At 68.8% G+C, this 56,182-nt stretch carries 51 protein-coding genes and 1 pseudogene (1 of these 52 cut by a window edge); 26 read left to right on the top strand and 26 right to left on the bottom strand.

Features of this window, described 5'->3' with window-relative positions:
* A protein-coding gene (locus tag SM757_RS24495) for a pilus assembly FimT family protein (RefSeq protein ID WP_322467403.1) crosses the window boundary here: on the bottom strand, positions 1-457 show its 5' portion. Its footprint begins 38 nt before the window's first position; the window shows 457 of its 495 coding nt (coding positions 1-457); the start codon lies at positions 455-457; its stop codon lies off the left edge, out of view.
* 472 nt (positions 458-929) lie between these two features.
* Between SM757_RS24495 and SM757_RS24490 the strand changes: the two genes are divergently transcribed.
* From SM757_RS24490 to gorA, 10 genes and pseudogenes are all read left to right on the top strand, one after another.
* Entirely contained in the window at positions 930-4,178 is a 3,249-nt protein-coding gene (locus SM757_RS24490; protein WP_322467402.1) for a two-partner secretion domain-containing protein, read from the top strand.
* Between the two features lie 109 nt (positions 4,179-4,287).
* Positions 4,288-5,256: a substrate-binding domain-containing protein gene (locus SM757_RS24485; protein ID WP_322467401.1), complete on the top strand. Its 969-nt coding sequence runs from the start codon at positions 4,288-4,290 to the stop codon at positions 5,254-5,256.
* Between the two features lie 10 nt (positions 5,257-5,266).
* A pseudogene (locus SM757_RS24480) lies at positions 5,267-7,165 on the top strand (ShlB/FhaC/HecB family hemolysin secretion/activation protein).
* A gap of 16 nt (positions 7,166-7,181) precedes the next feature.
* Entirely contained in the window at positions 7,182-7,622 is a 441-nt protein-coding gene (gene exbB, locus SM757_RS24475) for a TonB-system energizer ExbB (protein ID WP_322467400.1), read from the top strand.
* Positions 7,615-8,004: an ExbD/TolR family protein gene (locus SM757_RS24470; RefSeq protein WP_322467399.1), complete on the top strand. Its 390-nt coding sequence runs from the start codon at positions 7,615-7,617 to the stop codon at positions 8,002-8,004. Before exbB ends, SM757_RS24470 begins: the two co-directional genes overlap by 8 nt.
* On the top strand, positions 8,001-8,876 hold the full coding sequence (locus tag SM757_RS24465; protein WP_322467398.1) for a TonB family protein: 876 nt from the start codon (positions 8,001-8,003) through the stop codon (positions 8,874-8,876). The genes SM757_RS24470 and SM757_RS24465 overlap by 4 nt, the downstream gene beginning before the upstream one ends.
* Positions 8,877-8,917: 41 nt before the next feature.
* Complete coding sequence (gene gspK, locus SM757_RS24460) at positions 8,918-9,817, top strand: type II secretion system minor pseudopilin GspK (RefSeq protein ID WP_322467397.1); 900 nt, start codon at positions 8,918-8,920, stop codon at positions 9,815-9,817.
* A gap of 136 nt (positions 9,818-9,953) precedes the next feature.
* A complete protein-coding gene (locus SM757_RS24455; RefSeq protein ID WP_322467396.1) occupies positions 9,954-10,547 on the top strand; it encodes an antitoxin Xre/MbcA/ParS toxin-binding domain-containing protein in 594 nt (197 codons plus the stop codon).
* Entirely contained in the window at positions 10,544-11,020 is a 477-nt protein-coding gene (locus SM757_RS24450) for an RES family NAD+ phosphorylase (protein WP_322467395.1), read from the top strand. Before SM757_RS24455 ends, SM757_RS24450 begins: the two co-directional genes overlap by 4 nt.
* Before the next feature lie 257 nt (positions 11,021-11,277).
* Positions 11,278-12,693, top strand: a complete 1,416-nt coding sequence (gene gorA, locus SM757_RS24445) for a glutathione-disulfide reductase (protein ID WP_322467394.1) — start codon at positions 11,278-11,280, stop codon at positions 12,691-12,693.
* 5 nt (positions 12,694-12,698) lie between these two features.
* Here gorA and SM757_RS24440 read toward each other — a convergent pair whose 3' ends face one another.
* Complete coding sequence (locus SM757_RS24440) at positions 12,699-12,977, bottom strand: hypothetical protein (protein ID WP_066332316.1); 279 nt, start codon at positions 12,975-12,977, stop codon at positions 12,699-12,701.
* Between the two features lie 161 nt (positions 12,978-13,138).
* Between SM757_RS24440 and SM757_RS24435 the strand changes: the two genes are divergently transcribed.
* On the top strand, positions 13,139-13,342 hold the full coding sequence (locus SM757_RS24435; protein ID WP_157118741.1) for a hypothetical protein: 204 nt from the start codon (positions 13,139-13,141) through the stop codon (positions 13,340-13,342).
* A 176-nt stretch (positions 13,343-13,518) separates the two neighbouring features.
* Here the strand turns inward: SM757_RS24435 and pcaF are convergent, their stop codons facing one another.
* The 3 genes from pcaF to SM757_RS24420 form a co-directional block, all read right to left on the bottom strand.
* The gene (pcaF, locus tag SM757_RS24430) at positions 13,519-14,733 is read right to left on the bottom strand and encodes a 3-oxoadipyl-CoA thiolase (RefSeq protein WP_322467393.1); all 1,215 of its coding nucleotides are present in this window, start codon (positions 14,731-14,733) and stop codon (positions 13,519-13,521) included.
* A 13-nt stretch (positions 14,734-14,746) separates the two neighbouring features.
* Positions 14,747-15,373 carry a TetR/AcrR family transcriptional regulator gene (locus SM757_RS24425; RefSeq protein ID WP_322467392.1) on the bottom strand — a complete coding sequence of 209 codons (627 nt, stop codon included), beginning with the start codon at positions 15,371-15,373 and terminating at the stop codon, positions 14,747-14,749.
* Positions 15,374-15,529: 156 nt separating this feature from the next.
* Positions 15,530-17,056, bottom strand: a complete 1,527-nt coding sequence (locus SM757_RS24420) for a 3-hydroxyacyl-CoA dehydrogenase (RefSeq protein WP_322467391.1) — start codon at positions 17,054-17,056, stop codon at positions 15,530-15,532.
* A 223-nt stretch (positions 17,057-17,279) separates the two neighbouring features.
* Here SM757_RS24420 and paaN point away from each other — a divergent pair, with 223 nt between their 5' ends.
* The 5 genes from paaN to SM757_RS24395 all read left to right on the top strand — a co-directional run bounded on the left by paaN (position 17,280) and on the right by SM757_RS24395 (position 22,705).
* A complete protein-coding gene (gene paaN, locus SM757_RS24415; RefSeq protein ID WP_322467390.1) occupies positions 17,280-18,935 on the top strand; it encodes a phenylacetic acid degradation protein PaaN in 1,656 nt (551 codons plus the stop codon).
* An 11-nt stretch (positions 18,936-18,946) separates the two neighbouring features.
* On the top strand, positions 18,947-19,549 hold the full coding sequence (locus tag SM757_RS24410; protein ID WP_066332304.1) for an acyltransferase: 603 nt from the start codon (positions 18,947-18,949) through the stop codon (positions 19,547-19,549).
* A gap of 22 nt (positions 19,550-19,571) precedes the next feature.
* Positions 19,572-20,363 carry an enoyl-CoA hydratase-related protein gene (locus tag SM757_RS24405; RefSeq protein ID WP_322467389.1) on the top strand — a complete coding sequence of 264 codons (792 nt, stop codon included), beginning with the start codon at positions 19,572-19,574 and terminating at the stop codon, positions 20,361-20,363.
* 270 nt (positions 20,364-20,633) lie between these two features.
* Entirely contained in the window at positions 20,634-21,656 is a 1,023-nt protein-coding gene (locus SM757_RS24400; RefSeq protein ID WP_322467388.1) for a hypothetical protein, read from the top strand.
* A 2-nt stretch (positions 21,657-21,658) separates the two neighbouring features.
* Positions 21,659-22,705: a 2Fe-2S iron-sulfur cluster-binding protein gene (locus SM757_RS24395; RefSeq protein WP_066332295.1), complete on the top strand. Its 1,047-nt coding sequence runs from the start codon at positions 21,659-21,661 to the stop codon at positions 22,703-22,705.
* Positions 22,706-22,866: 161 nt separating this feature from the next.
* Here the strand turns inward: SM757_RS24395 and paaZ are convergent, their stop codons facing one another.
* The 14 genes from paaZ to SM757_RS24325 all read right to left on the bottom strand — a co-directional run bounded on the left by paaZ (position 22,867) and on the right by SM757_RS24325 (position 36,766).
* On the bottom strand, positions 22,867-24,921 hold the full coding sequence (gene paaZ / locus SM757_RS24390; RefSeq protein ID WP_322467387.1) for a phenylacetic acid degradation bifunctional protein PaaZ: 2,055 nt from the start codon (positions 24,919-24,921) through the stop codon (positions 22,867-22,869).
* Positions 24,922-25,083: 162 nt separating this feature from the next.
* Positions 25,084-25,827: an ABC transporter ATP-binding protein gene (locus tag SM757_RS24385; protein WP_322467386.1), complete on the bottom strand. Its 744-nt coding sequence runs from the start codon at positions 25,825-25,827 to the stop codon at positions 25,084-25,086.
* Positions 25,824-27,716: a branched-chain amino acid ABC transporter ATP-binding protein/permease gene (locus SM757_RS24380; protein WP_322467385.1), complete on the bottom strand. Its 1,893-nt coding sequence runs from the start codon at positions 27,714-27,716 to the stop codon at positions 25,824-25,826. The genes SM757_RS24385 and SM757_RS24380 overlap by 4 nt, the downstream gene beginning before the upstream one ends.
* On the bottom strand, positions 27,713-28,738 hold the full coding sequence (locus tag SM757_RS24375; RefSeq protein ID WP_322467384.1) for a branched-chain amino acid ABC transporter permease: 1,026 nt from the start codon (positions 28,736-28,738) through the stop codon (positions 27,713-27,715). The genes SM757_RS24380 and SM757_RS24375 overlap by 4 nt, the downstream gene beginning before the upstream one ends.
* Positions 28,739-28,804: 66 nt before the next feature.
* Entirely contained in the window at positions 28,805-29,965 is a 1,161-nt protein-coding gene (locus SM757_RS24370) for an ABC transporter substrate-binding protein (protein WP_066332280.1), read from the bottom strand.
* A 131-nt stretch (positions 29,966-30,096) separates the two neighbouring features.
* Positions 30,097-31,188 carry a 1,2-phenylacetyl-CoA epoxidase subunit PaaE gene (gene paaE / locus SM757_RS24365; RefSeq protein ID WP_066332278.1) on the bottom strand — a complete coding sequence of 364 codons (1,092 nt, stop codon included), beginning with the start codon at positions 31,186-31,188 and terminating at the stop codon, positions 30,097-30,099.
* A 3-nt stretch (positions 31,189-31,191) separates the two neighbouring features.
* A complete protein-coding gene (gene paaD, locus SM757_RS24360) occupies positions 31,192-31,707 on the bottom strand; it encodes a 1,2-phenylacetyl-CoA epoxidase subunit PaaD (RefSeq protein ID WP_407655802.1) in 516 nt (171 codons plus the stop codon).
* Positions 31,701-32,483 carry a 1,2-phenylacetyl-CoA epoxidase subunit PaaC gene (gene paaC / locus SM757_RS24355; protein ID WP_066332274.1) on the bottom strand — a complete coding sequence of 261 codons (783 nt, stop codon included), beginning with the start codon at positions 32,481-32,483 and terminating at the stop codon, positions 31,701-31,703. Before paaC ends, paaD begins: the two co-directional genes overlap by 7 nt.
* Before the next feature lie 10 nt (positions 32,484-32,493).
* A complete protein-coding gene (paaB, locus tag SM757_RS24350) occupies positions 32,494-32,790 on the bottom strand; it encodes a 1,2-phenylacetyl-CoA epoxidase subunit PaaB (protein WP_066332272.1) in 297 nt (98 codons plus the stop codon).
* Positions 32,791-32,868: 78 nt separating this feature from the next.
* A complete protein-coding gene (paaA, locus tag SM757_RS24345; protein WP_322467382.1) occupies positions 32,869-33,876 on the bottom strand; it encodes a 1,2-phenylacetyl-CoA epoxidase subunit PaaA in 1,008 nt (335 codons plus the stop codon).
* A 49-nt stretch (positions 33,877-33,925) separates the two neighbouring features.
* On the bottom strand, positions 33,926-35,245 hold the full coding sequence (gene paaK, locus SM757_RS24340) for a phenylacetate--CoA ligase PaaK (protein ID WP_322467381.1): 1,320 nt from the start codon (positions 35,243-35,245) through the stop codon (positions 33,926-33,928).
* Between the two features lie 32 nt (positions 35,246-35,277).
* Entirely contained in the window at positions 35,278-35,712 is a 435-nt protein-coding gene (paaI, locus tag SM757_RS24335) for a hydroxyphenylacetyl-CoA thioesterase PaaI (protein ID WP_322467380.1), read from the bottom strand.
* 15 nt (positions 35,713-35,727) lie between these two features.
* Positions 35,728-36,525: an enoyl-CoA hydratase-related protein gene (locus tag SM757_RS24330; protein ID WP_322467379.1), complete on the bottom strand. Its 798-nt coding sequence runs from the start codon at positions 36,523-36,525 to the stop codon at positions 35,728-35,730.
* A 97-nt stretch (positions 36,526-36,622) separates the two neighbouring features.
* Entirely contained in the window at positions 36,623-36,766 is a 144-nt protein-coding gene (locus tag SM757_RS24325) for a hypothetical protein (RefSeq protein WP_322467378.1), read from the bottom strand.
* A 701-nt stretch (positions 36,767-37,467) separates the two neighbouring features.
* On the opposite strand from SM757_RS24325, the gene SM757_RS24320 reads away from it, so the two are divergent.
* Positions 37,468-37,779, top strand: a complete 312-nt coding sequence (locus tag SM757_RS24320; protein ID WP_157119385.1) for a hypothetical protein — start codon at positions 37,468-37,470, stop codon at positions 37,777-37,779.
* A gap of 138 nt (positions 37,780-37,917) precedes the next feature.
* Positions 37,918-38,328, top strand: a complete 411-nt coding sequence (locus tag SM757_RS24315; protein ID WP_322467377.1) for a hypothetical protein — start codon at positions 37,918-37,920, stop codon at positions 38,326-38,328.
* Between the two features lie 27 nt (positions 38,329-38,355).
* Here the strand turns inward: SM757_RS24315 and SM757_RS24310 are convergent, their stop codons facing one another.
* Together SM757_RS24310 and SM757_RS24305 are read right to left on the bottom strand one after the other, a co-directional pair.
* On the bottom strand, positions 38,356-38,991 hold the full coding sequence (locus SM757_RS24310) for a response regulator transcription factor (RefSeq protein ID WP_066342991.1): 636 nt from the start codon (positions 38,989-38,991) through the stop codon (positions 38,356-38,358).
* Positions 38,973-40,721: a sensor histidine kinase gene (locus SM757_RS24305; RefSeq protein WP_322467376.1), complete on the bottom strand. Its 1,749-nt coding sequence runs from the start codon at positions 40,719-40,721 to the stop codon at positions 38,973-38,975. The genes SM757_RS24310 and SM757_RS24305 overlap by 19 nt, the downstream gene beginning before the upstream one ends.
* A 205-nt stretch (positions 40,722-40,926) precedes the next feature.
* Between SM757_RS24305 and SM757_RS24300 the strand changes: the two genes are divergently transcribed.
* Positions 40,927-41,898 (top strand): Bug family tripartite tricarboxylate transporter substrate binding protein, encoded by a 972-nt coding sequence (locus SM757_RS24300; protein ID WP_322467375.1) that lies wholly within the window; start codon positions 40,927-40,929, stop codon positions 41,896-41,898.
* A gap of 107 nt (positions 41,899-42,005) precedes the next feature.
* The gene (locus tag SM757_RS24295; protein ID WP_322467374.1) at positions 42,006-42,944 is read left to right on the top strand and encodes a YcjF family protein; all 939 of its coding nucleotides are present in this window, start codon (positions 42,006-42,008) and stop codon (positions 42,942-42,944) included.
* A gap of 107 nt (positions 42,945-43,051) precedes the next feature.
* Here SM757_RS24295 and SM757_RS24290 read toward each other — a convergent pair whose 3' ends face one another.
* Positions 43,052-44,053, bottom strand: coding sequence for a Bug family tripartite tricarboxylate transporter substrate binding protein (locus tag SM757_RS24290; protein WP_322467373.1), 1,002 nt, complete (start codon positions 44,051-44,053; stop codon positions 43,052-43,054).
* A 129-nt stretch (positions 44,054-44,182) separates the two neighbouring features.
* Here SM757_RS24290 and SM757_RS24285 point away from each other — a divergent pair, with 129 nt between their 5' ends.
* Positions 44,183-44,713 (top strand): ABC transporter ATP-binding protein, encoded by a 531-nt coding sequence (locus tag SM757_RS24285; RefSeq protein WP_322467372.1) that lies wholly within the window; start codon positions 44,183-44,185, stop codon positions 44,711-44,713.
* Between the two features lie 487 nt (positions 44,714-45,200).
* The gene (locus SM757_RS24280; protein ID WP_322467371.1) at positions 45,201-45,788 is read left to right on the top strand and encodes a PEP-CTERM sorting domain-containing protein; all 588 of its coding nucleotides are present in this window, start codon (positions 45,201-45,203) and stop codon (positions 45,786-45,788) included.
* A gap of 53 nt (positions 45,789-45,841) precedes the next feature.
* On the opposite strand, the gene SM757_RS24275 is transcribed toward SM757_RS24280, so the two are convergent.
* Genes SM757_RS24275 through SM757_RS24260 form a run of 4 tightly spaced genes read right to left on the bottom strand, consistent with a single transcriptional unit; the run spans position 45,842 to position 50,062 of the window.
* Positions 45,842-46,759: a dihydrodipicolinate synthase family protein gene (locus tag SM757_RS24275; protein ID WP_322467370.1), complete on the bottom strand. Its 918-nt coding sequence runs from the start codon at positions 46,757-46,759 to the stop codon at positions 45,842-45,844.
* A gap of 11 nt (positions 46,760-46,770) precedes the next feature.
* Positions 46,771-47,961, bottom strand: a complete 1,191-nt coding sequence (locus SM757_RS24270; protein ID WP_322467369.1) for an L-rhamnonate dehydratase — start codon at positions 47,959-47,961, stop codon at positions 46,771-46,773.
* A gap of 46 nt (positions 47,962-48,007) precedes the next feature.
* Positions 48,008-49,045: a 4-hydroxythreonine-4-phosphate dehydrogenase PdxA gene (locus SM757_RS24265; protein WP_322467368.1), complete on the bottom strand. Its 1,038-nt coding sequence runs from the start codon at positions 49,043-49,045 to the stop codon at positions 48,008-48,010.
* A 33-nt stretch (positions 49,046-49,078) separates the two neighbouring features.
* Positions 49,079-50,062, bottom strand: a complete 984-nt coding sequence (locus SM757_RS24260) for a Bug family tripartite tricarboxylate transporter substrate binding protein (protein ID WP_322467367.1) — start codon at positions 50,060-50,062, stop codon at positions 49,079-49,081.
* 100 nt (positions 50,063-50,162) lie between these two features.
* Here SM757_RS24260 and SM757_RS24255 point away from each other — a divergent pair, with 100 nt between their 5' ends.
* From SM757_RS24255 to SM757_RS24240, 4 genes are all read left to right on the top strand, one after another.
* Entirely contained in the window at positions 50,163-51,095 is a 933-nt protein-coding gene (locus SM757_RS24255; protein WP_322467366.1) for a LysR family transcriptional regulator, read from the top strand.
* Between the two features lie 118 nt (positions 51,096-51,213).
* On the top strand, positions 51,214-53,583 hold the full coding sequence (locus tag SM757_RS24250; protein WP_322467365.1) for a DNA polymerase II: 2,370 nt from the start codon (positions 51,214-51,216) through the stop codon (positions 53,581-53,583).
* A gap of 110 nt (positions 53,584-53,693) precedes the next feature.
* Positions 53,694-54,869, top strand: coding sequence for a ParA family protein (locus tag SM757_RS24245; protein WP_066342685.1), 1,176 nt, complete (start codon positions 53,694-53,696; stop codon positions 54,867-54,869).
* On the top strand, positions 54,866-56,002 hold the full coding sequence (locus SM757_RS24240; RefSeq protein WP_322467364.1) for a ParB/RepB/Spo0J family partition protein: 1,137 nt from the start codon (positions 54,866-54,868) through the stop codon (positions 56,000-56,002). The genes SM757_RS24245 and SM757_RS24240 overlap by 4 nt, the downstream gene beginning before the upstream one ends.
* The last annotated feature ends 180 nt before the right edge of the window (positions 56,003-56,182 follow it).

The raw sequence follows: 56,182 nt of genomic DNA, 5'->3' as shown, positions 1-56,182 counted from the left end.
CGATGCGCACGCGATACGGCCCCAGCACCAGGGTGAGCGCCTGCGCCTGCAGCATGGGCTCGGGCCCCAGCACCAGCTCCCCGGGGGCGGCCACCTGCACTTGCGGCGTCAGCCAGGCAACGGTGCGGCCCTGCGCCGTCCCGGTGAAGCCGAAGCCCCCGGGCCGCGGCTGCCAGCGCACCAGCCGGCCTTGCAGGCGCGACTGCGCGCGGGCGCCCTCCAGCATCGCGGCCAGGCGCATCGCCTCGCGCTCCAGCGCATCGCGCCGGGCATCGGGCAAGGCCGGCTCCACCAGCATCGTGCCCAGCGCTACCAGGCTGATCACCACCAGCAGCTCGACCAACGTGTAGCCCGCGTGCGGCGCCGGCCGGCGCCGCCATGGCGCCCTCGACGGGTGTGACGAAGCCGTCGAGCGGCCTGCAGCCGGCGGAGCCGGGAAGGTGCCTGGGAAGGTCATGGGACGAAGCGAGGACGGGCACTTGGAGGTAGGCGGTCTGGACCTGGAATGCCCGTGTTCTGCAAGTCCCGCGCCGGGGCCGCGGCGCGCCGTCGCTCCAGGGCGGCAGCCGCGCCCATGCCCGCCGCGCCGCGTGGGTTTCCTCACAAGCGCGTGCGGTTTTCGACAGCGTTGTAACGTTTGCTACATAGCGTCCAGCACCGAGGTGCGTCGCCGCCATCGCCATATCCGAACGGCTGCAGCCGCGGGCCGCCGCAGAGGCTCCCTATAGAGAAGCGCTGCGTTCATCGCACGGTGCCCACGCCACGGGGCCGCCGCGTTCACAGCTTCGAGATCAAGCGCCTGAGCGTCTGGCATAGGCATTGCAAGATGCAACGCTATGAACTCAGATACATCACGACTGACAGAGGGCGCTCGGCTGCCTCAGGGTCGGCGGGCCCTCCGGTTCGCCAGGAGCAGGCTGGCCACGGCCGTGGCCTTGATTTGGGTCTCGCCGCCGCTGCTGGCCGCCCCGGCGGGCGGCGTGGTGGCCAGCGGCGCGGCCACCATCGTCCAGCGCGGCAACAGCACCGAGGTCAGGCAGTCCACGCCGAAGGCGGTCATCAACTGGCAGGGCTTCTCCGTCGGCGCCAACGAGAGCGTCAACTTCAGGCAGCCCGGCGCCTCGGCCGTCCTCCTCAACCGCGTCGTCGGCCACGAGAAGAGCGTCATCGAGGGCGCGCTCAACGCCAACGGCAAGGTCTTCCTCGTCAACTCCAACGGCATCCTGTTCACGCGAGGCAGCAGCGTGAGCGCGGGGAGCCTGGTTGCCAGCAGCCTAGACATCGGCGACGGCGACTTCCTGGCTGGCCGCTACACCTTCAGCAAGGCTGGCCCCGGCACCGGCGGCGCGGTCGTCAACCTGGGCACCCTGGCTGCGGCGCCGGGCGGCCACGTGGCGCTGCTGGGCGCGAGCGTCTCCAACCAGGGCCTCATCACCGCGGCCAAGGGCACGGTGGCGCTGGCGGGGGGCGACAAGGTCACGCTCAACTTCAACGGCGACTCCCTGCTGAGCGTGACCATCGACCAGGGCGCGCTCGACGCGCTGGTCGAGAACCGGCAGGCCATCCACGCCGACGGCGGCACCGTGCTGCTCACCGCCAAGGCTGCCGACGAGCTGCTGGGCAGCCAGGTCAACAACAGCGGGATCATCCAGGCGCGGACCATAGACGAGCTCAAGGGCTCCATCACCCTGCTGGCCCAGGGCGGCACCACCACCGTCCGCGGCACGCTGGACGCCTCCGCGCCCCGGGGCGGCGACGGCGGCTTCATCGAGACCAGCGGCCGCAAGGTGGCGATTGCCGAGGAGGCGACAATCACCACCCGCTCCACCCACGGCGCTGCCGGCACCTGGCTGATCGACCCGGACGGCATCACCATCGCCAACCTCGGCGGCGACATGAGCGCCACGCTGCTGTCCCGGCTGCTGCGCGACAACAGCATCGAGATCCAGTCCACCCTGGGCAGCAGCGCGGGCGGCGACCTCAACGTCAACGACGCGCTGAGCTGGGCCGGCCGCACCACGCTGACCCTGACCGCCACCCGCGACGTCAAGGTCAACGCCGCCATCACCGCCACGGGCGCCGGCGCCGGGCTGGTGCTCAAGGCCGGGGCCGACATCGACATCAACGCGCCCGTCACCCTGGCGGGCCGCGGCGCAACCCTGGCGCTGCGCTATGGCGGCGACTACCACCTGCGCACCCCGGCCAGCTACAGCGGCGCCACCCTCGATGCCCAGGGCCAGCCGGTGGCCCGGCAAGACGGCAGCGGCGGCGTGTACGGCAGCCTCACCCTCACCGCGGCGGATGCCCGCCTGAGCCTCAACGGCCAGGACTACACCCTGATCCATGGCATGGACCAACTGGCGGCGCTGGACGACACGGCCGGTACGGCCCGCGGGTATTTCGCCCTGGCGCAAAACCTGGACGCGGCGAGTTGGAGCGCGGCCCACAAAGGTGCCGCGGCCGTCATCAACGAATTTGGCGGCATTTTCGCCGGCCTGGGACACACGGTATCGAATCTCACGCTCAATGCGCCCGAGGCCAGCAATGCCGGACTGGTCGGCAGGGTGGTGGAGACCAGCACCCTTCGCGATATCGGCGTGACCAGAGCCAATATCACGGCCAACAGTTATGCCGGCACCTTGCTCGGGACGTCGGATGCCGAGGTCAATATCAGCAATGCATATGGTACGGGGCACATCACCGTAACGGCGTGGGGCGCCCGGGTCGGCGGCTTGCTGGGCTTTCTGTACGGCACCGTCAAGAGCTCCTATGCCGACGTCGGTATTCAGGCCGACGCCTCCAATTCCAATCTGGGTGGACTGGTAGGCAACGCAATGCTGTTCGATATTCAATATTCCCACGCAAAAGGGAATATTGGCTCCGGGATCGGCATGACTGCAGGCGGCCTGGTGGGCTACGCGGCCAGAGGGTCCATTTCAAATTCCTACGCCACCGGCAACATCAAGGGGGCGCCTGATTCTCAATCCCTGGGGGGGCTGGCCGGTGGATTTTCGACATCGACAGCGAATATCGGCGTGACCAATTCGTTCGCCACCGGGAACGTGACCGGCGGCACCAAGCTGGGTGGCCTGATCGGGGCGATGGGTGCGTCAAACAGCCGGGGAACCATCACCCTCGACAACGTATATGCCACCGGCACGGTAACCGCGAACCAATCCACTGAAATCACCACCGGAGACGGTGTGGGTGGATTGATCGGTTATGCCAATGCCTCCCGAATGACCTTGAACATTTCCAAGGCACATTCGACCGGCGATGTCGTCGTCAACAGCCCCTACGTCACCCGGGCCGGTGGATTGATCGGCTCGGCCACGGTGAAGGAGGGAACGGTTTCAGACAGCCACGCCAAGGGGGATGTAGTGGCGCTCGCCATGAATTCCGGATGGACCGGCGGCTTAGGCGGTTATTTCTCGGGGATGAGCGTTGCCAATTCATATGCCACCGGCGATGTCTCGGGCGGCTCTAGTACCGGGGGATTGCTCGGGGCCTTGGCGGGCGGCGGGTCCATTTCCAGGTCGCACGCCAGTGGCAGCGTTTCTGGATATGCCGGGGCCGGCGGGCTGGTGGGAGTCAACAGCCACGGCCTGATCACTGAATCCTACGCCAGCGGAAATGTGGGCATTTTGGGCCAGGCTGGCCCGGCCCCGGCCGGCCAGGCCGCAGGTGCCCTGGTCGCCGTGAACGAGGGCGAAATAAACAATTCCCAGGCCACCGGCAGTGTCCGCGGTACAGGCAAATTCGTTGGCGGCCTGGTGGGCAACGACTACGGCACGGTCAGCAACAGCACCTATACCGACGTGGCGGCGGAGGCTGCGGCCAGGGCAGCGGCGGAGGCGGAAGCCCGAGCCGCTGCGCAGGCCGCAGCCAGGGCAGCGGCAGAGGCCGAGGCCCGTGCCGCCGCGCAGGCCGCGGCCAGGGCAGCGGCGGAGGCCGAGGCCCGCGCCGCCGCGCAGGCAGCCGCCGGCCAGCTCGATGCGGTGAAGGCGGCCCCGCGTGCCGTGTCCCAGCTCCAGGCCGCCGCCGGCCGGCGCCCTGATTCCATCGACAGCCATATTCAGATCAACGAAATGTCCGAATACAAGGCGGACGTGCGGGCCATCGAAGTTGACGGTGTCCGCTATGAATTGGAAGACGACAAGAAAAAGGAGAGTCGCTAGACCTCCCCAGCCAGGATGCGGAGCTTCTGCCAGTTGGGAGGGGTTTTGGTTCTCGCAGCCTACTGCCGTCATCGGGAACGCTGCCATTTAAACTCAAGCAAGGTGTGAAATGAAGTTTGGTATCCGTCAAGCCATTTCGGTACTCGCCCCGGCAGTATTGGCCGTCGTCGCTTCCCATGCAGGAGCCGCCACGACGTGCACCTATGTCCCCAGCAGCGCGACCTCGGCCTCCTTTGTAATTGCCGTGGCCTCGAATTTCTATGAGCCGGCCCAGGCCTTTGCCCAGGATTTCCTGTCCAATTCCGGCACCACGGCCACGGCGGTCCAGGTCTGCGCCGATTCGACCGGCAACCTAAAAAAGCAGATCAACGGCACCGCGTCCATGCCGGCAGCCGTGGGCTCCAAGAAATACAGCCTGCTGCTCGCGGCCGATGCCGATACGCCGGCCTATTTCGACACGGACCCGACCGGTTCGACCTTTAAGCAGACCGGCGCGAGCGCCTTCCTTTATGCCTACGGTATTCCGGTGCTCTACAGCCAGAAGGTCGCCAAGGCCAACCTGGTGCAGACCGCGACCCCTGGCGCCACCGCGAGCGGATATGCCAACCCGGTCAAGGTCAACCAGACCTACGTGACGAAACTGGCTATCGGCAACCCCACCCTGGCGCCTTATGGGGTGGCCGCCGATGACATCTTGGTGGACATGGGCCAGTCCGGATCCACGACCGACCTGGGCACGAGTTACACCTCGAACTGCTCGCCGTCCTGGACCTGCACCTACAGCAATATCGACTACACCCAGCAGGCCATCCAGTACGCCAGCAACAATATCAAGGCGGGATTCGTCTCCAAGGCCCAGATGTGTTCGGACTCCATTTCGAGCTCCTACTACATCGAGTTTCCTGACTACCAGACCACGCAAAAAGGCATTCTGATCAATTCCACCAACTCCACGCAGAACGCCTACAGCGCCAGCATGGTCGGCTTCATGAACACCAAGAAATCCGCCGATGCCGATTCGGACGGTATTTCCGACTGGAATGAATTCCTGATCAGCCGCTGCTACAAGCAAATCTGACGCCCCTGGCATGAGCCGTCTTCCCCTTGGCATTTTCAGAGGGGAAGCAATATTCCTTCTTTTTCTGCCCGGCCGCAGTGAATCTCGGCGCAGGCTCATTCCCGATTCCTCGCTCACGGAACGCCCGATTGCGGCAGTTTCCCTGCTGCGGGCGAATTCAAAACAAAACCGACCCTCCACCATGCGCTGTACCCGCCCCCGCAACCTTCTGCCCACCCTCATCGCGATGGCGGCTCACCTGGCCTGTGCAGGCGCCTGGGCGCAGACGGCGGCGCCATCCCCGCCCGTGCCTTTCGGCGCCGGCGACGCGCTGCGCCAGGCGCAGCCGCTGCGCCCCGAGAGCCGGCCCACGCCGCCGGCCGCGCCGCAGATCGTGGAGCCGCCCGCGCCGCCGCTGTCGCTGGCCGACGGGCAGACGCTGGCGGTGCGCGAATTCAGGTTCGAAGGGACCGAGGAGGTGCCCGAGGCCGAGCTGCAGGCCCTGGTGGCGCCCTACCGGGGACAGACGCTGAGCATGGCTCGCATCAACGAGGTGGCGGCCCAGGTCACTGCGCTCTACCGCAGCCGGGGCTGGCTGGTGGCGCGGGCCTACGTGCCGCGCCAGGACGCCAGCGCCGGCACGCTGCTGATCCGCGTGCAGGTGGGCCGGTACGGCCGCTTCACGCTTCGCAACGCCTCGCTGGTGGGTGACAGGCTGCTGGAGGGCGTGGCGGCGTCGCTGGCGGCCGGGCAGGCCGCGGTGAGCCGGGCGGCGCTGGAGCGCGCGATGCTCACCATCTCCGACATGCCGGGGGCGCAGTTGCCGCGGCTGACCGTCGCCGCGGGCCAGGCGCCGGGCAGCGCCGACTTCCTGCTGGACGTGCCGGCCGGCCCGCGCTGGGGTGGCTGGCTGGTCGTGGACAACCTGGGCTCGGCCTACACCGGCAAGAACCGGCTCAGCGGCGGCGTGGAGCTGAATTCACCCCTGGGCCAGGCCGACAAGCTCACGCTCAGCGGCATGGCGGCCGAAGGCGGCCGGCTGGACAACGGCCGGCTGGCCTACGCCGCCGCATTGGCCGCCAACGGCCTGCGCGGCGAGCTGGCCTGGTCGAAGACCACCTACGAGCTCGGCGGCGCGTATGCCGACCTGGCGGCGCAGGGCAACGCACGCTCCCTGGAGGCCGCGCTGAGCTACCCGCTGCTGCGCAGCCGCGAGCGCAACCTGCACCTGGGCCTGGGGTTGGCCGCCAGGCGGCTGCGCGACGACATCGGCGCGGAGAGCTCGTCGGTCCGCAAGCGGGCCACCGCCGGCACCCTCGGCCTGCGCCACGAGGACTGACGCGGCCTGGCCGGGCTGCCGGGCCAAACCACGGCCAGCGGCTCGCTGGTCATCGGCCAGCTCGATTTCGACGACCCGGCACAGGAGGCGCTCAACCGCGGCGGCGCGAACACGGCGGGCCGCTACGCCTACCTGAAGCTGGCCGCGGCGGCGCAACTGGAGCTGGCCCCGGCCTGGAGCCTGCGGGCCGGCGCGAGCATCCAGAAATCCCTGGACCGCAACCTCGACCCGAGCGAGCAGATGAACATCGCCGGCCCCGAGGGCGTGCGCGCCTACAGGGAGACGGTCAGCGGCGACAACGGCTATCTGCTGAGCGCGCAATTGCGCTACGCGCTGCCGGCGGCGGGCCTGGCCGAGGGCTTCTCGCATGCGCTGGGCGTGTTCGGCGACCTGGGCCGGGTGTACCTGCAGCACGGCGGCTACAGCAGCGCCGCGGGCGCGCGGCTGTCGGACGTGGGCCTGGGCTACCACCTGCAGCACCGGTCGCTGTCCGGCTCGCTGCAAGTGGCCCATGCGGTGGGCGCGCAGCCGGACAGCGCCCGGGACCACGGCCGCACCCGGGTGCTGCTGCAGGCAGGCCTGAGTTTCTGAACCACGGGAGCACGGCATGGAAAACGCGAAGAACATGGACTGGCTGGGCGGCGCCATCGACTACGGGGTGATCGGCGTGCTGATGCTGCTGAGCGTGCTGGTGGTGGCCATCGGCATAGAGCGCACGCTGTACTTCCGCCGGGTCGAGGCCCAGCGCATGCCCGACATCAAGTCCCTGGAGCTGGCGCTGACCCGGCGGCTGTTCGTGATCGCCTCGGTGGCGAGCAACGCGCCCTACCTGGGGCTGCTGGGCACGGTGTTCGGGATCATGCTGACCTTCTACCGCATGGAGCACGGCGGGGCGATGGACCCGTCGCAGATCATGCTGGGGCTGGCCCTGGCGCTGAAGGCCACCGCGGCGGGCCTGGTGGTGGCGCTGGTGGCGGTGGCCTTCTACAACACGCTGCTGCGCCGGGCCAAGGTGCTCATGCTGCAGTGGGAGATCGCGCATGGATGAACGGCCGTTCGAGCACATGAACATGGTGCCGTTCATCGACATCATGCTGGTGCTGCTGGTGATCGTGCTGACGACCTCCAGCTTCATCGCCAGCGGGCGCATCCCGGTGCACCTGCCGCAGGCCAGCGCGCAGCGCAGCGAACGCGACCCGCGCGAGACGCGGACCATCGACATCGATGCGGCCGGCACGGCGCACTTCGAAGGCCGGCCGCTGAGCGTCGAGGCGCTCAAGGCGCAACTGGCGCCTATGGACAAGGCCACGCCCTTCCTGCTGCGCGCGGACCGCACGGTGCAGTTGCAGCGCTTCGTGGACGTGGCCGATGCGCTCAAGCAGCTGGGCATCTCCAAGGTGGCAGTGCAGACGCAGAGCACGAGACCGTGAGCGCCCTCCTTGCCACCGGCGCGTTGGCGAGGCCGGCCGCGCGGCCGGGCGCCCGCTTTCCCGCGCCGGCCGAGCGGGCTTCGGCGCCGGCCGCGCAGACTGGGCGTGCCCATGACGCCCGGGGCCTGGCCTTCTCGCTGCTGGTGCATGCCCTGCTGGCCCTGGCGTGGCTGGCGTTCGAGAGCTTCGAGCCGCAGCCCGTGCGGCGGGAGAGCCCGCTGGCGGTCGAGCTGTTCGGGATGGTGAGCCATCGGCAGGTGGAGCAGCAGCAGCTGGGCCGGGACGAGGGCCGTGCCGCGGCCGACGCGGCGCCCCCTTCGGCCCAGGCGCCGCAGCCGCGCGCGCCCGTGCCGGCCCGCCCCGAAGCGCCAAAGGAGCGGCACGAGAAGCGCTTGCGCAGCGAAACGGCATCCGCCGCGCCGAGCCCGGTGCAGGTCAGCGAGCCCGCGCGCGAGCCGGTTGCGCCGCCAACCGCGGAGGAACCGGCGCCTGCCGCCATGCCGGCGGCCACGGGTACCCCGTCTTCAGCCCTGGGGGGCGAGGAACAGCGCCTGCAGCAGGCGGTGCCGATGCGCGAGCCCTCCGCCGACCTGATCCGCCAGTACCTGGCCGGCTTGAAGAAGGCGATCCAGCGCCGGCTGGCCTATCCGGCGCAGGCGCGGGCGGAGGGCGCGACTGGCGCGCCCATCGTCCGCTTCGTCATCACCAGCGCCGGGGAGGTGCTGCCCGGCTCGCTGGGCATCCAGCGCAGCAGCGGCCATGGCGCGCTGGACGAGGCCGCCCTGCACGCCGTGCGGGCGAGCGTGCCGCTGGAGGCGCCGCCGCGGCAGATGGCGGTGGTGCTCACGCTGTCCTTCGCGCAGGAGCCGTGATGCGGGCGCGGGCGCCCGGCTCGCGCAGCCGGGGGGCGGCCTTGATCCTGGCGCTGCTCGTGGTGGCGCTGGTCACGACGCTGGCGACCTCCGCCTACTGGCTGCAGTGGCGCGATCTGGAGGTGGGCGCCGCCGACCTGGAGCGCCAGCGCAGCCAATGGATCCTGAACGCGGCCCTGGATGGGAGCCTTGCCGTGTTGAACGACGACGCCCGCGAGGCGGATCACCTGGCCGAGCCGTGGGCGGCGCCGCTGCCGGACACCCGTCTGTCGTCGATGGGCGCGCTGGGCTTCGCCTCCGAAGGCGAGGGCCTGCATCTGAGCCGACGCATCACCGACCTGCAGGGACGGCTGAACGTGGGTGACCTGGCGCGTTACGGCGAAGTGTCCGACGCGGGCTGGGCCGCCTTCACCCGGCTGTTCGAACGGCTCAACCTGCCACTGGCCGAGCTCACGCGCTTGAAGGCGGGGCTGCAGGCCAGCATGAGCTCGGCGGCCCCCGGAAATGATGCCGCCGCGGCGTTGCGGCCCGCGCGGCCGGACGATCTGCGGCGGCTGGGCTTGAGCGCTTCCACGCTCGAGCGGCTGGCGCCCTACATCGCCTGGTTGCCCATGCGCACGACCGTCAATCTCAACACCGCGTCGCCAGAGGTCCTCTATGCGGCCATTCCGAACCTGAACCAGGCTTCCGAGCACAAGCTGATCCAGTTGCGGTCCGGCACGCCCTTCAGGTCGCTGGAGACGGTCAGTACCAGCCTGTCTGCTCCCGAGGGCAGTGGGCCGGTGCCGCAGATCAGTGCCTCGTTGCACGGCGTCGGCAGCCGGTATTTCGAGATCGAGATTGCCCTGAGCAAGGCGGACCAGACGTTGATCGAACGTACCGTCGTTCAGCGGGACCGAACCGGAGTTCGGCTGCTTCAGCGGGCCAGTGCGCGGCAGTGATGCCTTCCGCGTTCGCCTGCCTGATTTTTGAGCCCACCAGATGCCGCCAAGCACATCAACGCCTTGCCACGGCGGCCGGCAAAAAACGTGCTGTCTCCAAGTGGTGGTAATCTTTCCGCCAAATGGAGTATTGGACATGACGGCCATCGCCCGCACCAAGAAGCCCCAGTCCCCCGTGACACCTCCGGTTGTCGCGGTGGGCATGCGCAGCCGTACGCCACGGCAGGGTGCCGGTGCGCGGCTGTGGGGCGTGCTCGGGCGCAGCGGCGCCCGTAACTCGCGGGCCGTGTTCCATGAACTGCTGGGCCTGGTCACCGACTGCCCGCCGGTAGACCTCTACGACGCCGTGGAGGAAGGTGTGCCGACCGCGGTGGTCTCGGTCATTGCCGGTGCCTTCGGCGGCACGAACGAGTCAGTGATGGCGCTCATTGGCGTTTCCGAGACCACCTTCCGACGCAAGCACGAAGCCAGTGAGCCGCTGCCCGAAGTGGCCGGCCATCGCGTCATGGGTTTCCTGCGCATCGTGGCGCGGCTGCAGCGGCTGCTGCAGGAAAGCGGCGACTCGGCGCAGCTGGCGGACTTCGACCTCGATGCCTGGGTCAGGGACTGGATGCGCGAGCCCTTGGCCGAGTTCGGCGGCAAGACGCCGGCGCAGATGCTGCGCAATCCGGAAGGCCAGCGCGCCATCGAGGAGCTGCTTGACCGCATGCGCGGCGGCCTGCCCGCATGACGGTGTCCCTCTGGCGCATCGCAGCCGACACACCTTCCTGGACGGCCGATGACATGGCAGGCAAGGGTGCGGCCCACAAGGGTGGCCGCTGGAACGGCCCCGGCGAGCATGTCACCTATGCGTCAACCACCATCGCCCTTGCGGCCTGGGAAACGCGCGCGCATCTGGGCCGAGGCGGCACACAGCTGCCTTTCAACCGATGCCTCGTGCGCATCGACGTCCCCGACAACGTGTGGGCTGCCCGCATGCAAGTGCCGCGGCCATTGCCTGTAGGCTGGAACGCCATCCCGGAAGGCCTGGTGTCACGCAGCATCGGCTCGGCTTGGCTGGCCGGGGGTGCTTCGGTACTGCTGGTGGTGCCCTCAGTCATCATCGAAGAAGAGGACAACGTGCTGATCAACCCGGCGCATCCGGATGCACGGCAGCTTCTGCCCGAGAAGGTGCGCCGGTTCCTTTACGACCCTCGTGTCTGAGGGAATTGGCGTCAGGCAAGCGCGCCTGCCGGGGTATGTGCATTTTTGTAGACGGCGCAACCATGAACAAGACCGCTGGGACAGCGCCAAGGCTCAATGCATTCCCAGCGTGTGTCATCAATAAGGTTTATGTGAAATTGATTGCCGTCATACCGAGGGCCGGCGCGAGGTGCCGGGCATGAGCCGTGGCCTGCCGCCACCGGCTCTATACACTGCCCGCCAGATCAACTGACCGTGATGGCCAGGGGGCGGTGGACATGGACAACGGCAAAGAGCTCGGCCCCATCGCGGCCTACGACCTGATCGTCATCGGCGCGGGTTCCGGCGGCGTGGCCGCATCGCGCCGCGCTGCCGCGCATGGCGCGCGCGTGCTCATCGCCGAGGCTGACCGCGTGGGCGGCACCTGCGTGATCCGCGGCTGCGTGCCCAAGAAGCTCATGATGTACGCCGCAAGCCATGGCCAGCTGCTGCGTGAAGCGGCCGGCTATGGCTGGGTGGGCATGGCGGGCCGCTTCGAAATGGAGCGCTGGGCCGACGCCAAGGCGCGCGAGATCACGCGGCTCGAAGGGCTCTACCGCGGGATGCTGGCCGATGCGGGCGTCGATCTCGTGAACGGCCGCGCACGGTTGCTGGGCCCCGGGCAGGTTGAAGTCGCGGGGCGCACGCTGCGCAGTGAACGCGTGCTCATCGCCACGGGTGGCTCGCCCGCCCAGGACGCCTTGCCGGGGCTGGACTTGGCCATGACCTCCAACGAGGTGCTCGACCTGCGGGAGGTGCCGTCCACGCTGCTGGTGGTGGGCGGCGGCTACATCGCCGTCGAGTTCGCCAGCATCCTGGCGGCGCTGGGCGCTCAGGTCACGCTGGCCTTCCGCGACGCGCTTCCGCTGCGGGGGTTTGACCACGATCTGCGCAAGCGCCTGGCGCACGCGCTGACGGAGCGCGGCATCACGCTCGCAGGCGGCGTGGGCTTGGATGCGCTGACGCACACCGCCGAGCGCTTCGAGCTGCAGCGGGCCGACGGCTCGGTGCTTGGTGCGCAGGCGGTTCTCAACGCCACGGGCCGGCGGCCCAACACGGCGGGCCTGGGCCTGGAGCAAGCGGGCGTGGACATCGACGAACGCGGCGCCATCACCGTGGACATCGACAGCCGCACCACGGTCCAAGGCATTTGGGCCATAGGCGACGTCACCAACCGCGTCAATCTCACGCCCGTGGCCATTGCCGAAGGGCGGGCCTTCGCCGACAGCGAGTTCGCCCACCACGCCGTGCGCGTGGACCACCGCACGGTGGCCAGTGCGGTGTTCACCGAGCCCCCCATCGCGACGGTGGGCCTGACGGAGACCGATGCGGCCCGCCTGGGCCCGGTGGACGTGTACGAATCCGACTTCCGGCCGATGCGCACCGCCTTCGTGGGCAGCCAGGCCCGCAGCTACATGAAGCTGGTGGTGGACGGCTTGAGCGACGTGGTCCTGGGCATCCACATGATCGGCACCGACGCGCCGGAGATCGTGCAGAGCCTGGCCGTGGCCATGACCTGCGGCGCCACCAAGCGCGACTTCGACCGCACGCTTGCCGTGCACCCGACGGCCGCCGAGGAATTCGTGCTGATGCGCGAGCCCACCCGCCGCCATGGCAAGCCGCCCCAGGGGCCTGCCGGTACCGCGCCAAGCTGAAGCGGCTAGGCCTTGGGCCGCAAGCTCTGCCAAGCCGCCATCAGTGCCGCCAGCGCGTCCCGGTACAGGCGCGGACGCCAGCCGCGGCGCATGTAGCGTTGCGCGCGCCCATGGAAGGCGGGGACGGGCTGCACGCCCAACAGGTAGCCGCGCACGTCTTCATTGACCGTCACCGAGGCCACGACGTGGCCCCTGCCGTCCACGGCATGGATGAGGGTGCCGCGCCAGTCGTCCTCGGCAAACCAGTGCGCGGGCAACGCCACGGGAAGCTTGGAGGTCACCATGGCGGCGACGGTACAGCGCCAGCCTCGACATAGCCGCCACGCAGGGTTTTCACGGTCGTGGAAACCGAAACGCTGGCACGTGCGGGCGTACCTACCATGGCGATACGCCCGCACACACAACGGTTGGGGTGTTCCACAGCAGCATCCTGACCCACGACGACATGGACCAGCTTCCCCCCGCCGCAGGCCCCCTCGACAGCGGCCACCCCGAGTACGAATCGGCATTCGCAGAACTGGAGCGCAGGGCTGCGCGTGGCGAGTTCACCCTGGCGCAGTGGCGCCACGAAGTCCACGCGCTGCGCCAGCGCTGCACCGCCGGGCGGCCCGTGCCCCTGTGGCGGCGGCACGGCAACCTGCCCGCTTGAACGGCCGGCAAGCCCCGGCACCGCAGCCGCTACTGCCTGTTTTTTAGGCAGCGCGTGCCGCGGCTTATGAATCAATGACTTGGCTTCGCCAAGCGCCCTTATTCCACGGACTTGTCCACAGAAGCCGTGGGTAACTTCGCCACCGCATCCCTGGCGGCGCGCCCACGGCGTGGAGCTCAGCAGCGCTCCAGGGCCATGGCGATGCCTTGGCCGACGCCTATGCACATGGTGGCGATGGCACGCCGGCCGCCCGTGCGTTCGAGCTGGCGCAGCGCGGTGAGCGCCAGGCGCGCGCCCGACGCGCCCAAGGGATGGCCGAGAGCGATGGCGCCGCCGTTGGGATTGACGCGGGGGTCGTCGTCGCGCAGGCCCAGCTGGCGCAGCACGGCCAGGCCCTGGGCAGCGAAGGCTTCATTCAGCTCGATCACGTCCACGTCGGCGAGCGACCAGCCCACGCGCGCCAGCAGCTTTTGCGTGGCCGGCGCCGGGCCCATGCCCATGATGCGCGGCGGCACGCCGGCCACGGCCATGCCGACCACGCGGCCGCGCGGCTTGAGGCCGTAGCGCTCCACCGCGGCGTCCGACGCCAGCAGCAGCGCCACGGCGCCGTCGTTGACGCCGGAAGCATTGCCGGCCGTCACCGTGCCGTCCGGGCGCACCACGCCCTTGAGCTTGCCGAGCTGCTCCAGCGTCGTGTCCGGCCGCGGATGCTCGTCCACGCTCACCGACAGCGGCTCGCCCTTCTTCTGCGGAATCAGCACGGGCACGATTTCCCCGGCGAAGAAGCCGGCCGCCTGTGCGGCCTTGCAGCGCTGCTGGGAGCTCCAGGCCATCAGGTCCTGGTCCGCGCGCAACACGCCGAATTCGGTGGCCACGTTCTCGGCCGTCTCGGGCATGGAGTCGATGCCGTACTGCGCCTTCATCTTCGCGTTCACGAAGCGCCAGCCGATGGTGGTGTCCTCCACCTTGGCCGCGCGCGAGAAGGCGCTGTCGGCCTTGCCCATGACGAAGGGCGCGCGCGTCATGCTCTCCACGCCGCCGGCAATGACCAGGTCCATCTCGCCCGCCCGGATGCCGCGCGCGCCCTGCCCAATGGCGTCCAGCCCCGAGCCGCACAGGCGGTTGAGCGTGCCGCCGGGCACGTCCACCGGCAGCCCGGCCAGCAGGGCCGACATGCGCGCGACGTTGCGGTTGTCCTCGCCGGCCTGGTTGGCGCAGCCGTAGAGCACGTCGTCCACCGCGGCCCAATCGACGCCGGGATGGCGCTCCATGAGGGCGCGCATGGGCACGGCGCCCAAGTCGTCGGCGCGCACGCCGGCCAGCGCGCCGCCGTAGCGGCCGAAAGGCGTGCGCACGCCGTCCACGATCCAGGCATTGAGGGGCTTGGCCATTGAGGTCTCCGTATCAAGAGCTTGTTGACAGCGGGACGAGCGCCGGCGGCCTCACCGCCGGCACCCCGCCCAGGAACAGGTCGGCGACGACGGAAGCCATCGCCTCGTGATTCAAACCACCGTCCGGCCGCAGCCAGGTGAACATCCAGTTGATCATTCCGAACAGCAGCATGGTCAGCGGCTTGGAGAGGCTGGCGGCGTCCAGCTCCGGGCGCAGCTGCTGTATGGCCTGCGCGAAGCCCGCCACTAGGCGGCGCTCCTTGACGACCACGCGCTCGCGGTCCGCCTCTTCGAGAAAGCGCACGTCCTCGGTCAGCACGCGGTGGGCGTGCTGGGCGCCGGAGTACTCCTCGACGAAGCGCCGTATGAGCTCGCGCAGGCGCTGCTCGGCCGTGAGGTTCTCGCCGGCCACCTCGTCCACCAGCAGCTCCAGCTTGGAGACATGCCCTTCGACGATGTTCACCAGCAGCGTGTACTTGTCGCGGTAGTAGTGATAGAGCGTGGACTTGGACAGGCCCGCCGCCTCGGCGACCTGGTTCATGGAGGTGGCCGGGTAGCCGCGCTCGGCGAAGAGGCGGGCCGCGTGGGAGAGGATGGCCTCCCGCTGCTCGTCATAAGCGGAGGTGCGAATGCGGACCATGGTGGTTCTTTCCTGTGGAGTACTGCGTGCCAGATGTCCGCCATCTTGCAGCAGGCATGCCCGCATCCGCCTTGCAGCGGGATGTACCGGCTTTTCCACGGAGCACGCGCAAGGCCACAACACCTTCAGCGCGCCCTGCTCACTTCACTCCAGGCTTCACGCGTGGAAGCTGCCGCCGGCATGCTGCAGCCGCGTCAGCAGCGGCGAGCGCCTGTAGCGCGTGTCGCCATAGTGGTCCTGCAGGTGGCGCAGCACGGTGGCCACGCGCGCCGCGCCCAGCGCGTCGGCCCAGGCCAGCGGGCCCACCGGGTAAGCCGTGCCCAGCTTCATGGCCACGTCGATGTCGCGCGCCGTCGCGCCTGACCACGTGATGACGTCGGCCGCCTCGTTGGCCAGACAGCACACGGTGCGCATCAGCACCAGGCCGGCCACGTCGTCCAGCGCCAGCAGCGCGATGCCGGCAGCCTGCAACACGGCGGCGAGCGCGGGCAGGTGGCCTTGCGCGCCCACGGACGCGGCGGCGCCCAGGAGCGGCGTGGCCGCGAAGTCGCGCGCCAAGTCCAGCAGCAGCAGCGGGCCCGCAACGTCGGTGGCGGCGCGCTCGGTGGCGGTGCGACCGTCGGTGAGCGCCACGCGCACGCCGCCCACGGTGAAGGTTTCCGCGGGCAGGCCCGCATCGGCCTGAAGGGCCACGCCGGCGGCTTGCAGCCGCTGCACCAGCGGTGCCAGCGCACCCATGTCCGCGGCGCAGGCGACGGCAGGCGCGGCGGATGCGGGCGCCACCACGTCCACCTGCGGCGCCGGCACGTCGGCGCCGTAGCGATGAAACCCCTGCCCGCTCTTGCGGCCGAAGCGGCCGCTGCGCACCAGTTCCTGCTGGATCAGGCTGGGCGCGAAGCGCGGGTCGAACGCGGTGGCCTGGAACACCGATTCCGTCACCGACAGGTTCACTTCCACGCCGATCAGGTCCATCAGCTCGAACGGCCCCATGGCGAAGCCGCCGGCCTCGCGCAGCAGCTTGTCCACGGCCGCCGCCGGGGCAACGCGCTCGGCCAGCAGACGCAGCCCTTCGGCGTAGTACGGCCGGGCCACGCGGTTGACGATGAAACCGGGCGCGTTGGGTGCGTCCACCGGGGTCTTGCCCCAGGCCTGGGACAGCGCATGCAGCGCCGGCACCAGGGCCGGGTCGGTCTCCACGCCGCGGATGATCTCCACCAGCTTCATGCGCGTGGCCGGGTTGAAGAAGTGCAGGCCGATGAGCCGCTGCGGATGCTGGAGCCCCTGGGCCACGGCCGTGACGGAAATGGACGAGGTGTTGGTGGCCAGCACCGCCTGCGCGCCCAGGACGTTTTCGAGCTGCCTGAACAGCTGCTGCTTGGGCTCCAGCTTCTCGACGATGGCCTCGATCGCCAGTCCGCAGCCTTCCAGCGCCTCCAGCCGCTCCACCGCCACGAGACGCTCCCGCGCGCCGTCGCGCTCGGCGGCCGTCATGCGGCCCCGCTGCACGGCGCCGTCGAGGTCGGCCGCGATGCGCTCCAGCGCCCGCACCGCCGCACCGGGCTGCATGTCGAAAAGCCGGACCTCGTGACCCGCCTGCGCCGCCAGTTGTGCAATGCCGGCGCCCATGCTGCCGGCGCCAATCACGGCCACGCGGGTGGTGGCGTCCAGGGTTTTTGGATTCATGCGGGTGATGCGATTGAAAGGGTTCAGACGGCGGCCGGTCCACGCGGCGCACGGTCGTGCGCTGCGGTCCTTGACCTGCAGCAAACGCACATTGACCGACCGGTCGGTCGATATTAAGCTGCCCCGAGTTCCTGATGCAAGTCAAAGTCGTCTTCAGGAAAACCCTAGGTAGCAGCGGGCCCTGCCCGTTGCGCACGCGCCGACTTCCCTCATAGGTGTTCGCATGACCCTGTTCGACACGCACCGCCCCTTGCTTGACGCTGCCGTGCAAGCCACCCGCACGCGCGGCCATTGGACGCCTTTTCCTGAGATGCCCTCGCCCAAGGTCTATGGCGAAACGGCCCAGGCCGACGGCGAGGCCGCCGTGGCGGCGCTGTTCGGCCGCGACTACCCGCTGTCGCAGCCGGGCGAAACGGCCCGCGTGGCCTGCGAGCGCTCGCCCTACGGTGTGAAGCTGGGCATCCGCTACCCGGAATGCGCGCCGCAGGCGCTGGTGGATGCCGCGCTGGCCGCCGAACCGGGCTGGCAGGCCATTGGCGCGCAGGGCCGCCTGGGCGTGCTGCTGGAGGCGCTGATGCGCATACACCGCCGCAGCCACGAGCTCGCCCGCGCGGCCATGCTCACCACCGGCCAGGGCGCGCTGATGGCCTTCCAGGCCGCCGGCCCCCACGCGCAGGACCGCGCGCTGGAGGCGCTGGCCTATGCCTGGAAAGCCATGGACGACGTGCCCGCCGAGGCGCTGTGGGACAAGCCGCAGGGCAAGAACCCGCCGCTGGTGATGAGCAAGCAGTTCGAGATTGTGGGCCGCGGCGTGGCGCTGGTGATCGGCTGCGCCACCTTCCCCACCTGGAACACCTATCCGGGCCTGTTCGCGGCGCTGGCCACGGGCAATCCGGCCATCGTCAAGCCGCACCCGCAATCGGTACTGCCCGCCGCGCTGACGGTGAGCGTGCTGCGCGACGTGCTCGCCGAGCAGGGGCTGGACCCCAACGTGGTCACGCTGGCCGTGAGCGAGCGCCCGCAAATGACGCAGGCGCTGGCCACTCACCCGGCCGTGGCCTCCATCGACTTCACCGGCGGCAACGCTTTTGGCCGCTGGCTGCAGGACCATGCGCGCCAGGCGCGCGTGTACGCCGAGATGGCGGGCGTGAACACGGTGGTGGTGGAGTCCACCCACGAATACGCCGCCCTGCTGCAGAACCTGGCCTTCTCGCTGTGCCTCTACAGCGGCCAGATGTGCACCACCACGCAGAACCTGCTCGTCCCCCGCGAAGGTATCCGGACGGACCAGGGACCCAAGAGCTTCGAGCAGTTCGGCCAGGACCTGGCTGCCGCGGTGGACAAGCTGGCCTCCAACCCCAAGATCGCCTCCTCCGTGCTGGGTGCCATCGTCTCCAGGGACGTGTGGCAGCGCGTCGATGCCGCCCAGGGCGTGGGCCGCACGCTGCTGGCCTCCCGGCCGCTGCCGCACCCCGACTTCCCGGAGGCGCAGGCGCGCACGCCGGTGATCGTGGCGCTGGACCAGGCCGATGCGTCCGTCTACCGCATGGAGTGCTTCGGCCCCGTGTCCTATGTCGTGGCCACCGACTCGGCCGCAGCCGCCGCGCAACTGGCCGAGGACGTGATACGCGAGCACGGCGCCCTCACCCTGGGCGTGTACTCCACCGACGAGGCTTTCATCCAGCGCATGGAGGCCGTTGGACGGCGCGCCCGCGTGGCGCTGTCGGTCAACCTCACGCAGGGCGTGTACGTCAACCAGGCGGCGGCCTTCTCCGACTACCACGGCAGCGGCGGCAACCCCGCGGCCAATGCCAGCTACGCCACGCTGGCCTTCGTGGCGGACCGCTTCGTCGTCGTCCAGCGCCGCCGCCACGCCTGAAGGGAACCGCCATGCCCTGCTACAGCCTCGAAGGCGTGATTCCCGTGGTGGACCCCACGGCCTACGTGCACCCCAGCGCCGTGCTCATCGGCGACGTGATCGTGGGCCCCCACTGCTACGTCGGCCCGGCCGCCTGCCTGCGCGGCGACTTCGGCCGCATCGTGTTGCAGGCCGGCGCCAACGTGCAGGACACCTGCGTGATCCACGGCTTCCCGGACCAGGAAACGCTGGTGGAGGAGAACGGCCACATCGGCCACGGCGCCGTGCTGCACAGCTGCGTGGTGCGCCGCGATGCCATGGTGGGCATGAACGCCGTGGTGATGGACGAGGCCGAGGTGGGCGAGAAGGCCATCGTCGCCGCCTGCGCCTTCGTCCCCGCGGGCGTGAAGGTGCCGCCGCGCACGCTCATGGCCGGCGTGCCGGCCAAGGTGCTGCGCGAGCTCAGCGACGCGGAAGTCGCCTGGAAGCTCGAAGGCACGCGCGTCTACCAAGACCTCACCCGGCGCAGCCTCGCCTCCATGCAGGAGGTGCAGCCGCTGGCCGCCGTGGAGGCCGATCGCCCAACGCTGCAGGCGCCCGCCGTGCAGCCGCTCATCGCCACCAAGCGGGGCTGACTCCTTTCGACCTCAATCGACCATGACTGAAGAAAGCAACCTGCTCGTCGAGCGCGACGGCCGCGGCGTCGCGCGCGTGACCCTGCACCGGCCGGCGGTGCTCAACGCCTTTGACGAGGCGCTGATCGCGCGGCTGACCGAAACGTTTGAGAGCCTGTCCAACGACGCCGCCGTGCGCGTGGTCGTGCTGATGTCGCAGGGCCGCAGCTTCTGCGCCGGCGCGGACATCGAGTGGATGCGCCGCGCGGCGGCCAACGACCAGGCCGCCAACCTGGAGGACGCGCGCCGCTTCGCCCGCATGATGGCGGCCATCGACCGCTGCAATAAACCGGTGGTCGCGCGCATCCAGGGCGGCGCCTACGGCGGCGGCGTGGGTTTGGCTTGCGCCGCGGACATCGCCATTGCCAGCGAGCACGCCAAGTTCGCCGTCAGCGAAGCCAAGTTCGGCATCCTGCCCGCCGTCATCGGCCCTTACGTCGTCAACGCCGTGGGCCCGCGCCAGGCGCGGCGCCTGGCGCTCACCTGCACGGTGGTCGGCGCCGCCGAAGCGCTGGCCATGGGCCTGGTGCAACAGGTGGTGGCTGCCGACCAGCTCGACGCCGCCGTCGAGCAGTGCATTGCCGAGCTGCTGGCCAACGGGCCGGCGGCGCAGGCGGAAATCAAGACGCTGTTCGCGCAACTGTCCGTGGGCCCGGTCACGGCGCCGGTGCAGGAGCTGACGGCGCAAACCATCAGCCGCGTGCGCAGCACCGGCGAGGCGCGCGAAGGCTTTGCGGCCTTCCTGGAAAAGCGCCCGGCAAGCTGGCGCCACTGAGCCCCGGCAAGCACCGCCTTCCCTCAACCCACGCCATCCGCATCGGTCCTTTGGGGACGGGTGCGGATGGCGTTTTCGTTTCTCGCACAACCTTCCTTGACCGGCCTTGTGGCTGGGACGACATGCGTGTCTGATGCTGCCCCAATCAAAAGCCGACCGATCGGTCGAACTTTGATCCCCGTCAACATTCAGCCCGGGGTGCGCCATTAACTTTTGGTCCGCGCTGCAAAGCGCCTGTCAAGCCGATGGATCAAATTCTTGGAGACACCTATGCACAACGAACGCCTCGCGGAAACCATGGAATTCCCGCCTGCGACGCCGCAGCCCAACGTCTACCCGCTGTCGTGGCGGCGCCAGACCGGCAAGCTGGAGGAGGTGTGGGATGCCGCGCAGCGCGAGAACTGGGACCCCAAGCACCTGTGCTGGGACACGTTTGACGCCGAGTCCTACTCCTGGGAAGAGCGCGAGGCCATTGCCTACTGGTGGACGCTGCTGTCGGTGTTCGACGCCTCGGCGCCGCCGGTGTTCGCCTCGGCCTTCATCAAGACCTACGAGGCGCATGAAGAAGATGCCGTGCGCCGCTGCTTCTTCTCCGTGACCCGCGACGAGCAGAACCACGAGCAGATGTGCGGCCTGGCCATCACCAAGCTGCTGGACCACGAGGACCCGCTGACCTACGAGCCCAAGACCGAGCTGGGCCGCAAGCTGCAGAAGAACGCCAAGTGGCTCTACTACAACGGCGGGCGCTACTGGAGCGGCTACAAGGCCGCCGTGCCCAAGTACAGCCTGGCGGTGCTGTTCAGCTCCTTCCTGATGGGGGAGATTGCGGCCGCGACCATCTTCCACCAGATGGCCGAGGGCTGCCGCGAGGAGGTGTTCAAGGAGAGCTTTCGCAACATCGGCCGTGACGAGGGCCGGCACATGGCCATCTGCATGGCGCTGATGGAGCGCGACTATCCGAAGATGGACCTCTCGGACAAGCCGCTCATCACCAAGCAGGTGCGCGCGGGCTATCTCTTCCTGTCGGCCGTGCTGTTCGAGCCGCCGGTGGACTTCTGGGACCTGCCCAACGACTTCATCGCCAACCAGCGCGCGGGCGAGGAAGTGGCGCGCGCCGCGGGCTTCCACATTCCCGGCTACGAGCAGAAGAAGGAGAACTGGAAGCAGGCCATGCTCAACCTCAAGGGCGTGCTGGACCGCTACGACATCCCCTTCCCCGCCATTCCCGAGGTCGGCATCAGCGGTCAGGAAGTGACCGACATCGACATGGCCAGCATCATCCCGGTGTTCTGAGCATGACTGCGCGCATTCGCCTCTACCCCTCCGGCAAGGAAGTCGACTGCGCGTCCGGCGACACCGTGCTGGCCGCGCTCGAGAAATCAGGCTACGCCCTGCCCAACAACTGCCGCGCCGGTGCGTGCGGCGAATGCAAGGTCAAGGTGCGCGAAGGGCGCTTCGACCAGGGCATGGTGCTGGACATGGCGCTCTCGGCCGAGGAGCGCGCGCAGGGCTTCGGCCTGATGTGCATGGCCAAGCCGCTGTCCGAGGAGCTCGTCATCGAGTGGGGCACGGCGGACGCGCAGCCGCGGCTGTTTCCGCCGCGCGAAAACCAGCTCTACGTGGTGGCCGACCGCGTGCTGCGGACGCCCCGCATCGTGGAGCTGCGCCTGCGCCCGGTGGGCCAGCCCATGCGCTACTGGCCGGGCCAGTACGTGATGTTGGGCGACGCGCGCGCGGGCGCGCCGCCGCGGCCCTACTCCATCGCCAACGCGCCGCGGCCTGACGGCGAGATCACGGTGCAGGTCACGCGCGTGGACGAGGGCAGCACCAGCCGCTGGGTGCACGAGCACCTGCTGCCCGGCGCGCGCGTCAAGCTCGCCGGCCCCTACGGCACCTTCATTGGCGACCCCTCGGTGGACACGCCCGTGCTGTGCATGGCCGCCGGTTCCGGCCTGGCGCCCATCCTGGCCTTGGCCGAGGCCGCCCTGCGCCGGGGCTACAAGCGGCCGGTGACGCTGCTGTTCTCGGCCCGCACGCGCGAGGACCTGTATGCCGCCGGGCTGCTGGAGTACTGGCAGGCCAAGCACCGCAACTTCACGTTCAAGCCCACGCTGACGCAGGAACAGGGGCCGGGGCTGCATGGCCGCATCCCGCAACTGCTGCCCGACCTGTTCAAGGATTTGTCGGGGCACTCCGTGTTCGTGGCCGGCACGCCGGGCTTCGTCAACGATTGCGTGGAGGCGGCGCGCCGCCTGGGCGCGCGCCAGGAGCTGACGCACACCGAAGGCTACTTCGGCCAGGCGCCGGCGATGGAGCCGCCCAGGAGCCGGATGGTGGGTTGATTCGACTTCTCGTTCGAAGCTGAAATTTTCCCGTCATGCCCGCGAAGGCGGGTGTGACGAGGTCATTTCAGCGTGGAGAACGAATTGGAATGAAGCCTCCACCCGGAAACGAAAAAACGGCCGCGCGAGCGGCCGTTTCCTTGGGTGGGTGCCTTGGCGGATCAGGTGCTCGCCGGCCGCTTGGCCACCAGCGTCAGGATGTCGTAGCTGGCCACCATCTCGCCGTGCTGGTTCGTGACCTGCACGTCCCAGGCCACCACGCCCTGGCCCTGGCCCTTGGCGTCCACCTTGTTGCGGTCGATCTTGCGCTTGGCCGTCAGGCGCGCCTGGATGGTGTCGCCAATGGCCACGGGCTTCACGAAGCGCAGCGTGTCCAGGCCGTAGTTGGCCAGCACGGGGCCGGGCGCGGGCGACACGAACAGGCCGGCCGCGGCCGACAGCACGAAGTAGCCGTGCGCGATGCGCTGGCCGAAGGCCGTCTCCTTGGCGGCGATGTCGTCGAAGTGCATGTAGAAGAAGTCGCCCGAGATGCCGCCGAAGGCGACGATGTCGGCGTCCGTCACCGTGCGGCGGTGCGTGAGCAGCGAGTCGCCGATGCGCAAGTCCTCGAAGTGGCGGCGGAAGGGGTGCACTTCGCTCTCGTGGACCTTGGCGCCGCGCACGTACTCGCCGGTCACGGCCATGAGCATGGTGGGCGAGCCCTGCACGGCCGCGCGCTGCAGGCCATGCTTGACGGCACGCAGGCCGCCCAATTCCTCACCGCCGCCGGCGCGCCCCGGGCCGCCGTGTTTCAGCGGCGGCAGCGGCGAGCCGTGGCCGGTGGACTCCTTGGCGGCTTCGGCGTCCAGTACCAGCAGCCGCCCGTGCAGTGCAGCAGCCACCGGAATGAAGCGGGCGGCGGTGGCCGGGTCCTTGGTGACGAGCGTGCCCACCAGCGAGCCGCGGCCGCGGGCGGCCAGTTGCAAGGCTTCGTCCAGCCCGTCGTAGGGCATGAGCGTGCTGACCGGGCCGAAGGCCTCCACGTCGTGCACGGCGTCGTGGGACAGCGGGTTGCGGCTGAGCAGCAGCGTGGGCGCGAAGAAGGCGCCCTCGGAGACGCCCTCGCCTTGCGGATTGAAGCCGTCGCGCTCGCCATAGACCAGCTCGGCCCCTTGCAGCAGCTTTTCCACTTGGGCGCGGACGTCGTGGAGCTGGTCGTGCGAGGCCAGCGCGCCCATGCGCACGCCTTCCAGCGCCGGGTCGCCGATGGTGGTCTTGCGCAGGCGCTCGCGCAGCGCCTGGGCCACCGCGTCCACCATGCCGCGCGGGACGATGGCGCGGCGTATGGCCGTGCACTTCTGGCCGGCCTTGACCGTCATCTCGCGCGCCACCTCCTTCACGAAAAGCTGGAACTCCTCGTCGTCCGGCGTCACGTCCGGCGCCAGCACGGCGCAGTTGAGCGAGTCGGCCTCCGCGTTGAAGGGCACGGAGTGGCGAATCAGGTTGGGATGCACGCGCAGCTTGGCGGCGGTGTCGGCCGAGCCGGTGAAGGTGACCATGTCGGCGCCTTCGAGCCGGTCCAGCAGGTCACCGGTGCTGCCGATGATGAGCTGCAAGGCCCCCGCGGGCAGCAGGCCAGAGCGGTCCATGAGGCGCATCAGCGCCTCGGTGACGTAGCTCGTGGCCGTGGCCGGCTTGCCGATGCAGGGCATGCCGGCCAGGAAGCTGGGCGCGAACTTCTCCAGCAGTCCCCAGATGGGGAAGTTGAAGGCGTTGATGTGCACCGCCACGCCGCCGCGCGGCACCAGGATGTGCGTGCCCGCGAAGTGGCCCTGCTTGCCCAGCGGGATGGCCGGGCCCTCGTGCAGCAGGTTGCCCGACGGCAGCTCGTTGCTGCCGATGCTGGCGTAGGCGAAGAGGGTGCCGGTGCCGCCTTCCACGTCTATCCAGCTGTCCGAGCGCGTGGCGCCGGTGTGGGCGGAGATGGCGTAGAGCGCCTCCTTGTGCTGCGTGAGGTACTTGGCCAGCGCCTTGAGGAGGGCCGCGCGCTGCTGGAAATCCAGCGCCAGCAGCGCAGGCAGCCCGGTGCGGCGGGCAAAGGCCAGGGCTTCGCTGAAGTCCGGGCGTTCGGCGTGCGTGGCGGCCACGGGACGGCCGTTGACGGCGCTGCGCAGGGTCTGCGCGGCTTCCTGGCCGACCCAGCGGCCGGCGATGAAGCTTTGGAGGACGGTGGTCATCAGCGTTGTCTCCTGTCGAATGGTGAAAAGGGCTTTCTGCCCATTTGCATAAAGGCCATGCCGCGCACGAAGCCTGTAGGAGCCGAATGGCGCAGTCATCCAGAGGGTTCGGCCCGCAAGCGGGCCTCCTACAAGGAACGCGGTACGCCTCGCAGTTCCTGGTCAAGCTGCCTTTTTCGCACCCAGGCCCAGGTAGGTGTCGATGATGCGCCGGTCGTGCAGCAGCTCGGCGGCGTCGCCGGTGAGTGCCACGGCGCCCATTTCCAGCACGTAGGCACGGTCGGCCACCTGCAACGCGGCGCGGGCGTTCTGCTCGACCAGCAGCACCGACACGCCCAGCTCGCGCAGCGAGGCCACGATGCGCAGCACCTCGCGGACGATCAAAGGTGCCAGGCCCAGCGAGGGCTCGTCCAGCATGAGCAATTGCGGGCGCGCCATGAGCGCGCGGCCTATGGCCAGCATCTGGCGCTCGCCGCCGGAGAGCGTGCCGGACATCTGCGCGCGGCGCTCGCGCAGCCGCGGGAACAGCTCGAACACCTCCTGCATGCGCGCCTTCTGATCGCGCTGGCCGCGGCGCCAGCGGCTGAAGCCGCCCAGCAGCAGGTTGTCCTCCACCGACATCTCGCTGAACAGCTCGCGCTTTTCCGGGACGAGCGCGACGCCATGGGCCACGAGCTTTTCCACGCTGGGCCGCTCGATGCGCTCGCCCCCCAGCAGCAGCTCGCCGCGCGAGGGCAGCAGGCCCATGGCCGCGGACAGCAGCGTCGTCTTGCCCGCGCCGTTTGGGCCGATGACGGTGACGATCTCGCCGCGCCTGACCGTCAGGTCCACGCGGTGCACGGCCTCGACTTCGCCGTAGGAGACGCAGAAGCCGCGCGTTTCCAGCAAGGTGTCCGGCGCGCTCATGCCGCGGCTCCCAGGTCGTCGCTGCCGCCCAGGTAGGCGTCCAGCACGCGCTGGTTGCCCTGGATCTGTGCCGGCGTGCCCTCGGCGATGACGGTGCCGAATTCGAGCACGGTGATGCGGTCGGCCAGGTTCATCACGAACTCCATGTCATGTTCAACCACCAGGATGCCCAGCCCCTCGGCGCGCAGTTGCTCCAGCAGCCGGGCCAGCGCCTGCTTTTCCAGGTGGCGCAGGCCGGCCGCGGGCTCGTCCAGCAGCAGCACGGCGGGCTGGCTTGCGAGTGCGCGGGCGATCTCCACGATGCGCTGCTGCCCAAGCGCCAGCGAGGCGGCCGGTGCGTCCGCATGGGCGCCCAGGCCACAGCGCTCGATCTGGCGGCGGGCCTCGGCCAGCACCGCGGCTTCCTCGGCCCGGTCCAGGCGCAGCATGGAGGCGACCCAGCCGCGGTGCGCGCGGCGGTGCGCGCCCACCGCCACGTTCTCCAGCACCGTGCGCTGCCCAAGCAGCCGCACATGCTGGAAGCTGCGCGACAGGCCCAGGGCCGCGAACTCGCGCGAGGGTTTGCCGGTCATGGGCTTGCCCATGAGGCGCACTTCACCGGTGGTGGGGTCGTCCACGCCGGAGATCATGTTGAAGAAGGTGCTCTTGCCCGCGCCGTTGGGGCCTATCAGTGCGTGGACCTCGCCGGCCTTGACGCTCATGTTGACCGCGTTGTTGGCCACCAGGCCGCCGAAGCGCTTGGTGACCTCGTGCGCCTGCAGCACCACCTGGCCGCGCGGGGGCAGCGTGCGCTGGGCCAGCGGGGCGGCGGCAGCGGGCAGGTGCTCGGCCGGGTCAGCCTTGAGCCAGCGGCCGGACCACTGGGCCAGGCGGGGCCAGAGGCCGTCGGCGTAGCGCTGCAGCACCACCAGCATCAGCAGGCCGAAGACGATGACCTCGAAGTTGCCGCTGCTGCCCAGCAGGCGGGGCAGCCAGTCCTGCAGTTGTTCCTTGAGCAGCGTGATCAGCGCCGCGCCCAGCACCGCGCCCCACAGGTGCCCGGCGCCGCCCACCACGGCCATGAACAGGTACTCGATGCCGATGTTGAGGTTGAAGGGCGTGGGGTTCACGAAGCGCTGCAGGTGGGCGTAGAGCCAGCCCGAGACTGCGCCCAGCAGCGCGGCCAGGACGAAGACCTTGATGCGGTAGCGGCCGGTGTCCACGCCCATGGACTCGGCCATCACGCGGCCGCTCTTGAGCGTGCGGATGGCGCGGCCCTCGCGCGAGTCCAGCAGGTTGTGCAGCGCCCACAGCGACAGCAGCAGCACGGCCCAGATCAGCGGCCCAAGCGCGCGCGGCGTGGCCAGCGCCGCGCCGCCAATGCTCAGCGCCGGCAGCCCGGTGATGCCGGTATGGCCGCCCAACAGCTCCAGGTTGCCGAAGAGGAAATACAGGCTCAGGCCCCAGGCGATGGTGCACAGCGGCAGGTAATGGCCCGCCAGCTTGAGCGTGATGGCGCCCAGCACCCAGGCCACGGCGGCGGCCAGCACCAGGCCCAGCGCCAGGCCGGCCCAGGGCAGCCAGGCTGGCGGCAGCCAGGCCAGCCAGGCGGCGGCTTGCGGCGAGGTGCAGGCCCAGGCCGTGGCGTAGGCGCCCACGCCGACGAAGGCGGCCTGGCCGAAGCTGGTCATGCCGGCCACGCCGGTGAGCATCACCAGGCCCACGGCCACGAGCGCGCACAGGCCGACGTAGCTCAGCAGCGTGACGCTGAAGTCGGAGAGAAAAGCCCAACTGGCCGCCAGCAGCAGCACCGCCGCCAGCGTGAGCTGGCGCCGCGTGATCCAGCCGGCGGACGGGGCCGGCGCCACGGCGGCGTGCACGGCGGGCTTGGCATTGAGAGGCATGGTCATTCCTCGTCCTCCACGTGGTGGCTGCGCAGGCTGCGCCACCACAGCACCGGGATGATCAGCGTGAACACCAGCACTTCCTTGAAGGCGCTGGACCAGAAGGATGAGAAGGCTTCGAGTTGCCCCACCAGCAGCGCGCCGGCCAGGGCCAGCGGGTAGCTGGCCAGGCCACCCACGATGGCGGCGACGAAGCCTTTGAGGCCGATGAGAAAGCCCGTGTCGTAATAGACCGTGGTGAGGGGCGCCACCAGCAGCCCGGCCACGGCGCCTATGAGCGCGGCGAAGGCGAAGCACACGTCGCCCGCGAGCTCGGTGGGGATGCCCATGAGCCGCGCGCCCACGCGGTTGGAAGCGGTGGCGCGCAGCGCCTTGCCGACGATGGAGCGCTCGAAGAACACGAACATGGCCAGCACCAGCGCCAGCGCCGCGCCCACCACCACCAGCGACTGCCCGGTGACGGGCAGGCCGCCCACGTCCAGGTTCAGCTCAGAAAATGCCGTGGTGCGCGAGCCCTCGGCGCCGAAGAACAGCAGCCCCAAGCCCACCAGCACGCCGTGCAGCGCGACGGAGACGATGAGCAGCATCAGCACGCTGGCGCGCGCCAGCGGCCGGTAGGCCAGGCGGTACAGCAGCGGGCCCAGCGGCGTGATCAACAGCACCGTGGCTGCGGCCTGCAGCACCTGCCCTTGGGGCTGCAGCGCCACGAGCGCGGCAGCGGCGGCGGGACAGGCCAGGCACCAGAAGAAGGTGGACTTCCAGTCCACCGCGGCGCCGCCGCGCGCGCGCCAGGCTTCGAGCGCCAGCACGGCGGCGGCCAGCGCCAGCAGCAGCCACAGGCTGGCCGGCGGGCGGCCGCCCTGCAGCGTCGCCATGGACAGCGCGGCGAAGGCGACGAACTCGCCCTGCGGAATGAAGATCACGCGCGTGACCGAGAACACCAGCACCAGCGCCAGCGCCATGAGTCCGTAGACGGCGCCGTTGACGATGCCGTCCTGCCCCAACAGCAGGGCAATCTGCAAATCCATGGAAAGCTCCTGGAGGAAGGAAGCGCCAGGGCGCGCTGGGCGCGCCCCGGCACGTTGCAAGCGGGCTCAGAGCTGCTTGGCCGGCTGGTACTTCCAGGTGCCGTTCTCGATGCGCACCATGACGCGCGCGCGCTGGTCCAGCCCCAGGTGGTCGGTGGGCGACATGGTGAAGATGCCGTGCGCACCGGGCATTTCCTTGAGGCCCTCCAGCGCGTCGCGCAGCGCGGCGCGGAACTCCGGCGTGCCGGGCTGCGCCTTCTTCAGCGCCACGGGCACGGCCGCGGCCACCAGCAGCCCGGCGTCCCAGGCGTGGGCGCCGAAAGTCGAGACACTGCCCTTGCCGTGCGCGGTCTCGTAGGCCGCGACGTAGGCCTGGGCGGACTTCTTCACCGGGTCGCCGGCGGGCAACTGGTCGGCCACCAGCACCGGGCCGGCGGGCAGGAAGGTGCCCTCCACGTCCTTGCCGCCCACGCGCAGGAAGTCGCCGTTGGCCACGCCGTGCGTCTGATAAACCTTGCCCGCGAAGCCGCGTTCCTTGAGCGTCTTTTGCGGCAGCGCCGCGGGGGTGCCGGAGCCGGCGATGATCACCGCGTCAGGCTTGGCCGCCAGGATCTTGAGCGTCTGGCCGGTGACGGAGGTGTCGGTGCGGCTGTAACGCTCGTTGACCACGATCTTGAGCTTCTTGAGCGCGGCGGCCTTGCTGAACTCCTGGTACCAGCCTTCGCCGTAGGCGTCGGAGAAGCCGATGAAGGCCACGTTCTGGACGCCGATGGACGCCATGTGCTCGGCGATGGCCAGGGACATCATGATGTCGTTCTGCGGCGTCTTGAACACCCACTTGCGCTTGGCATCCATGGGCTCGACGATGCGCGAGGACGCGGCCATGGACACCATGGGCGTCTGCGCCTCGGCGGCCACGTCCACCATGGCCAGCGAGTTGGGCGTGGTGGTGGAGCCCAGGATGACGTCCACCTTGTGCTCGCCCACGAGCTTGCGCACGTTGGAGACGGCGGCGGTGGTGTCGCTGGCGTCATCCAGCACGATGTAGTTGACCTTCTGCCCGGCGATGGTCCTGGGCATGAGGGCCACGGTATTCTTTTCCGGGATGCCCAGCGACGCGGCCGGCCCCGTGGCCGAGAGCGTGACGCCCACGTTGATGTCGGCCTGCGCCAGCGTGGCGGCCAGCAGCAGCGCGGCGGCCATGGCGCTCTTGAGGGTTGCCTTCATGTGTGTCTCCTTCCGTGGTGGTTTGGGGCCTGCCTGCCCGGCTGCGCCGGTGCCCGGAGGCCTTCATGTTTTTCTGGTGAATGGCGGGAAGTGCGGGCCGCATGCGGGCCGCGCACGGGCCCTGCGCGCGCTCAGCGTTCGTCGAAGGACAGGATCACCCGCTCGGTGACCGGGTGCGCCTGGCAGGTGAGGATGAAGCCGGCGGCCACCTCGTTCTTGTCCAGCGCGAAGTTGCGCTCCATGCGCACCTCGCCCTCGACGACCTTGGCACGGCAGGTGCCGCACACGCCCGACGTGCAGGAGAAGGGCACTTCCATGCCGCAGGCGGAGGCTGCGTCGAGGATGCTGGGCTGCTGCTTGTCGAACTGGATCTCGCGGCGCAGGCCGTCGCGGATGATGACGATGCGCGCGCTCTCCGCGTCGCCCGGCTGCGCCTCGTGCACCACGGCATCGGCCTTTTGCGCGCCGCTGGGCGCCTGTGCGATGCCGAAGCGCTCGATGTGGATGCGGTCTTCCGGCACGCCGGCCGCCAGCAGCGCGGCCTCGGCCTCGTCGTTCATCTGGAAGGGGCCGCACACGTAGGCCTGCGCGATGGCCTGGGCCGGCACCACGCTGCGCAGGAAGTCGCCGATCTTGTCGCGGTCCATGCGGCCCATGTTGAGCGGCGCATCCGTGGGCTCGTCGGAGAACACGTGGTGCAGCACCAGGCGGGACATGTAGCGGTTTTTCAGGTCCTCCAGCTCTTCCTTGAACATGGTGGACTGCAGCGAGCGGTTGCCGTAGAGCAGCGTGAACTGCGACCTGGGCTCGCGCGCCAGCACCGTCTTCATGATGGAGAGGATGGGCGTGATGCCGCTGCCGCCGGCAATGCCCACGTGGTGGCGCTGCGCCTGCGGCAACAGCGGCACGAAGAAGCGGCCCTGCGGCGCCATGACGCTGATCTCGTCGCCGACCTTCAGCTCGGCGTTGATCCAGTTGGAGAACACGCCGCCCTTGACCTTGCGCACGCCCACGCGCAGCTCGCCGTCGTCCACGCCGGCGCAGATGGAGTAGGAGCGGCGCAGGTCCTGGCCATCGATGGTCTTGCGCAGCGTCAGGTACTGGCCCTGCGTGAAGCCGAAGGTCTCGCGCAGCTCGTCAGGCACCTCGAAGGAGACGATGACGGCCTCGGCGGTATCCGGCTCGATGGCGCGTACCCGCAGCGGATGGAACATGACGCTCATGGTTCAGATGGGTTTGAAGTGTTCGAAGGGCTCGCGGCAGTCGAGGCAGCGAAACAGCGATTTGCAGGCGGTGGAGCCGAAGGCCGAGAGGCGCTCGGTGTGGGTGCTGCCGCAACGGGGGCAGGCCACGGGCGCGATGCGGCGCGGCACCAGGCGGATGGGCACGGCGGCCCCCGGCTCGATGTGCGCGGGCGGTGCGATGCCGTACTCGCGCAGCTTGCGCCGGCCGTCCTCGCTGATCCAGTCCGTGGTCCAGGCCGGGGCGCGCTGCAGCCGCACGCGGGCGGGGCCCAGCCCCGCGGCGGCTATCGCGTCCAGCACGCTGCGCTCGATGGCCTCGGTGGCGGGGCAGCCGGAGTAGGTCGGCGTCAGCACGATCTCCAGCGCCTCGTCCTGCTCCACCACGTCGCGCACGATGCCGAGGTCGCACACCGAGAGCGCCGGCACCTCGGGGTCCAGCACGTCGGCCAGCACGGCCCAGGCGCGGCCGACCCGGTCCGCCGCCAGGGTGCTCACCACGCGCCACCCGGGTAGGCGCGCTGCAGGTGCTGCATCTCGGCCAGGATGTAGCCCATGTGCTCGCTGTGCACGCCCTGGCGCCCGGTGCTGCGGAAGCTGCTGACGGCAGGCGGCTGCAGCGTGGCGGCCTGCAGCAGCGCCTGCATCTGCGCCAGCCAGGGCTCGCGCAGCTCGGCCCAGCGCGGGCCCAGCCCGGCGTCGGCCGCGGCCTCGTCCACCGCGTCGGCCTCGAACAGCTCCGCCACGTAGGGCCAGAGCTTGTCCAGCGCGGCCTGCATGCGGCGGCGGGACTCTTCCGTGCCGTCGCCCAGGCGCACCACCCAGTCGGCGGCGTGCTCGACGTGGTAGCGCGCCTCCTTGACCGCCTTGGCGGCGATGGCGGCCAGCTCCTCGTCGCTGGAAGCCTGCAGCCGCTGCCACAGCAGTTGCAGGAAGGTCGAGACGAAGGCGTTGCGCAGCACGGTGAGCGCGAAGTCGCCGGGGCGCCCCTCGCCGTTGGGCAGCTCCACCAGCGTGGGATTGAAGTAGTCGCGCTCCTCGCGCAGGAAGGCCAGTTGGTCCTCGCTCAGTCCTTGCGCGCTGCCGGCCAGCGTCAGCACCGCGCGGGCCTGGCCCAGCAGGTCCAGCGCCATGTTGGCCAGGGCGATGTCCTCTTCGAGCACCGGCGCGTGGCCGGTCCACTCGGAGAGGCGCTGCGCCTGGATGAGGCAGGTGTCGCCGATGCGCAGCAGGTACTGCTGGCGCTCGTCGCGTTGGAGTCGGATGGAAGCCTGCATCGCCCGCTCCTTACATGTGGTCCACCGAGTCCGGCAGCTTGTAGAAGGTGGGGTGGCGGTAGACCTTGTCCTCCATCGGGTCGAAGTACATGTCCTTGTCGCCGGGGTCGCTGGCGGTGATGTGCTCGCTGCGCACCACCCAGACGCTGGAGCCTTCCTGGCGCCGGGTGTAGACGTCGCGCGCCATCTGGATGGCCATGGGCGCATCGGCCGCGTGCAGGCTGCCGCAGTGCTTGTGGTCCAGGCCCGCGCGCGAGCGGACGAACACTTCCCACAGCGGCCATTCGTTCTTGATGTCGGTGCTCAATTCAGTCTCCAGATGGGTTGGCAAGTTCGCCGGCAATTTCCGTAGGAGGCCCGCTTGCGGGCCTCCTACAAGCTCAGATCACGCCGCTTGGGGCTCGCGCTCGCGCTGCTTGGCCGCGTGGGCCAGGGCGGCCTCGCGCACCCAGGCGCCCTCTTCCCAGGCCTTGACGCGCGCACCCAGGCGCTCGCGGTTGCAGGGGCCGTTGCCGTTGACGACGCGCCAGAACTCGTCCCAGTCGATGGCGCCGAAGTCGTGGTGGCCGCGCGCCTCGTTCCACTTGAGGTCCGGGTCCGGCAGCGTCACGCCCAGCACCTTGGCCTGCTCGACGGTGGCGTCCACGAACTTCTGGCGCAGCTCGTCGTTGGAGACGCGCTTGATGCCCCAGCGCATGCCCTGTGCCGAGTTGGGCGACTGGTCGTCCGGCGGGCCGAACATCATTAGGCAGGGCCACCACCAGCGGTTCACGGCGTCCTGCACCATGGCCTTCTGCGCCTCGGTGCCCTCTTTCATCATCACCAGCAGGCTGTCGTAGCCCTGGCGCTGGTGGAAGCTCTCCTCGCGGCAGATGCGGATCATGGCCCGCGCATAGGGCGCATAGGAGCAGCGGCAGATGGGCACCTGGTTCATGATGGCTGCGCCGTCAACCAGCCAGCCGATCACGCCCATGTCGGCCCAGGTGAGCGTGGGGTAGTTGAAGATGGAGCTGTACTTGGCCTTGCCGGCGTGCAGCGCATCGAGCAGCTCGTCGCGGCTGGTGCCCAGGGTTTCGGCGGCGGCGTAGAGGTAGAGGCCGTGGCCGCCCTCGTCCTGGACCTTGGCCAGCAGAATCGCCTTGCGCTTGAGCGTGGGCGCCCGCGAGATCCAGTTGCCTTCCGGCAGCATGCCCACGATCTCGGAGTGCGCGTGCTGGCTGATCTGGCGCACCAGCGTCTTGCGGTAGTTGGCCGGCATCCAGTCCTTGGCCTCGATGAAGCCGCCGTCGTCGATGGTGGCGTCGAAGCGCTGCTGCAGATGCGCTTCTTCGAGGCTGCGCACCGCCTTGTCCTCGGCCTCGCGGCCCATGGTGTCCATCGCCTGCGTGTACATGGCAAATCACTCCTGCTGGTTCGGTTGCTTGGTGTTGGGCGCCGCGACTTCAGCCCTTTGGGCGGCGATCGACCACGCGGCGCGCCTTGCCGGTGAGGGTGCGCTCTATGGAGCCGTTCATCAGCACCTCCACGCGCGTGGAGATGCCCACCAGCGTCTTGACGCGGTGCTGCACCCAGCGGGCAATCTGTTCCACGTCGGCGGTCGCCATCGCGGCGACGCCGGGCTGCAGCTCGCAGCGCACCAGCACCTCGTCTAGCAGGCCCTTGCGCTCGACCTGCACCTGGTACTGGCCGGAGAGCTTCTCGTGCTGCAGCACGATCTCCTCGATCTGCGTCGGGAAGACATTGACGCCGCGGATGATCAGCATGTCGTCGCTGCGGCCGACGATCTTGCCCATGCGCCGGAACGCCCTTGACGTGGGCGGCAGCAGCCGCGTGAGGTCGCGCGTGCGGTAGCGGATGATGGGCAGCGCTTCCTTGGTCAGCGAGGTGAAGACCAGCTCGCCCTCCTCGCCGTCGGCCACCGGCTCGCCGGTCTCGGGGTTGACGATCTCGGGATAGAAGTGGTCTTCCCATATGGTCGGCCCGTCCTTGGACTCGACGCATTCGCTGGCCACACCCGGGCCCATCACTTCCGACAGGCCGTAGATGTCCACCGCATCGATGCCGGCCTTGGCCTCGATGTCGCGGCGCATGGCGTCGGTCCACGGCTCGGCGCCGAAGATGCCCACCTTCAGGCTGCTTTCGCTCGCGTCCAGCCCCTGGCGCGTGAACTCCTCGATGATCACCTGCATGTAGCTGGGCGTGACCATGATGATGTCAGGCTGGAAGTCGCGTATGAGCTGCACCTGCTTCTCGGTCTGGCCGCCCGACATCGGGATGACCGTGCAACCCAGCCGCTCGGCGCCGTAGTGCGCGCCCATGCCGCCGGTGAAGAGGCCGTAGCCGTAGGCGATGTGCACGATGTCGCCGGCGCGGCCGCCCGCGGCGCGGATGGAACGCGCCACCAGGTTGGCCCAGGTGTCGATGTCGTTCTTCGTATAACCCACCACCGTGGGCTTGCCCGTGGTGCCCGACGAGGCATGCACGCGCGCCACCTGCTGGCGCGGCACGGCGAAGAGGCCGAAGGGGTAGTTGTCGCGCAGGTCGTGCTTGGTGGTGAAGGGAAACCTGGCGATGTCGGAAAGCGTCTTCAGGTCCGAGGGATGCACGCCCTTGGCGTCGAAGGCCCGGCGGTAGTGCGGCACGTTCTCATAGGCGTGCTCCAGCGTGCGGCGCAGGCGCTGCAGTTGCAGCGCGGCGATCTCGTCACGGCTGGCACGCTCTATGGGCTCCAGATCCCCGGCGGCAGGGCTCTTCACGGGCATGGCTTGTCTCCTTGTGCAATGGCTGGGCTGATTCAGGCGCCGACGGCCGGGCGGCCCTTGGCGGTGTAGGAGCGGCCACGGAAGACCGCAATGCGCTCGCCGCGCTGGTTCACCACCGTCACGTCATAGACGCCGGTGCGGCCGGCCTTGGACACCTCGGCGCAGCGCGCGGTGAGCACGTCGTCCAGGCGCCCGGGAGCCAGAAAGTCGATGGAGAAGCCGGAGGCGACGGTGAGCTCGTCGTAGGAGTTGCAGCCGTAGGCGAAGGCGGTGTCGGCCAGCGTGGCGATCACACCGCCATGGCAGGTGGCATGGCCGTTGAGCATGTCCTCGCGCACCGTCATGGTCAGCGTGGCGCCGCCGGGCGCGATCTCGGTGACTTTGATGCCGGCGGCTTGGGCGGCCAGGTCGCGGGCGTACATGCCGTCGCGCACGCGTTCGGCAACTTGTTGGGCAGTGAGCGTCATGGGGGGAATCGGGATTCAGCGGTCGGTGAACACGGGAGCGCGCTTGGCGCCGAAGGCGGCCACGCCTTCCTGGTAGTCGTAGGCAACGCCCAGCTCGCGCTGCAGGCGGGCTTCAGCGTCCAGCGCGCCGTCCAGCGCCGTGAGCTGGGCCTGGTCCATGGCCAGCCGGGTGGCCACCAGGGCCTTGGTCGGCATGCGCGCGAGCCTGGACGCCAGCGACTGCGCCATGTCCATCAGCGCCTCGTCGTCCACGCAGCGCCAGATCAGGCCGTAGCGCTCGGCGTCTTCGGCCGGCAGCTTGTCGCCCAGGAAGGCCAGCGCCAGCGCCCGGGCGCGCCCAACGAGGCGGGGCAGCATCCAGGTGCCGCCGGTGTCAGGCACCAGGCCGATCTTGGAAAACGCCTGGATGAAACTCGCCGAGCGGGCGGCCAGCACCATGTCACCGCACAGGGCCAGGTTGGCACCCGCGCCGGCCGCCACGCCGTTGACCGCCACGACCACCGGCACGGGCATGCGGCGCAGGCGCAGCACCAAGGGCTTGTAGTGGCGGTCTATGGCCACCGAGAGGTCCTTGGGCGGCTGGCCGGCTTCAGGGCTCACCAGCGGGTCCGACAGATCCTGGCCGGCGCAGAAGGCCCGCCCGGCACCGGTGAGCAACAGGCAGCGCACGCGGGCATCGGCGGCCACCGCATCCAGCTCCGCGGCGAGCGCTTCGTGCATCGCAGCCGTGAAGCTGTTGAGCGCCGCGGGGCGGTTGAGCGTGAGCGTGCACACCGCGCCGTTCAGGGACTTCAGGATCAGGGTTTCGGACAACTCGACCTCCAGCAAGGTTCGGTTTGAGCGTTGAGTTGGCTCAATGTTCTACCGACCGGTCGGTCTATGATATGAGTTTTTTTTTCCTTGAGATAGATCACGGCTGCTGGTGAAAACCCGGGTTGCGGAACCCGGCCTTGACGGCTCGTCTGTGCTGCATGACGGCCATGCGGTCGCAGAGGTGCGCGACGACGCCCGAGTCGTGGGCCACGAGCAGGTCGGTCAGGCCGGCCTTTTCCACAATGGCATCGATGTGCCTTTGCTCGTTCTTCGACCCGTCAGGTTTCGCTTCGGAAACCGCGGCGCCGCGCCTTGTGACGGGCCATGTCGAATACGCTGCGGGCGCTGTGCGCGTGGGCTATGCGTTTCAGACGCGAACGCCATACTTCAGGCACCAACAAGTTCGACATGGTTGCTGCCGCATACAAATTCACGCGCGCACGGCTGGTCGCCAATGACCAGCACCTGCGCCCGCCACCCGGGCAAGTCCGCCATGGGGCGGAGTCCCGCACCTGTCGCTGCCTTACCTCAGGTCAGCAACGTCCCTTCTTGGCCTGCCCAGGGGGGCAAAAACTGCCTGAGCCGCTTGGGCGCTCCACTGGATCGACCACGACCGCGCCTGAAGGGGTGTAGACGGCACAGCCTTGCAGCGAGAGCACAGCCAGGGCCAGGACAACGAGGGCACGCATAAATCAGCATTGGCGAGTTGCGAGGCAAGTATCTTAGTGGGTGGTGTTCGTGCACGTGTCCGGCGTGCGGCCCGCCGCGTTCGGCCAGCGAGGCGATCGGCCCGGTGGCTGCATCATCTCAACGGCGGGAACGGCATATGCCGTGCTCCATTCACCGCTGGCTGCAGTGGCGGTCACGTGCGTGGAGATGGCCTATCGTCCAACGTGACTTGCTGCAGCACCAGTCCAGGTCGCAACCACTTTGAAGGACAGCATGAGAACACTGCGGGTGACCATTCCAGACGGCGTCGAGTTTGCCGATCTGCGCTTATCGCGCAATGCAGACGATGGCTTGGTGCGCTTTGCAATGGCCCCTATTGAAGCCATCTGCCAGGCCAGCGCATTGGACTTGGATGAAATCGTGCAAGGCCCGCAGCCCCTCGTGGGCTTGCTGATCGCGGCCTGGTACGAAGATCACCTGAAGGACGGCGGCGCACCTGACCCGGTGCAAGAAGACCTGCGCGAAGAAGCTCGGCTGGCGCGGGAACGAGGCGGCGGCTTCGCTTACCCCCCGGGGCATGCCTGAACCGGTTCCGTCCGCCGGAGCGGTTCAGCCGCAGACAGGCTGGGCATCACGCCGACCTGCCAATCGGGTGTGACAGCGCTGCAACAGGAGCGCCGGCCTGGTTGCGTGGCGCTGGCAAAGTAGCACGCCATGTTTTCGATGTCCGCTTCGCAAGCGCCGGAGCTGCTCCAGGCGTTCTACACCCGTCTGTCCCGGCGCTATGGCGCACCCGGCGTGTGCCTGATTGACTTTCCTGGCCGCTGGATGGTGTTCCGCACCTCGGACTTGGCCGCGGGGATGGAACGCGCGTTGATCGATGTCGAGCCGCCCCAAGACCACTCGACGGAAGACCTGGCGGAGCTGGAATCCAGGGCGGCCTTCGCCGTGGGCGAGGGACACGACGCAACGCTGGTGGTGATGAACCGGATCCATAGGGCGTCGGCGCCGCCTGTCCTCACGCTCTCCATGTGGAACCTGGAGCACCCCGTGGCGTTGACCGGAGACATTGAGCTTGACGCCGCCGGTACGCCGGTGCGCATAGGCCTGCCGGACGCCCTGCCCCGTTCCTGACGCGGCGATCCAGGCTCTCCTCCAGCGCTACGTCGCGTTCTCGTCGCGGCGTGTTCCATCGTCGCCCAGGAGCCAGGCTTGGCGCGCCAGCCAGCGGCCCAGCACGTTGTCGTTAGCCAAGTCCAGCTTGGCAAACAGGTGGGCGCGGTGGGTTTCCACGGAGCGCGGGCTGCAGGGCGGCTGCAGCAAGCGGGCGATTTCCTTGTTGGCCACACCGCGGGCCACGTGCACGGCCACCTCGCGTTCCCTGGGTGTCAGCGATTCCCATTGCTCCAGCGCTTGTGCGCGACAGGCCGCCTCTTCCAACGCACCGGGCAGCTTGCCCAAAAGCGCCTCCGAGTCGGGCTTGACCACCCAGTCGCGCGCGCCCTGCCGCACGGCATTGAGCGCGGTCGGAATGTCGCCGTGGCCGGACAGAAACAGCACCACCAGCGGACTGCGCGCGGCCTTGAGACGCGCGAACACCTCCAGGCCGCTCATCCCGTTCAAGCGCAAGTCCAGTATCAGCACGCCGCCCGCGCGCATGTCCACCGTGTCCAGAAACACCTCGCCCGCCTCGAAGCCCTGCACCGCGAACCCGGTGGACATCAGCATCAGCAGCAAAGAGCGGCGCACGGCTTCGTCATCGTCAACCACGTAGATGTTCAACGATCGTCTTTGCATGATTCCAAGGGCAAGGTCAGGATGAACAACGCGCCGCATCCCGGCGGCGAAGCATGGGCCAGGCGGCCCCCGTGGCTTTCGGCAATCGAGCGGCAGATTTTCAGCCCAACGCCCAGGCCGTCGGCCTTGGTGGTGAAGAAGGGCTCGAAGATCCGGGGCACGACGTCGGCCGCAATACCCGGGCCGGTGTCCTGAACTTCCAGCTTGACCACGGCGCCTTCGGCCAGCGCGCGGATGGTGATGCGCCTGCCGCCTTCATCCACGTCCTTCATGGCCTGCAGGGCGTTCATCAAAAGGTTCAGCAGCAACTGCTCCAGCAACAGCCGGTCACCGCACACGGCCGGCAAGGTTGCCGGCAGGTCCAGCTCGATGGCTGACTTGAGCTTGCGGATCTCCGGCGCCACCAGGGCCAGCACCGAGTTCACGATGTCCTGGATTTCGCACCGCTCCTGCCCCCGGCTGCGCTGGCGCACGAAACCACGCATGCGGGCCACGATGTCCGCGGCTCGCCGGGCCTGCGCCTGGATCTCCGCGAGGGTCTGGTGCAACAGGTCACGTGAGCTCTGCTGCGCAAAGCGCTGGGCCGCCACCGCATAGCTCGACAAGGCCATCAAGGGCTGGCCAAGCTCGTGAGCCAGCGTGGAAGCCAGTTCGCCCAGGCTGGCAAGGCGGGCCGCATGCTGCAACTGTGCCTCCTGTGCACGCTGGCGCTGCTCGGCAAGGCGGCGTTCGCGCAGCCGCCAGTACAGCAGGCTCAACACGAGCAGCAGCACCACCAGGCCCGTGATCACTTGAGCCAAGCGCTTGGCTTGGTAGACCTCGGACAGGTCGGCCATCACACTGAGGGTCCAGTCCGTTCGAGGCATCTTCATGTCCGCCGCCAGCAGGGTCCGGTGCACGCCGCCGACTTCGGCCCGGACCTTGTAGGGCGCGACTTGCTGATCATCCGCCCGGCCTTCAACGCGCCACGGCAGCAGGGCAAAACTGCGCTGCGCCAGCCCATACTGGCGCTGGCCATTCAGCCAGGCGACATCCTCCTTCGCCAGGGGCTGTCGGGTGCCGTAGAGCCATGCAGGCACCGAGCTCAGGAACACGACGCCGCGGGCATCGGAAAGCACCACGGGGTCGGGCGCGCTGGCCCAGGCCGCCTGAACGGCGTCCAGCCCCACCTTCACGACGAGGACCCCAAGGATGCCCGTGGCGCCATGCACCGGCTCGGCGATGAACAAGCCGGGCACGCCAGTGGTCAGGCCGACACCGTAAAAGACGCTGCGCTCCCCGGCCAGCGACTTCTCGAAGTACGGACGCCGGCTGTAGTTCATCCCGACGAAGCTGTCACCCGTACGCCAGTTGCTGGCCGCCAGCGTCAGGCCCTGGCGGTCCAGCAGGTAGAGCGCCGACGCGCCGACGACGCGGTTCAACTCTTCGAAATAGGCGTTGGCCCGAAGGACGAACTCGCCATCCGCAGGCTTCTCAAGCAATGCAGTGACGGCGGGATGGCGCGCGCACGCCAACGGCAGGAAATCGAAGCGCTCCGCCGTGGACTGCAGGCCCAGGGCGTGAGCCTCCAGCGCGTGGTGCAGCGCCTGCGCCTTGAGGGCCATCTCGCGCCTTTCAACCCAGGCCCCCACGCCGGCCAGCAGCGCGGCGAACAAGGCCATGGCCACCAGGGCCAAAAACGCGCGCAGCATGCGGCTGCTGGAGGAACGTGCGAGATACAGGCGTGGCATGTCGATATTTTCCGCAGGGCAGGTGCGTGCCGTGTGGACGTGCACGGCACTTGCCCAGGCCTGCGTAGTTCTACGCAGAGCTGCTTGAGGATTTGGCCGGATGCGGGCAAGCCACTTCGATTCCTAAGCTTGCGCGCGCTGATTCGATCCTTTCGCGTTGAGCCGCGGGACCCGGATCAAGCCCATATGTAAACAGGAGACAGCAATGACTGGATGTAACCGCCGCATGGCGCTCGCGGCCCTTGGGCTGCTCGTGTGTTCAACCGTGCAGGCGCAGGACTGGCCGTCCAAGCCGGCGACCATCGTCGTGCCGTGGCCGCCGGGCGGACCGTCGGACACGGTGGCGCGCCCAATGTCCAAGGGCCTGACCGATGCGCTGGGCAAGCCCTTCGTCGTGGACAACCGCGGCGGCGCGGGCGGCAACATCGGGTCGGCAGCCGTTGCCAAGGCAACGCCGGACGGCTCCATGCTGCTCATCACGTCCAGCGCGCCCATAGTGATCAACCAGCATGTCTACAAGAAGATGCCCTTCGAGGCGCAGAAGGACCTTGCGCCAGTGACCAACCTGCTGCGGGTGCCGCTGGTGCTGGCGGTTCACCCTTCCGTGCCGGCAAGCAACCTCAAGGAGCTCGTGGCCCACATCCAATCGGCAGCGGGCAAGTTCCAGTACGCGTCGTCAGGCAACGGCACACCGCAGCACATGACGGGCGAGCTGTTCAAGATGACGGCCAAGCTGGACATGACGCACGTGCCGTACAAGGGCTCGGCCACGGCGATCAACGACGTGCTGGCCGGGCACGCGCCCATGATGTTCGACAGCACGGTGGCCATCCTTCCGCACATCAAGGCGGGCAAGCTCAAGGCCATCGCCGTCACCGGCGCCAAGCGCTCGTCGCAATTGCCTGACGTGCCCACGTTCGCGGAGGCGGGCATGCCGGGCGTCGAGTCCTATGCGTGGTACGGCATGTTCGCCCCGGCCAAGACGCCCAAGGACGTGATCGCAAAAATCAACGCCGAGGCGCTCAAGGTCATGAAGGGCGCCGAGTACCAGCACGTGCTCAAGGAAACGGGCTCGGAGTTCGTGGGCGACACGCCCGAAAATTTTGCGGCTTTCGTGAAGGCCGAGTCCGAGAAGTGGGGCAAGGTGGCCAAGGCCACGGGTGCGACGGTCGATTGACAAACGGCCTGAGCCGACTGCCAGAGGTCCTGGCGATCGCCGGCAAGTGGAACCTTTGTGCTCGGCACGGACCGAAGCCACCTTGCCCACTTGCTTGAAAAGTCCCTATGACCTCTGCAGAGATCCAGGCCATTGTCACCATCGCCGTGCTCGCAGCGTATGCCGACGGCGACAAGCATGACCGCGAGCGCGGCGAGCTCAAGCGCATCGCGGAAGGCCTGGGGCGATCCCATGGCGTGCACCTGCCGACGCTCTACCAGGACGTGCTGATGAAGCGCGTCGACACCGCTGCGGCGGTTGCCGGCCTGGGCAGTGCCGAGGCCCGCCAGCTCGCCTACGAAATGGCAGTCTGCGTATGCGATGCCGACGGCGCACAGTCGCAAGCCGAGGCAAGTTTCCTGGCCAAGCTGCACGGCCAGCTTGGCCTGGGCACCTCGGCCGGGCGTTTCGAAGCGCAGGCCGAAGAGCTGGCAACGGCGCCGCTGGGTGCCGCGGCGGCCACACCGGGCCCAGGCAAAGCGGCGGCTGTCGACAACTCGGCGCTCGACCAGACCATCCTGAATGCCGCCATCCTGAACGGCGCCCTGGAGCTGTTGCCCGAGACTTTGTCGACGATGGCCATCATTCCGTTGCAGATGAAACTGGTCTACCGCATTGGCCAAGCCCATGGTTACCAACTCGACAGCGGACACGTGAAGGACTTCCTCGCGACGGTCGGTGTCGGCCTGACGTCGCAGTACCTCGAACAGGCCGGCCGCAAGCTGCTCGGCGGCGTACTGGGCAAATTCGGCGGCGGCATGTTTGGCGGCCTTGGCAAGCAAGCCGTCAGCTCAGGCATGAGCTTTGCGACCACCTATGCCCTCGGCCACGTTGCCAAGCGCTACTACGCCGGGGGGCGAACCATGTCCACACAAATGCTCAAGGACGCCTATGCCAGCGTCACGGCCGAGGCCCAGGGCCTTCAGGGAAGGTTCATGCCGGCGATGCAGGAGAAGGCCCGCGGCCTGGACGCCAGCAAGGTCCTGGCGCTGGTGCGCGGAGCCTAAAGCGTCGTCAAGGGCGGCTCGGCGGCCGCAAGACGCTGGCTTGCTGAGAACAGTCCTGCGCCACGTCACCGCGGCCTGGCCACGGACCGCCCCGACTCCAGCCTGCATCACTGGAGATCGATGCGGGCGTCGGCGATCACCTTGCGCCAGCGCTGGGACTCGCTCTGCGCGAAGGCCTTGAACTGCTCGCCATTGAGGGGCAGCGGCTCGCCGCCTTCGCTGGCGATCCATTCGGCCGTGTCTTTTTGCGTCAGTGCGCGCGAGAACGCCGCGGCCAGCCTGCTCCTGACGCCGTCCTGGCTGCCCTTGGGCACCACGAGGCCGAACCACTGCTGCACGATGACGGAGGGGTAACCCGTCTCGGCCGTCGTGGGGACGTCGGCGACGACGGAGGAGCGCATGGGGCCCGCGACGGCCAGTATCTTGAGCTTGCCGGCCTTGCGCTGATGCTCGGCCGTACCGGCGGGCATGATCATCAAGTCCACGGTGCTGCTGATCAGGGCCGTCACGCCCGGCGCGGTTCCCTGGAAAGGAACATGCAGCAAGTCAATGCCCGCCGCCGACTTGAACAGTTCCGTACCCAGGTGCGCCAGGCTGCCGTTGCCCCAGGACGCATAGGAATACTTGCCCGGTTGAGCCTTGGCCAAGGCGACGAACTCACGCAGGCTGTTGGCCGGAACATGTTTGCCCACGGCGATGATGTAGGAGAACTTGGCCAAGCCGGTCACGTCGGCGAAGTCGGCCGTGGCATAGGGCAGTTTCGTGTAGTAGATCGGGTTGATGGCATGGGTGTCGGAGGACGCGACCATCAACGTGTAGCCGTCGGCTGCGGACTTCGCCGCGAAGCTCGTGCCTATGCTGCCGCTGGCCCCGGGGCGGTTGTCGACGATGAACGGCTGGCCAAGTTGAGAGCCCACCTGCTCGCTGAGCCGCCGGGCCAGCGCGTCGGTGATCGCGCCTGCAGGCCAAGGAACCACCACTCGGACAGGCTTGCTGGGGTAGTCCTCCGCCCGCACCACAGGCGTGGCCGTCAGGAGTCCCGCCATGGCGCACAGGCCCAGGGCGGTGTTTCGAAGCGTGGGGGAAAGCGTCTTGAGGCTGCCGTTCATGTCCAGGAGCAAGCTTGAATGGAGTGCTTGCCATCTTGGAGACAGGCGGCGCGGCGGCTTGTCACGCGCCGCCGCCGTGTGATCCACCAGCGACGGCGTAGAAGCTGGCCAGCACGGGCAGGCCGCAAAATGCAAGCCATGACCGATCATTCACTGCCTGCGGGTCTTGTCGCCGTGGTGGGCGACGAAGGCACCGGAAAGACCCGCCATTTGCGCCAACTGACTGGCCAAACGCAAGGGCCTCCCTTGGATACGTTGAACCCCGATGCGGTCTGGCTGGATCTCAGCCTGCCCTGCCTTGATGACCGCACGCCGGATAAGGTGTGGGATACCTTGCGTACGCGCTGTCCGCGCTGGAACGCAGCACTGCTGCAGGAACTGGTAGAGGCTTTAAAGCTGCAGCCTCACCTGGCTAAGAACTTGTCCATGCTTTCCACGGGCACGCGGCGCAAAGTGGCTCTCGCGGGGCTGCTGGCCACGCAAGCCACGGTGACCTGCCTGGACCAGCCTTACGCAGCCCTGGACATGGGCTCGATCCGTGTGGTGCGGGAGTTCCTGCTCGCCCATGCGGACCATCCGACGCGCACCTGGGTCGTCGCCGACTATGAGGCGGATGAGAACCTTCCTTGGCGACACATCATCCGGCTGGGCGCGGCGTAGTTTGCCGCGCAACGAATTCTGCGACCTTGGGCTCCAGCGCGGACAGGGTCAGGGCTGTTGTCCGACACCAGCCCCGGCCCAACCCTCATCGTCTGCCGGCTCCCAGGCTTGGGACATGAGCCAGGGTGCGTCGCTCCACCCACATTCGGCCTCGACTCGAAGCAGCGCCTCGACGGAGCTTTCGCCGGTTGCAATGCACGCTGGGGTGCACGAGCCATCGTCGGCGTCAGACTGCTTGCTTACAGGCGCCATGGCAACCTCCCAATTTTCCACGTCATCGACAGCCAACATCGGCCGTCCCAATGACGCTATCGGCATTGCAAGCGCGCGGCACATTGCGGAAAACCTCAAGGCCCCCCGGTATGGGCGAGTGGCCATCCCAGTCCACGAATCAACTTCGCAAGCCAACCACCCACTCAAGAGGCTGTAATTAAACTAATAAGATTACAAAATTACTTCACGGGCATTTGAATTTCAAGGAGGTACCGTGAAGAGATCGGCAATTTTTTCTGTATTTCTTGGCTTGGCTGTCGGAAACGCCTCAGCGACCTCGCTGCTGGCCAACACGTTCGAATTTCAATATTTCTACCCGACGCTGAGCAGCAATCCCTACGAAAATTCCGCAAACGGCCTTTACAAGGCAGATGCAGGCATTGAGATAGATAATATTGCGGACGGCTCCGCGAGAATGGATATTCAAAATAACCGTATCGTCATCGATTTCCTTTATGGCAGCCGATACGGTGACGCCGGGGCCGAGTTCAACGGTTGGGTGCTGCGCGACATTTACGGTAAAGCAGGCAAGTTCACTTCCGTCACCGTCGATCCCTCGACGACGTTTGCGGGCATTGGCAACGGACTGAGTTTCACTGACGACACCATCAAGCTCAACTGGAAAGGATTGAGCTTCAGCCAGCACGATCAATTGGTCTTGAACGTGAAAACCGGACTGGGCAATGTCGCGAGCCCGGTTCCCGAGCCGCAAAGTGTGGCGTTGATGGCGGCGGGGCTGCTGGGTATTGCCGCTGTGCGGCGGCGCGCCAAAGCCCAGAATTCAAAAAATCCTGCGCCATAAAGGTCGTGGAAGCCCGCCATCGGTTGCCGATGGCGGGTTTGCGCTGAGGGCGCTTATTGCGCCCAGCGCAGCACCAGCGGATCAAGCCGGCGGGCGATGCTGATCAGGCCCTGCCGGATCTCCGGCTGCAGGTCCGGCCAGGGATGGCGCGGCGCGCTGCACTGGATCACGCCACCGGCCTGCATCAGCGCCTTGGCGGCCAGAAAACCCGCCTGCCGGTTCTCCCAGTTGATCAGCGGCAGCCAGCGCTGGTAGAGCGCGAAAGCGTCCTCGTGGCGCCCCTGCCGGTAGGCATCGACGATGGCGCGCATGCCGTCAGGGAAACCACCTCCCGTCATCGCTCCGGTGCAGCCGGCCTCCAGGTCGGCCCACAGCGTGATGCCCTCCTCCCCGTCCCACGGGCCCTCAATGGCGTCGCCGCCCAGGGCGATCAGCTCGCGCAGCTTGTTGGCCGCCTGCGGCACCTCGATCTTGAAATAGCGCAGGTTGGGGATCTCGCGTGCCATGCGCGCCAGCAGCGCCGCGGGCAGCGGCGTGCCGGCCACGGGGGCGTCCTGGACCATGAGCGGAATGGCTATGGCCGCGCACACCGTGCGGAAGAACTCCACCACCTGCGCTTCGCCCACGCGCAGCGTGGCGCCGTGATAGGGCGGCATCACCATCACCATCGCGGCGCCCAAGTCCTGCGCGCGGCGGCTGCGGGCCGCGCACACCGCGCTGCTGAAGTGCGTGGTGGTCACGATCACCGGCACGCGCCCTGCGACGTGCTCCAGGATGGCCCGCGTCAGCGTCTCGCGCTCCTCGTCGGCGAGCGCGAACTGCTCGGAGAAGTTGGCCAGGATGCACAGGCCGTTGGAGCCGGCATCGATCATGAAGTCCACGCAGCGCAGCTGGCCGGGCAGGTCCAGCGTGCCGTCGGCGTGGAAGACGGTGGGCACCACCGGGAACACGCCTTCAAAACGTCGTTTCATGGCACGGCTCCTTACTCGACGATGCGGAACTGGTCGAGGTAGTCCGTGCGCAGCGTCAGGCCCAGCCCCGGCACGTCGTCGCGCAGTTGCACGAAGCCGTTCTCGGCCACCGGCTCGCCGGCGAAGATGTAATAGAACAGCTCGTTGCCCACCTCGACGTCGAACATCGGGAAGTACTCGCTCATGGGGCAGTTGAGGCTGCTCATGGTGAGGTGGTAGTTGTGCATCTGGCCCGCGTGCGGGATCACGGGCACGGAGTAGGCCTCGCACAGCGCGTTGATCTTGTGCGCCATGGTGATGCCGCCGACGCGGTTGGTGTCGTACTGCACCACGCTCACGGCCTTCTTTTCCAGCAGTTGCTTGAAGCCGTAGAGGCTGAACTCGTGCTCGCCACCGGAGATGGGAATGCTGGTGAGGCGGTTGAGCTCGGCGTAGCCGTCGATGTCGTCGGCAATCACCGGCTCCTCCAGCCAGCGCGGCTGGTACTTCTCCAGCTTGGGCAGGATGCGCTTGGCGTACTCCACGTTCCAGCCCATGTAGCACTCCAGCATGAGGTCGTTGTCGTAGCCGATCACCTCGCGCACCGCCTCCACGCTCTTGAGGTTCTCGACCACGCCTTGCTGTCCATGCTGCGGCCCGTAGCCGAAGCGCATCTTGAAGGCCTTGAAGCCCTGCTTCATGAAGGTCTCGGCCTCGCGCTGCATGTCCTTCAAGTCGGTGCGGTACAGCTTGGAGTAGTAGCAGGGGATCTTTTCCTTGGTGCGCCCGCCCAGCAGCTTGAACACCGGCTTGTTGACCGCCTTGCCCAGGATGTCCCAAATGGCGATGTCGATGGCCGAGATCGCCGCCATCGCCACGCCCTTGCGGCCCCAGGCGTGCGTGGCGCGGTACATGCGCTGGTTGATGTACTCGTAGTCCCACGGGTCCTGGCCCAGCGCGTGCGGCGCCAGGTACTGGTCGATGATGGCCTTGGCGATGCGCGGCGCCAGCGCCACGTTGCCCAGGCCGACCAGGCCGGTATCGGTCTCCACCTCCACCACGGTCCAGCCGTGGAAGCGGAAGGTGTCCATGGTGTCGTCGGCGCCGGCGTGGGCCTTGTTGTCCCACACCAGGTCCATGGCGTTGGAGCAGAAGTTGCCCTGCGGCGGCACGGTGGGGCCCTGCCATTCGAAAACGCGGGCGCGGATCTTGGTGATCTTCATGGAATCGGTCTCTTGTTCGTTCAGGTGACGGGCGTGGCGGTGGCGTTCAGGCAGGCGTGCTGGTGCGCGCCGCCCGCTGCGCACGGCCCATGCGGCAGGCGATGGCAAAGGCGTTGGCCGTGGCGTTGACGTCGGCGCGGCCCTGGCCGGCGATGTCGTAGGCGGTGCCATGCGCCGGCGTGGTGATGGGAGTGGGCAAGCCGCCCTGCACCGTCACGCCCTTGGAGAAGCCCAGCAGCTTCAGCGCGATCTGGCCCTGGTCGTGGTACATGGTGACGATGGCATCGAGCTCGCCGTCACGCGCCTTGAGGAAGATGGTGTCGGCCGGGAACGGCCCAACCACCGGCAGCCCCGCGGCGTTGAGCGCGGCCACCGCCGGCGCGATGACGTCGATCTCCTCGCGCCCGCAGGTGCCGCCGTCGCCGTTGTGCGGGTTGAAGCCGGCCACCGCCACGCGCGGCGCGGCCACGCCGTTGGCCTGCAGCGAGCGGTAGATCAGCGTCGCGGCCGCCTGGATGCGCTCCACGCTCAGGTAAGAGGCTGCGTCCTTGAGCGGCACGTGCGAGGACACCCGCGAGGTCCACAGCCCCTGCAGCGTGTTGAACTCGCAGAAGTAGCCCTGCACGCCCAGGTACTGGGCGAAGTGGTGCAGCTCGTCCTCGTGCTGGAGGCCACCCAGCTTCATCGCGTGCTTGTTGAGCGGGGCGAAGCAGATCGCGTCCACCTCGCCGGCCAGCGTCGCGTCCATGCAGCGGTTGAGCACCGACAGCACCGAGGCGCCGCCGGCCGCGTCGGCCTGACCCACGCGCACCTGGTCCGGCCGCACCGTGTCCACGGCCAGGAAGGCCGGGCGCGACGCGTTCGTCCGCTCGCGCACCTGGGCCAGCGACAACACCGGGGCCGTGGCGACTTCCACGCCCGCGACCTGCTGGCCTTGGGCCCACAGCCAGGGGTCGCCGACGAGCACGATGTTGGCCTGCTCGCGCACGTCGCTGCGGGCCAGCAGCCGTGCGATCAGCTCGGGGCCGATGCCGGCCGGGTCGCCCAGGGTCAGCGCGACGACGGGCCGTGTGGAGGTGTTCATGGTGTGTCCTTTGCTGAGGCTGTGTCCCGGCACTCAGTCCAGCCGGATGTCGCGGCGCTTGATCAGGGCCGCGTAGCGCTTGTTCTCGGCGTTGTGGAAAGCCTGGAACTGCGCCTGGCTCATGGGCTGCACCTCCATGCCTATGGCTTCCAGTCGCGCCTTCACGTCAGGCATCTGGATGATCCTGGTGACCTCGTCATGCACCCGGTCCTGCACGGCCTTGGGCGTGCCCGCGGGCATGTACACGCCGTACCAGGCGCTCATCTCCACCTCCTTCAGCCCGGCCTCCGCGGTCGTGGGCACGTCGGGGAGCTGGGGGCTGCGCTTGGCGGCCGCCACGGCCAGCGCCTTGACCTTGCCGGTCTTGATGTGCGGCAGCACCGAGGCCATGGTGTCGAAGCTCATCTGCACGGAGCCCCCCATCAGGTCCACCAGCGCCGGCGCGCTGCCGCGGTAGGGCACGTGCGTGATGTCGGCCTGCGTGGCCTCGCGGAACAGCTCGCCGGCAATGTGCTGCGTGCTGCCGGCCCCACTGCTGGCGAAGTTCACCGACCCCGGCTGCTTGCGCACCAGCGCCACCAGGTCGCTCACCGTGTTCACACCCAAGTCCTTGTTGACCACCAGCACGTTGGGCACGGCGCCGACGTAGGCCACGGGTACCAGGTCGCGGTCGTTGCTGTAGGGCAGTTTGATCAGATAAGGGGCGATGGCGTGCGCCGTGGAAACGCCCATCACCAGGCTGTGGCCGTCGTTGGCACGCACCGCCTCGGCAGGCGCCATCGTGTTGGAGGCCCCGGGCTTGTTCTCGACCACCACGGTGGTCTTGAGCGCCGGGCCCAGCTTGTCGGCCACCGCGCGCGCCGCCGCGTCGGTGCCGCCGCCCGGCGCCGAGCCCACGAGCATGCGCAGCGGCCTGGACGGCCACTCCTGCGCCAGGGCCGGCACCACCGTCAGGCCCAACAAGGTGGCGGCCGCCGCGGCGCGCACCGCCCGCCGCTTCCAGGCGCTTGGCTTCATGTTTGTCTCCGGGTCGTTGTAGGAAGTGCAGCGATGCTAGGTAGCCAATCTATACGCGTAAACTTGATTTTTCTGATCGACTGATAGGCCCAACTTATTCATGAAGCCCATGTCCGCCCGCCACCTGCTGCAGCGGCTGCGCTTCAGGCAAGTCGCCCTGCTGCTGGCGCTGCAGCGGCTGGGGACGCTGCGCGCGGCGGCGTCGGAGCTGGGCATGACACAACCCGCGGCGACGCAGATGCTCCAGGAGCTGGAGGCAGCCCTGGAGCTGCCCCTGTTCGAGCGCGCCGGCCGCGGCTTGCGGCCCACGCCCGCGGGCACGGCCGTCATGGCGCATTTCGAGGGGTTACAGGGCTCGCTGGAAGCGCTCGCGCGCACGCTCGAAGGCTTGAGCGAGGGCGGCGGGGGCGTGCTGGCCGTAGGCTGCATTCCGGCGTCTTCGCCGACGCTGCTGGTGCAGGCGGTGGCCGCGCTCAAGCGCGAGCGGCCGCTGCTGAAGGTGCGCATCGTCACCGAGACCAGCGACCACCTGCTGGACCTGCTGGACCAGGGCGAGCTCGACCTGGTCATAGGCCGCATTGCCGAGGGTCATGCCCATGGCAACTACGACTCGACGGTGCTGGCCAGCGAGCCCTTGAGCGTGGTCGTGGGCCGGCGCAATTCGCGGGCCCACGAGAGCGCCCCAACGTTGCAAGGCCTCCTGCGCGACCCCTGGGTGCTGCAGCCGCGGCCCTCGCCCATGCGCGAGCTGCTGGAGCAGGAATTCCGGCTGCAGGGCCTGGACATGCCACGCAACCTGGTGGAGACCGCTTCCATGCACACCACCGTGTTCCTCATCAACGAGGCGCCCATGGTGGCCGTGCTGCCCGCCGCGCTGGCCGCGCGCCACGAGGCGGACGGGCTGCTGCGCGTGCTCCCGCTGCAACTGCACCAGGCGCTGGAGCCCTACCGCGCCATCGTGCCCAAGCAGCGCCCGCTGGGCGCCGCGGCGCAACGCTTCCTGGAGCTGCTGGCTGCGGCGCTGGCAGCATGACGGGCATGACAGCCATGGCTACCAGGCTGCGGATTGCGCAAGGCCCCTCCGGAAGGCCCACCCTGCCGTTGCGCCCGCATCCGCCGCGCCTTGTGGCGGCCCATTGAGGCTGCGGCCCGTGGATCAACAACAGGGTTTCGTGCTCACCCGGCACTGGTGCGACACGCCGCAAGGCACGCTGGTGGAGTTCTGGCTGGCGACTGACGAGGGCCCCCGCCGGGTCCGGCTGCCGCCGCAGACGTCCGTCGCCTTCTTCCCCGCCGAGCGGCAGGCGCAGGTGGCCTTGCTGCTGCGCGACGAGCCCTATGTGGAGCTGCGCGCGCTGGACCTGCTGGATTTCCAGCACCGCCCCGTGATGGGCCTGTACTGCTGGCAGCAGCGCCAGCTGCAGCGCGCCGAAAAACTGCTCAGGCGTGCCGGCATCCCGGTCTTCGAGGCCGACATCCGGCCGCCGGAGCGCTACATGATGGAGCGCTTCATCACGGCGCCGGTCCGCTTCAGCGGCACGCCGGACGGCAGCGGCACGCTGCACCAGGCGCGCCTGAAACCCGCGCCCGCCTACCGCCCTCGCCTGCGGCTGGCCTCGCTGGACGTCGAAACCAACCGGCACGGCGAGCTGTACTCCATCGCCATCGAGGGCTGCGGCGAGCGCCAGGTCTGGGTGCTGGGCCCGCTCGGCGGGCACGGGGCGCCGGTGGATTTCCGGCTCGACGCCGTCGAGTCCCGCGCTCAACTGCTGCAGTCGCTTTGCGATTGGCTCGCCCGCCACGACCCGGATGCCCTTATTGGCTGGAACCTGGTGCAGTTCGACCTGCGCATCCTTCACGAGCACGCACAGCGCCTGCAGGTGCCGCTGCGGCTGGGCCGCGGCGGCGCCGTGATGGAGTGGCGCGCCCATGGCACGCAAAGCGGCCACTTCTTCGCGGCGGCAGCCGGGCGGCTGCTCATAGACGGCATCGAGGCGCTGCGCTCGGCCACCTGGAGCTTTGCGTCCTTTGCGCTGGAGAACGTCGCCCGCGAGCTGCTGGGCGAGGGCAAGGCCATAGACACGCCCGACGAGCGCATGGCCGAGATCGACCGCATGTTCGCCGAGGACAAGGTGGCGCTGGCCCGCTACAACCTCAAGGACTGCGAGCTGGTGAGCCGCATCTTCGCCAGAACGCAGGTGCTGGACTTCCTGCTGGAGCGCGCCACCGTCACGGGGCTGCCGGCCGACCGCAGCGGCGGCTCGGTGGCGGCCTTCACGCACCTGTACCTGCCGCGCATGCACCGCCTGGGCTTCGTCGCGCCCACCTTGGGCGACGAACGCCCGCGCAGCAGCCCCGGCGGCTTCGTCATGGACTCGCAGCCCGGGATCTTCGACTCGGTGCTGGTGCTGGACTACAAGTCCCTGTACCCCGCCATCATCCGCACCTTCCTGATCGACCCCGCCGGCTTGGCGCAGGGGCTGCACGAGGCCGACGAGCGTGCCTCGGTGCCCGGCTTCGACGGCGCGCGCTTCTCCCGCACGCGCCACTGCCTGCCCGCCATGGTCGAGCAGGTCTGGCAGGGCCGCGAGGCCGCCAAGCGCGAGGGCAACCAGCCGCTGGCCCAAGCGCTGAAGATCATCATGAATGCCTTCTACGGCGTGCTCGGCACCCGGGGCTGCCGCTTCTGCGACCCGCGCCTCACGTCCTCCATCACGCGGCGGGGCCACGAGATCATGCGCAGGACGCGCGAGCTCATCGAGGCCCAGGGCTGGCGCGTCATCTACGGCGACACCGACTCGACCTTCGTCTGGCTGGGCCGCGAGCACGCCGAGGCCGACGCCGCCCGCATCGGCCGCGGCCTGGTGCAGCACGTCAACCAGTGGTGGCGCGAGCACCTGAAGGCCGAGTTCGGCCTGGACAGCGCGCTGGAGCTGCAGTTCGAGACGCACTACCGCCGCTTCCTCATGCCCACCGTCCGCGGCTCGAACGAAGGCAGCAAGAAGCGCTACGCCGGGCTGGTCAGGCAGCAGGACGGCCGCGAGCGCATGGTCTTCAAGGGGCTGGAGACCGTGCGCTCCGACTGGACGCCCCTGGCCCAGCAGTTCCAGCAGCAGCTCTACCAGCGGGTGTTCCTGCGCCAGCCTCACCAGGACTACGTGCGCGACTTCGTGCGCCGCACCCTGGCCGGCGACATGGACGAGCTGCTGGTCTACCGCAAGCGGCTGCGCCGAGGGCTGGAGGACTACCAGCGCAACGTGCCGCCGCACGTGCGCGCGGCGCGCATGGCCGACGAGAACGACCAGCGCTTGGGCCGCGTGCAGCCGTTCCTCGGCGGCGGCCGCACCCGCATCGCCTACGTGATCACGACCGCGGGCCCGCAGCCGTTGGAGATGCGCCGCGCCCCCATCGACTACCACCACTACATCGAGCGCCAGTTGCGGCCCGTGGCCGACGCCATCCTGCCCTTCGTCCAGGACGATTTCTCCAGGCTGATCGATCCGAACGCCGGCCTGTTCTGAGCCCCAAGCCCGTGCGGTCGCGGCGGCCTTGTGTTGTCGCAGCAACAAAGCTTTATCGCAGAGTTTCGCGACAAAGCTACACTCCCGCGTCCTACAAAAACGAGGGTGCGATGGGTAGTGCAGTGATAGACGAAGGGATCCCGCTGGCCGAGGTGCTGGTGCAGGCCAACCGGGTCCAGGCCGTCGTCTCGCAGGTGCGCGGCGCGATGCTGGCGCCGGAGAACCGCAAGACGCCGCCGCGCTACTACACGGGCGACGTCATGGGCCTCACCGGCCTGGACAAGAACGCCATGGACGTGGCCCTGCGCAAGCGCACCCTGCCCGTGGGCAAGCTGGGCGTGGGCAACCGCCGCGAGTTCACGCTGCAGGAATTGCAGGCCTGGGTGCGCCACTACAAGGCCGACGCCCTGCGCCCAACCGGCGCCCACGCCGTGACGATCGCCGTGGCCAACTTCAAGGGCGGCGTGACCAAGACGACCACGGCGCTGACGCTGGCGCAGGGCCTGTCGCTGCGCGGCCACCGGGTGCTGGTCATAGACACCGATCCGCAAGGCTCGCTCACCACGCTGTTCGGCATCCTGCCCGACACGGAGGTGCGGCGCGACGACACCATGCTGCCGCTGGTGGAGGGCGCGCAGGCGTCGCTGCGCTACGCCGTGCGGCCCACCTACTGGAGCGGCATCGACCTCGTGGCCGCGGCGCCGCTGCTGTTCGGCGCCGAGTTCGAGCTGTCCGGCCGCATGGTGATGGACGCGGGCTTCCAGTATTGGCGCGTGCTGGAGCTGGGCCTGCGCGACCTGCGCCAGGACTACGACGTGATCATCATGGACACGCCGCCGGCGCTGTCCTACATGACCATCAACGTGCTCATGGCGGCCGACGGCATCCTCATGCCGCTACCGCCCAACGCGCTGGACTTCGCCAGCAGCGCGCAGTTCTGGCAGCTCTTCGGCGACCTGACCACGCGGCTGCCCTCGGTGCAGGACAAGCGCTTCGACTTCATCAGCATCCTGCCCACCCGCGTCGAATCCACCGACGCCGCGGGCAGCACCGTGCGGGAGTGGATGGCTGCGGCCTACGCCGAGAAGCTGCTGCCCGTCGAGATTCCCAAGAGCGCCGCCGCCGGCGCCGCCAGCGCCAACTTCGGCACGGTCTACGACGAGGCCGTGGGCAGCAGCCGCACCGTGCGCCGCGCCACCGACGCCGCGGACCGCCTGGCCGACGCCATCAGCGTGCACTGCCTCAAGGCCTGGCGCCGCCAGCTCGCACGGAGCGCCGCAGCATGAGCGCCGTCAGCAAGGGCAAGGGCCTCAAGTTCGACCTGCCGCCGGCCGGCGCAGCTCCGGCCGCGCCCGCCGCACCCGCCGAACCCGTCACGGGCGTGATGCGCCACGCCGGCCTGGCGCAGGAGCTGCATTCGCTGCGCGCCCAGGTGCAGCAGCTCGAAGGCGAGCGCGGCGCACAGCCGCTGGACGCGCGCCTGGTGCGCGCCAGCCGTTGGGCCAACCGGCATGCGGCGTCTTTCGAAAACGAAGACTTCGCGGAGCTGAAAGCCGAGATTGCCGGCGCGGGCGGCAACGTCCAGCCCATCAAGGTGCGGCCGCTGAGCGGGCCGGCGGCCGACGGCGCGCGCTACGAGATCGTGTTCGGCCACCGGCGCCACCGCGCCTGCCTGGAGCTGGGCTTGCCCGTGCTGGCGGTCGTGGCCGACCTCGACGACCGCGCCTTGTTCGCGGAAATGGATCGAGAGAACCGCGCCCGCAAGAACCTCAGCGCCTACGAGCAGGGCGTGATGTACCGGCGCGCGCTCAAGGAGGGCCTGTTCCCCTCGCAGCGCATGCTGGCCGTGGCCGTCGGCGCCGACTCGGGCAACGTGAGCCGCGCCATCAAGGTCGCGGATCTGCCTGAGGACATGCTGGCGGCCTTCGGTTCGCCGCTGGCGGTGCAGTTCGCCTGGGCCAGCGACCTGGCCGACGCCCTGCAGCGCGACCGCCAGGCCGCGCTGGCGGCGGCGCGGGAAGCCGCGCAGGCCGGCCTGGCGCCGCCACAGGTGTTCAGCGCCATCACGGGCAAGGCCAGCCGCCGCGGCGCTGCACCGCACAGCCCCCCGGCCGCAGCGCCGGTCACGACCGCAACACCAACCGCAACACCGGCCGCGCTGCCGGCCGTACCCGTGCAGGCCCTGGCCGCGCCACCGGCCGACGTCCCGTACAGCGCGCCGGCGCTCCGGCCGCCGGCCGCCGCGCGAGCCGCGGGTGGCGTGGCCTTGTCCATGGCGGACGTCGCCCGGCTGGCGGCCGAGGCCGATGCACAGCAGCAGCGCCCCGGCGGTGCGGAGCTGGCCGCTTTCCTGCGCGACCTGGCGCAGCGCATCGCGCAAAGCCTGGGCGACGGCGGCGCCGCGGGCTTCAGCCGCTGACGCCGTGCCGGCCCCGGGGGGACGGCCGCCTCTGATTCCAATTCGTTCTCCGCACTGAAGCCTCGTCACACCCGCGCAGGCGGGTGTCCACGAGCACCGGGCGGCCTCCCGGCCTGCGTGGATGCCCGCCTTCGCGCACTGCTGTCCGGGGAAAACGTAACGGCTCGGCTGGCTGGCCGT

This window comes from Azohydromonas lata (genome assembly GCF_034427735.1).
GTDB classification, from domain to species: domain Bacteria; phylum Pseudomonadota; class Gammaproteobacteria; order Burkholderiales; family Burkholderiaceae_C; genus Azohydromonas; species Azohydromonas lata.
The sequence above is the reverse complement of the archived record's forward strand: the minus strand, read 5'-3'. Positions and strand labels throughout refer to the sequence as shown.

Excerpts from the sequence above, each read along its gene's own strand:
- SM757_RS24485 (WP_322467401.1), top strand. The coding sequence starts at position 4,288 with ATGAAGTTTGGTATCCGTCAAGCCATTTCGGTACTCGCCCCGGCAGTA.
- paaZ (WP_322467387.1), bottom strand. The coding sequence starts at position 24,921 with ATGACCACCGTCCTCCAAAGCTTCATCGCCGGCCGCTGGGTCGGCCAG.
- SM757_RS24385 (WP_322467386.1), bottom strand. The coding sequence starts at position 25,827 with ATGAGCGCGCCGGACACCTTGCTGGAAACGCGCGGCTTCTGCGTCTCC.
- SM757_RS24440 (WP_066332316.1), bottom strand. The coding sequence starts at position 12,977 with ATGGTGACCTCCAAGCTTCCCGTGGCGTTGCCCGCGCACTGGTTTGCC.
- SM757_RS24470 (WP_322467399.1), top strand. The coding sequence starts at position 7,615 with ATGGATGAACGGCCGTTCGAGCACATGAACATGGTGCCGTTCATCGAC.
- SM757_RS24290 (WP_322467373.1), bottom strand. The coding sequence starts at position 44,053 with ATGAACGGCAGCCTCAAGACGCTTTCCCCCACGCTTCGAAACACCGCC.
- SM757_RS24240 (WP_322467364.1), top strand. The coding sequence starts at position 54,866 with ATGAGCGCCGTCAGCAAGGGCAAGGGCCTCAAGTTCGACCTGCCGCCG.
- SM757_RS24375 (WP_322467384.1), bottom strand. The coding sequence starts at position 28,738 with ATGGATTTGCAGATTGCCCTGCTGTTGGGGCAGGACGGCATCGTCAAC.
- SM757_RS24310 (WP_066342991.1), bottom strand. The coding sequence starts at position 38,991 with ATGCAAAGACGATCGTTGAACATCTACGTGGTTGACGATGACGAAGCC.
- exbB (WP_322467400.1), top strand. The coding sequence starts at position 7,182 with ATGGAAAACGCGAAGAACATGGACTGGCTGGGCGGCGCCATCGACTAC.
- paaK (WP_322467381.1), bottom strand. The coding sequence starts at position 35,245 with ATGCCCGTGAAGAGCCCTGCCGCCGGGGATCTGGAGCCCATAGAGCGT.
- SM757_RS24405 (WP_322467389.1), top strand. The coding sequence starts at position 19,572 with ATGACTGAAGAAAGCAACCTGCTCGTCGAGCGCGACGGCCGCGGCGTC.
- SM757_RS24305 (WP_322467376.1), bottom strand. The coding sequence starts at position 40,721 with ATGCCACGCCTGTATCTCGCACGTTCCTCCAGCAGCCGCATGCTGCGC.
- SM757_RS24380 (WP_322467385.1), bottom strand. The coding sequence starts at position 27,716 with ATGACCATGCCTCTCAATGCCAAGCCCGCCGTGCACGCCGCCGTGGCG.
- SM757_RS24425 (WP_322467392.1), bottom strand. The coding sequence starts at position 15,373 with ATGGTCCGCATTCGCACCTCCGCTTATGACGAGCAGCGGGAGGCCATC.
- SM757_RS24295 (WP_322467374.1), top strand. The coding sequence starts at position 42,006 with ATGACCTCTGCAGAGATCCAGGCCATTGTCACCATCGCCGTGCTCGCA.
- SM757_RS24320 (WP_157119385.1), top strand. The coding sequence starts at position 37,468 with ATGAGAACACTGCGGGTGACCATTCCAGACGGCGTCGAGTTTGCCGAT.
- SM757_RS24260 (WP_322467367.1), bottom strand. The coding sequence starts at position 50,062 with ATGAAGCCAAGCGCCTGGAAGCGGCGGGCGGTGCGCGCCGCGGCGGCC.
- SM757_RS24315 (WP_322467377.1), top strand. The coding sequence starts at position 37,918 with ATGTCCGCTTCGCAAGCGCCGGAGCTGCTCCAGGCGTTCTACACCCGT.
- SM757_RS24255 (WP_322467366.1), top strand. The coding sequence starts at position 50,163 with ATGAAGCCCATGTCCGCCCGCCACCTGCTGCAGCGGCTGCGCTTCAGG.
- SM757_RS24245 (WP_066342685.1), top strand. The coding sequence starts at position 53,694 with ATGGGTAGTGCAGTGATAGACGAAGGGATCCCGCTGGCCGAGGTGCTG.
- SM757_RS24435 (WP_157118741.1), top strand. The coding sequence starts at position 13,139 with ATGGACCAGCTTCCCCCCGCCGCAGGCCCCCTCGACAGCGGCCACCCC.
- gorA (WP_322467394.1), top strand. The coding sequence starts at position 11,278 with ATGGACAACGGCAAAGAGCTCGGCCCCATCGCGGCCTACGACCTGATC.
- pcaF (WP_322467393.1), bottom strand. The coding sequence starts at position 14,733 with ATGGCCAAGCCCCTCAATGCCTGGATCGTGGACGGCGTGCGCACGCCT.
- paaI (WP_322467380.1), bottom strand. The coding sequence starts at position 35,712 with ATGACGCTCACTGCCCAACAAGTTGCCGAACGCGTGCGCGACGGCATG.
- SM757_RS24300 (WP_322467375.1), top strand. The coding sequence starts at position 40,927 with ATGACTGGATGTAACCGCCGCATGGCGCTCGCGGCCCTTGGGCTGCTC.
- SM757_RS24410 (WP_066332304.1), top strand. The coding sequence starts at position 18,947 with ATGCCCTGCTACAGCCTCGAAGGCGTGATTCCCGTGGTGGACCCCACG.
- SM757_RS24420 (WP_322467391.1), bottom strand. The coding sequence starts at position 17,056 with ATGAATCCAAAAACCCTGGACGCCACCACCCGCGTGGCCGTGATTGGC.
- SM757_RS24265 (WP_322467368.1), bottom strand. The coding sequence starts at position 49,045 with ATGAACACCTCCACACGGCCCGTCGTCGCGCTGACCCTGGGCGACCCG.
- paaC (WP_066332274.1), bottom strand. The coding sequence starts at position 32,483 with ATGCAGGCTTCCATCCGACTCCAACGCGACGAGCGCCAGCAGTACCTG.
- SM757_RS24455 (WP_322467396.1), top strand. The coding sequence starts at position 9,954 with ATGACGGCCATCGCCCGCACCAAGAAGCCCCAGTCCCCCGTGACACCT.
- SM757_RS24285 (WP_322467372.1), top strand. The coding sequence starts at position 44,183 with ATGCAAGCCATGACCGATCATTCACTGCCTGCGGGTCTTGTCGCCGTG.
- SM757_RS24370 (WP_066332280.1), bottom strand. The coding sequence starts at position 29,965 with ATGAAGGCAACCCTCAAGAGCGCCATGGCCGCCGCGCTGCTGCTGGCC.
- SM757_RS24450 (WP_322467395.1), top strand. The coding sequence starts at position 10,544 with ATGACGGTGTCCCTCTGGCGCATCGCAGCCGACACACCTTCCTGGACG.
- paaN (WP_322467390.1), top strand. The coding sequence starts at position 17,280 with ATGACCCTGTTCGACACGCACCGCCCCTTGCTTGACGCTGCCGTGCAA.
- paaA (WP_322467382.1), bottom strand. The coding sequence starts at position 33,876 with ATGTACACGCAGGCGATGGACACCATGGGCCGCGAGGCCGAGGACAAG.
- SM757_RS24270 (WP_322467369.1), bottom strand. The coding sequence starts at position 47,961 with ATGAAGATCACCAAGATCCGCGCCCGCGTTTTCGAATGGCAGGGCCCC.
- SM757_RS24400 (WP_322467388.1), top strand. The coding sequence starts at position 20,634 with ATGCACAACGAACGCCTCGCGGAAACCATGGAATTCCCGCCTGCGACG.
- SM757_RS24395 (WP_066332295.1), top strand. The coding sequence starts at position 21,659 with ATGACTGCGCGCATTCGCCTCTACCCCTCCGGCAAGGAAGTCGACTGC.
- SM757_RS24275 (WP_322467370.1), bottom strand. The coding sequence starts at position 46,759 with ATGAAACGACGTTTTGAAGGCGTGTTCCCGGTGGTGCCCACCGTCTTC.
- paaE (WP_066332278.1), bottom strand. The coding sequence starts at position 31,188 with ATGAGCGTCATGTTCCATCCGCTGCGGGTACGCGCCATCGAGCCGGAT.